Origin of the sequence: Sulfuricurvum sp., from assembly GCF_030691015.1 — a bacterium.
GTDB lineage: Bacteria > Campylobacterota > Campylobacteria > Campylobacterales > Sulfurimonadaceae > Sulfuricurvum.
The window spans coordinates 512,221-567,911 of sequence record NZ_JAUYFF010000001.1 but is presented as its reverse complement, the minus strand read 5'-3'; the positions used below and the strand labels follow the sequence as shown (position 1 = coordinate 567,911).

Here is a 55,691-nt window from a genome sequence, read left to right as displayed (position 1 = left end):
TTAGCGCCCTCGAGTATTTTCACTTCTCTTCGGGGGGTATAATCGACCAAATAGTTCCCTTTCTCAAATACGGAGAAATCGACACACAGTTTTGCTGAGGCTTCAAGGAGTTTTTCGGGAAGCTGCTGTTTGTCGGTCGAGATGATGACATGGGCGGAAGGGCGGTCTTTCAGGTGCATCCAAATATCGCGTGCTTTTGCATTGCGGAGGAGTTCAATATTTCCTTTTTCGCTTTTCCCTAACGAAACTTTGACCCCCTCAATCCAAAATTCGGCAATCGAATCGCCGTTTTTTTGTTTTGATGCGGTTGATTTAGGGGGAAAGAGGAGGGTTATCTCATCGGGAGTGGAAGCTTCCGCTACCGTTTGGATAAAAAGTTCAAGATGTCGGATTTTGGCTTCAAGGTTGCTCCGCTCTTGATGGAGTCCGAGTGCTTTTTGTTTCGCTTTTTTAGAGCGTTTGAAAAAACTGTTTGCACATCCGGAAGCGGTTGTACATCCTGCGGGAAGCTCCAACTGAATCGGGGTTCCGTCAAAATTATGAAGTTCCGCTATTTTGTCATAGGGTTTTATGGTGTCCAGATTGGCTAATACCAAATGCCCCGCATTTTGTGCCTCTTGAGATTCTTGTATCAATGCCCCTTCTTCATCGAGTCCTGCTAGATGTTTTTGAAGCTGGAGCAGCCGTTTTTGCAGTAGAGTTTTTTTCTCGTTTTTGAGTTGTTCAAGCTTATCATTGCTGCGGCGAGCAAACTCCCCCTCTAAATACTCACGCACATCTGCTAATGGGTACTCTTGAGGCTCATAAGGCGGTTTGGGAATTTCACCCAGTTTTTGTCCTACCCGAACACTTCGGGTTGAGATATCCTCATCGATATGGCGCAACGCTTCTAAAACAATCCCCTCTTTATCCAAAAGGATGAGGTTGGTGTGTTTGCCGGTAAATTCGAGCTGTAAAACGGTTGTCTCCGATTTGTACGAACCGCTTGTCGTCGTTGTGATGCGGATGATTTTATCGTTATTATGGAGAGTAATCGATTGGATGGAGGAGCGATTGAGCCGCTTGGCAAGCAATATGTCAAACGGGGCTTGATACATTTTACCGCGGGTTGGGATTTCTCCGATAGTAATTGCCGAATTTCCCCGTGCCATCTCGAAATTCCAGCTGTTTTCACGATTAAAAACCAATTTAATGGTCGTGTCGTTAACTCTGTATGCAGCTACGATATGGGATAATGGCTGCATATACGCAACGATCTGTTTTAAATAAGAAAATCTCATAATTTTACCTCCGCTTTAGAAAAAGAGAATTACAATGACACAACACCGGAGAATAGGATTTTATAAATGAGTATGTTTAACACGATCAAATCTAAATTTATTGTCAATCTTGTGGCAGCAATAGGTGCCATACTTGTAAGTGTCATTGTAGCATACTTCATTGCTACAGGATCGATTAAGACGATCATGATCAGCGACCTTAATACGGTTGCGGATGCGTTGGAAAAAAATATTAACTATATTTCCAAGATAGAGCCTAACGCATATGAAGAAGCGGGTTTTAAAAATGAGATCAAAGAGATAAAAATCGGTAAAAGCGGATATGTCTATTTTATCGATTCCGAAGGAGTGATGACGATTCACCCTAAAGATGAAGGGAAAAATAAGGCGGGACACGACTATATCGACCATATCCGATCCGATAAAGCGGGTGGGGTTTATGAGTATACTTCGGCTACGACGGGACAGGAAAAAATTGCCGCGTACCGCTATATTCCGGCATGGGACATGTGGGTTATTCCCGGGATCAATAAAGCCGATTACTTTGATGAGTTGCAATCAAGCTTTTTTAAATGGTTCTTACTGTTGGGAAGTATCCTCACTGCGATGCTGATAGCAATTAACTATTTTTCAGGAACCAGTATTCTCCATCCGATCGAAGAGCTTGACAAAGTCTCCAGCGATTTGGCTCACGGCAACGGCGATTTAACAAAACGTCTTCCAATTCTCAATAAAAACGACGAGATCGGAATAGCGAGTCTTTATCTCAACCAATTTATTGAAAAAATCCAAAGTACGATCAACGATACGAAGCAAATTACCTCTTCAGCTGTCAATTCTACCGCTACGTTGAACAGTGCGGCGGCCAATCTCTCTGCCCAATCGGAAAAAACCAATACGATTGCTCAAAACACCAATACGACTGCCGCTGAGATCGAAGTGACGCTGGAGGAGAGTGTCAATATTGCTAAAGTTACCCTTGAAAACAGCCGTTTAACCGAAACGGAACTGAGCCATGTCCGTGAAATCGCTACGGCAATCACCAATGAAGTGCATAAGACAACTCAGATGTCCAATGAACTTGGTGAGCGTTTTGCTCAACTCTCCAGCGATGCGGCAAGTGTCAGCGGAGTCTTGAGCATTATCTCCGACATTGCCGATCAAACCAATCTTCTTGCACTTAATGCGGCTATCGAAGCGGCACGTGCCGGTGAACACGGACGCGGGTTTGCCGTCGTTGCCGATGAGGTTCGGAAACTCGCTGAACGCACTCAAAAAAGTTTGACCGAAATTAACTCAACCATCTCTATCGTTATTCAATCCATTTCCGATTCTTCGGATATGATGCATTCAAACAGCGAAAATATCGGACGCCTTGCGGAGAGAAGTGAAGAGATTGATCTGAAAATAGATTCTGCATCGAGTGCGCTCCGCTCCAATGTCGATGCCAGTCACCAAAGTGTTCAACAGGCTGAGAATATGGCACATAAAATTCATGAAATTATTCATAAAGTTTCAGAGATGTCCAGTCTCTCCCAAAGCAATCAGGAAGATATTAAACAAATCTCTAAAATCACAGGGCAACTTTACGATGCTGCTACAAGCTTGAACACCCAGTTGGGACAATTTAAGTCCTAACTAAAATCTTGATATAATTCGCCTACTAGATAAAATGGAGGCGAACGGGTGAGTGCACCAAAGGGTTTCGGTAAAACGTATTTTTCGCTTGTCGCTATCCAAGCGTACGCCTCTGAAATCCGTCTTATGCAAAACGTTACCCGTATTGCGTGGATTTGTCCGACTCACCCTATCCACACCTACTCCACAGTTTCACCCCCTAAGAGTGTCCTTCTCTCATCCATAATTACAACACTATTTCAAGGACATCTATGTTTAAACCAACCCTATCGCTTGTCGTCTGTGCAAGCCTTGTCGCCTCAGTAGAGGCCAGAGAGATCACATTAGAACCTATCATTGTATCTGCATCCAAAACCCAACAGCCCTTAAAAAATATTACTGCCAATGTTGAAGTTATAACCTCTGAAGAGCTCGAAGAACAACATTACACCACGCTTGTCGAAGCCCTTAATTCACTTTCGGGGATAAGTATCACATCCAACGGCGGAGTCGGAACGACGCAGGAAGTTTTTGTACGCGGTATGGATACCAATAAAGTATTGGTCTTGATTAACGGTATTCGCTATCAAGATCCCTCTAATACGAGTGGAGCGAATTTTGCCCACCTTCTTATTAGCGATATTGAACAGATTGAACTGATAAAAGGATCTCAAAGCGGAATATGGGGAGCGGATGCGAGTGCCGGAGTTATCAATATTATCACCAAAAGCGCGGAAGCGGGGACCCATACCGGCGCAAATGTCGAATACGGAAGTTTCGCCACCACAAAGTGGGGGGCTTTTATCTCCCATAAAACGGACAAGTATGATTTTAAAATAGCACTTGATCGTCTCATGAGCAACAGTTTTACTGCTCAAGCACCCAAATGGGAGGATATTAATCAGTACGAAAATGATCCCTACTCTAATACTACTCTCAATCTTAATGCCCATTACCGTCCAACGTCCGAGGATACCTTCGGGATAAGCTATACCGATATTAACGCGCTAGGCAATTATGATAGCTATCAATCGCCGGACAGTCTTGAACGCAGTGATATACGAACCCATCTTTACGGGGCGACCTATGACAGAGCCTATCAGAATCATACCCTTTCGACCAAAGCGAATCTTTCAAAATTCAGACGCGATGAGCTCGATACCACCTACGGGGTCAAGGTATTTAACGGCCAAACCCGCGAGGTTGAGCTGCGCGATCATTTTCGCTACAGCGAGAGCGATTTTATCGTGGCGGGGCTTTCCAAAGAGTGGAATGATATCGATTTTACTCAAGCTGATTCAACCACGGGGGAAAAGTCGGTTTCATCGGAAGCGGTGTTTGTGACCAATTTGAATACCTTTGGCGATTTGATTCTAACGGAGAGTTTGCGACGTGACAACTATAGCAGTTTTAACGCTAAAACAACGGGTAAAATAGGGGCGAAATATACCTTTTCGGAGGATATGTATGTCGGCGGAAATTACGGAACTTCCTATACGGCGCCTAATCTCATCCAAATGTTTAATCCGTGGGGTTCGTCCAACGATACGCTCAGCCCTGAAAACACGAAAAGCTACGATCTTACTCTCGGGTATCAAAGTATCACGCTCACCTATTTTGAAAATCGGGTCAAAGATTTGATCGAGTGGTATGATCCGACTCCTCTGAATTGGTTTAATAGTGACCCCTATTACAAAAATCTAAACGGAATCAGCACCTTTAAAGGGTACGAACTCTCTTTTCGGCACAATCTTTTGGACTCGCTTGTGTTCAATGCCGACTATACCCATCTTTCACGCTTTGTTGATAAAGACGGGAAAGATTTAAAACGCCGTCCCAAACGTGAAGCTAAAATTTCTCTCAACTATTATGGAACAGAGCAGCTGAATATGGGGGTAAACGCTCACTACGTCGGGACGCGCTATGACGAGGCGAATCAGCAAGGGGAACAAACAGGACGTTATACCCTTTTTAATTTCGTCCTTAACTACAATCTGAGCGATTCTATACAACTCTACGGTAAAATTGATAATCTTACCGACAAATATTATCAAAGTGTAGATGGGTATGCATCTTCACCACGAGGATATTATGCGGGGATGAAGGTAGTATTTTGATCAAAGTCATTATTCTATTTGTTTTTTTAGCACTGCAATGTTGGGGGGAGAATCTTACGGTTTTCCTCCATTACGGCGATGCAAAGCCCGATAAAGTTATCGAAACGACCTATTCGCCCGGAATGAGCGCATTGGACGTTCTCAACCGGATTAGCCGTGTGGAGGCGAGCAAAACGGGAAATTACCGCTTTGTCCGATCCATTGACGGAGTTCAATCGCAAATCGGTAAATTCGGATGGTTTTATCTCATTGACGGAGAATCGGTCAATACAACAGCGGAGAATTTCATTTTTAACGATGCTAAAACAATGACATGGGTGTACAAGGTAGAAGCATGCTATTGAAAGTTCTAGCCGCAGTGTTAGTATGGGGGAACCTTTGTGCCGCCGAGAGGATCATTGCGCTGAGTCCCGCTATCAACGAAACGCTCTATGCGCTGGGTGCGGGAGATCAGATTATCGCCAATACGGAGTATTGCAACTATCCTATCGAGGCCAAAAACAAACCCAAAGTGGGGGGATATTTCTCCCCTTCTCTGGAAAAGATCCTCTCCCTCAGCCCTACGATGGTGATACTGCAGGAGAACAATGCTCCCCTGGCGGCAAAAATTGAAAAAATGGGGATCAAAACACGCATCATTAAAATCGATACCTATCCCTCGATTCGTGAATCGATCTTCACGATGGGACAGATCGTCGGTAAAGAAAAGAGAGCCGAAGCGATCGTGAGCGAACTCGATCACAAACTCCGCGTCCTGCGGGGGATTGTCCGCAACCAAAAGATTTTGATGGTGTTCGGGCACAATACCGATCTCTCTAAAAGCATCTATGTCTCGGGACAGAACCTCTATTTTGACGATCTCATCCGAGAGAGCGGCAACGTCAATGCCCTCCAAAGCAGCCGAAAGGGGCAGCCGGTTCTCAATCTCGAAAACATTATTGCCCTCAACCCCGACATTATTATCCTCCTTGCCCCAAATACCAAAGAGAGAGGGTTAACGAAAGAGGCGTTGATTGCACCGTGGCGGCACCTCCCGATCAATGCGGCCAAACGGGGAAAAATTTATGTCGAAGATCAGCCCTATTCGAGCAATCCGAGCCAGCGTCTAGGCCTTTTTTTAGACGATATGAGGGGGTATTTGCTTGATGCTGCACGTCGCTGATCTCACCTGCCAAATTTTGAAAAATGTCAGCTTCACCCTGAGAGAGGGGGAGAATTTGACGATTCTAGGAAATAACGGAAGTGGTAAAACGACGCTGGCGAGAGCACTCTGCCATCTCCTCCCCTCCCAAAACATTTTTTTGGAGGGGAAAAATATGGGTGAAATCGCATCCCATTTGCGCTCGCAAGCGATCAACTATATCCCCACGACCCTCGATATTTACGATGAGTATTTGAGCGTGAGTGATTATTTAGAGCTCAATCAATTCGAATCTGCCGATTCTCGAAAAAGGGAGGAGATTCTCGAAGTGTTGGAGATAGAGCATCTCAAAGACTCCCCCTGCCAGAGCCTCAGCAGCGGCGAATCTTCACTTCTCCTCATCGCCGGAGCAATGCTGCACCGTGCCCAATATACGATTCTCGATGAGCCGACCGCCAATCTCGATCAGGCTAAAAAAGTCAAAATTTACCGCCTTCTCAAAAGCGGCTCCTATTTTCAAAACACGATCATCATTACCCATGATCTAAATTTGGCTTACAAGCTCGGATATGATGTTCTTTATCTGGAAGAGGGGAGTGCCCGATTCTTCGGATCGTGCGGTGATTTTTTCGATCCCTCCCGTCTTGAGGGCTGTTTCGGCAACGCGGTTCAAAATATCGGCGGAAACTTTGTGGTGAATTACGATGAAATACGTTAGCCTGCTTTTATCCATAGCGGTTCTTGTCATTGCCCCATTTTTTGGGGAGATCGCAGTAAATATCCAGCAGATTTTTAACCCGGCATCCTCATCGTCGATGCTTTTTTGGGAGATTCGCTTTCCCCGGGTGATTGTCGCATTTTGCAGTGGTGCGATTCTCGCTCTTGCGGGGCTTGTCTTTCAGAGTGTCTTTCGCAATCCTCTCACTACCCCCTTTACCCTCGGCGTTGCCAGCGGTGCGACATTGGGGACGGCATTGGCGATCGTTTTTTTCGGCGGTATTCTCTTTTGGCAGTACGCATTGAGTTTTTTCGGAGCATTATTGACGGTTGCCGTCCTCTTTTTGCTTTCGCGTTCCCTCAAATCGGCGCAGACCAGTTCGCTTCTGCTTGTGGGAATCGCATTGTCTTTTTTCTATTCGGCTGCCCTTATGGTTCTTTATTATTTGAGCGATTTTGAACAGAGTTATTCGATTGTCCGTTTTACGATGGGGAGTCTCAATATCGTCGGGTTCGATACCGCCTATCCGATTATCATCGTATCGCTTCTATTTTTGGCTTCGATCCATTTATTGCGTAAACCGCTGAGACTTCTGTTGACGTCGCTTGATTTCGCGTTTCTCAAAGGGGTTCATGTCACACGGCTTGTTATGAGTCTGCTGCTCCTCACCTCGTTGGCGGTGGCGTTATGCGTCAGTGTCGTGGGGCCTATCGGGTTTGTGGGGCTGATCGTCCCCCATATCATCAAACTGCTCTATCGACGCAGCAGCGACATGCTGATCCTCCCGACCTTTTTTTACGGCGGAATTTTTTTGGTGGCGTGTGATCTGGTCGCCCGCAATCTGGGAGCCGCTTCGGACATCCCCATCGGAGTCGTTACCTCATTTTTAGGCGGGCCGTTCTTTATCTATCTGATACTCCACCGCCATAAAGGTTCACGATGAAATTTACCCTCCGCGATGCCGAGATGTTGCAATCGATCTTCTCGTCGCGTCGTGACGTGAGGGGGAACCGTTTTGTTGATACCCCGATTGAGGGTGAGGTGTTGAGGAAGATTCTGGAAGCGGCGATCTCCGCCCCCTCGGTCGGTTTTTCGCAGCCGTGGAAGTTTCTCATCGTCCAAAACGACGCAAAGCGGGAAGCAATTTATAACGAGTTTGTGTCTGAAAATGCCAAAGCGTCCAAAAAGTTCGGAGATAACTCCCTTTATCCGACCCTTAAACTCGAAGGGATCAAAGAGTCCCCCCTCAATATCGCCGTGCTGTACCAAAAACCGACCAAAGCCGTTCTCGGTCAAACGACCCAGAAAAAGATGGGAGAGTACAGTGTCGTCTGCGCGATCCAAAACCTCTGGCTGATGGCACGGGCTTATAACATCGGGGTAGGGTGGGTGAGTATTTTACGTCCTAAAAAAGTGAAAAAGATTTTGGGAATTTCCAGTGAGTACAAACTCATCGGTTATTTGACGATGGGGTATGTGAGCGAATTTCTCAATGAACCCGAACTGCTGAAACTGGGATGGGAAGAGAAAAAGACACTGAATGAGGTGGTCGAATGGGTGTGAAAACCGTTATTACGCTGGCAGATTTACCGCAATCATTAGAAATCACCTCCCTTGAAGCGAGTATGGACGGAGTGATGGACAGCGTCTATTTTCTGGATGATGATCGTGTGTTGAAACTATTTGAAAACGCAAACGAGGATACCGTAACCGAGGAGTTAAATCTTCTCGCCTATTGCAGAATGCTCCCTATCGCCAAGCCTCTGGGTAAAGTGTTGCACATCCGTAACAAACCCGCCCTTATCTATCATCGATGTCAGGGGAAAAGTCTGAAGAGTGCCGAAGTGGGTCAGATACGACAAATCGGGACATTTTTACAGGCTTTTCATACCCTAACAGCGGCACGGCAGAGCACGAACGAGCCGTTATTTGAGAGATCGAGGCTGAAGCGGTTGATCGAAGAGAGCAACGTTGAAATTTTCGATACGCTATTCAAAAAAATCGATCTGACATTGCGCAACGACGGGATCATTCACGGCGATCTCTTTTTGGATAACGCCCTTTTTGAGGGGGGAAGACTCTCGTGCGTCATCGATTTCACTCAGGCGTGTAACGGCGATTTTCTCTTCGATCTTGCCGTCGCGGGTCTCTCGTGGTGCGACAGCGACGAAAAAACAGAGGCTCTGTTGGAGAGCTACGGTGCAACGATCACGTTAGAGGCGTTTCGCCCTTACCGTGAATATGCGACCCTCTTTTACAGCGTCAACCGCTACCTTAACGGCGGAAATTATCAAGAACTATTGGAGAAGTTAGTATGATCAAAACGATTACGGGAAAGCGGGATTTTATCGAGAGTCTACGGGGGAAGCGGGCTAGCTTTCTCCTGTGTATGAGCAACACGGCAACGGCAAATATCGAGGGGATTACCCAAGCAGGGATTCCGGGGCTCCTCCATCTCACCCCGACGCTCGATGCGGAGTTTATAACCATCGGAGAGGTGCGAAGTCTGGGTTCCATCGCCGAAACACCCAAAGGGGTTCCCACCCCCGCCCTCCTCACCCGTGCCGTCCATCTGCTCCACCCGTTTCGAGAGATTGAGCTTCTGAACCTCGGGTTGGAGATTGCCCCGTCGATGGAGTATTTTACCCTCCACGATTTCGGGATTACTCCTAGCAACTCGATTGAGCAGGGGGCTTGTATCCCCGCCGAAGAGATATTTGAAAAAGGGGTACAGTTTGCGCAGGAGCTATCCATAGCAGGGGATTACATCATCCTAGGCGAATCGGTTCCCGCAGGGACGACAACGGCACTTGCCACGGCGTTGGCGTTGGGGTACGATGCACGAGAGAAGTTCAGCAGCAGTTTTAAAAATGCCCCTGAGGGGATCAGAGCGCGTGTTATCGATCAAGCCCTCTCCCATGTGAATGAGAGCGATGATCTTTTCGACATCCTCTCAAACGTGGGGGATAATATGCTGATTTTTAATGCCGGATTGCTGTTGGGTCTGCAAAACCGCGACATTCCGATTATTTTGGCAGGGGGGACGCAGATGGCGTGTGTTCTCCTCGTGATTAATCGTATTTTGCAGATGATGGAGGGGGAACTGGAGAGTTCCAAGATTGCCCTCTGTACGACCAAATGGGTTGCCGAAGATGCGCAGAGCGATATCAAAGCTCTCTTGGAGATGAACGATTTCAGTATCAACGCCTATTACGCCGATTTCGATTTCTCCCTCACCGATCATACCGCCCTCAAACTCTACGATGAGGGGGAAGCAAAAGAGGGAGTCGGCGCGGGGGGTGCACTGGTCTATGCCCTTTTAAACGGCATCACGAAAGAGCAGATCACCCGCAAAGTGGAGAGTTTTTTAGGATGAAAATACTTTACTTCGGCGGACAGAAATCGGGGAAAAGCTCTCTTGCGGAGGCAAAGGCACTCGCCATAGCAACCGCTAAACCCACCTACCTCGCCACCTACGACCACTCTTTCGGCGACAGCGAGATGGGGGAACGGATCGGCAAACACCGCTCTTCTCGCGGAGAAGAGTTTATCACTCTCGAAGAGACCCGAAATCTCTCACGTGTGATCGAACCACACCAAACCTACCTCGTTGATTGCATCTCGATGTGGATACTTAACCGTCTCGATGAGAGCGAAGAGGCGCTGGTTGCTGAAATAGAGGCTTTGGGAGAGATCGACGCTAACATCGTGTTTGTTCTCAACGACGTCGGCAGTGGAGTGATCCCAAATGATCCTATCAGCCGCCGTTACGTCGATCTCAGCGGTATCATCGGTCAGACATTGGCACGTCTCTGTGATGAGGTCTACGAAGTGAAACTGGGTTTGGAGAAGCGACTCAAATGACGGACTACGCCCATGGAGGAGATGTGAACAGCTTTGCCGCGCACTGCGGCTGCGCACATGAAGAGGTGATTGATCTCTCCTCTAACATCAACTTCATTTCCCCCTCGGTCGATTTTAGCAGTGTGACCCTCAACGCCTATCCGAGCTATGAGAGACTAACGGAGACGTTAGCTGAGCACTACGGTGTCACGTCGGAGGAGTTAGAGCTTTTCAACGGCGGTTCGGCGGCGATTTTTGCATTGCTCCGATTTTTCGATAACGCGACTTGTACGATCTACTCCCCAGCCTATTTAGAATACAAAAAAGCCGCACACCTTCACGGTAAAAAAGTGTGTCTCATCAACCGCTTTGAGGCGATGGATACGGAGGTCGAGGAGAGCTCCCTCGTCATCTTCGTCAACCCCTCCACCCCTGATGGGCGTTATTACGAGATCGAGACGCTGATGGAGATGTGGAAAGGCAAAAACTGCACGATCCTTATCGACGAGTCATTTTTAGAGTTTTGCGGGGGTGAATCGGCAACCCGCTACCTCCTAACCTATGACAAACTCTATGTTTTAAAATCGCAAACGAAATTTTACGGCTGTGCAGGGGTGAGGGTCGGGATCGTTCTCTCTTCGGGTGAGAATATCTGCGCTCTCAGAGCCAAAGAGCCGCTATGGAAAATCTCAGCACTTGATTGCCATTTTCTCATCACCGCACTCAAAGATGAGCCGTTTCGTACACAATCGCATTTGTTGAACGCAGAGGCAAAAACCTATCTGAAAACTCTCCTTGATCATTCTCCCCTTTTTGAAAAAGTATTTGAGAGCGATGCGAACTTTTTCCTTGTTCGTCTCGCGTCGATGAACGCACGGAAGTTGCAGGAGAAGCTTATTCCGTACCGCATTATGGTGAGAGATTGTTCTAACTTTGATTTTTTGAATGAGCGGACTGTGCGGATCGCGGTGAAAGATATCAAAGTATTAATGCGATTTGAGGAGGCGTTGTGTTCGCTGAGATAGCCCTCATCGCCTACATCACCGACCGCATCTTCGGCGAGTTCAAATTCATTCGTCACCCCGTAGTGCTGATGGGCGATTTTATCAGCGCTTTTGAAAAGCGGTTTTATCGTGACAGCATCGTGCGCGGATTCTGGCTTGTGTTTTGGTTGTTAGCCACCGTGTTAGCCCTCGTCACTCCGATCACCTTGATCGACAATCCATGGATTTTAGGAATCATCGCCTCGATGGGGATCGCGGGTAAAATGCTCTACACGAGCGTGCAAGGGGTGCTAAGCGACCCCTCATCGATCCGCTACCTCGTCAGCCGCGACACCGAAAACCTCAGCGAGAGCGATATCAACAAAGCCGCGATCGAGACCTATGCCGAAAATCTGAGTGATGGGGTAATCGCCCCGCTGTTTTATCTGTTAGTGTTTGGTTTAGTAGGGCTGTTTCTCTATAAAGCGGTTAACACCCTCGATTCGATGGTGGGGTATCGGAGTGAAAAATACGAGAAGTTCGGCAAAGTAGCCGCACGGTTGGACGATATCGCCAATTACATCCCCTCCCGTATCACGGCGGTGCTGATAGTGACCCTTTTCGGAAAACTTGGAAAGCTCAGACAAACATGGCATTACGGCGCATTGCACGAGAGTCCCAACGCGGGATACCCGATTGCGGCGATGGCTCTCTCACTCGATGTATCACTCGGAGGGGCGACGTCGTATTTCGGCAAGATGAAAGAGAAACCCTATTTCGGGGAGGGGAAGCGGGAGATTACGGCGGCGGATGTTCAGCGCGCATTGGCTCTTCAGTGGAAACTCGATACCCTTGTGATTATCGTATTAGCGGCGGGAGTTATAGTATGAGATCGATCTCAATTTTTGGCACGTCATCGGATGCGGGGAAATCGACCCTCACGTTTGTGATCGGACGGCTTTTGCAAGAGAGAGGGATCAATGTCGGGGTGTTCAAAGCCCAAAACGTCTCTAACAACTCCCGCGTCTGCGACGACGGGTCCGAAATCGCTATCGCCCAGTATTTTCAGGCGGAGGTGCTGGGACTTCCGACGAGCTATCACCTCAATCCGATCCTCCTTAAATCGGGGCACGGCAACAGCGCCTCACTGATCGTTAAAGGGCAAGTGGTCACAGACAAAGAGGTTCGCGACTACTACCGCGACCTCGATTCTCTAAAACCCGCCGTGGACGAGTGCTTTGAATACCTGAGTGAGCGGTACGAGTGTGTCGTTTGTGAGGGGGCGGGGAGTCCCGTGGAGCTGAACCTGATGGACAAAGACCTCTCCAATATCTATATCGCCGAAAAATACAACACGAAGATCATCCTCGTCGCCGATATCGAAAAAGGGGGTGTGTTCGCCTCGATCTGGGGGATTTATAATCTCCTTCCCGAAGCCTTGCGCGCCAATGTCATCGGGGTGATCGTCAACAAATTTCGGGGTGATCGGAGTCTCTTTGATGAGGGGGTGAAGATTATCGAAGAGCGTTTTGGTATCCCCGTCCTCGGTATTCTCCCCTATCTTAGCCTCAACCTCGGATTCGAAGATTCTCAAAGCCTGAAAAACTTCGTCCAAAACAAACCTCACCCCGCGAAAAAAATCGGGATTATCAACTACCCCACGATGAGCAACTACAACGATTTCGAACCCCTCATCGCCGATGAGACCATCTTTGTCGAGTTTATCACTTCCAATGTTTCGTTGGAAAACTATGATCTCATCATCCTCCCCGGGAGCAAACGCTCGATCGAGGATTTGCGGTGGCTCAAAAAAACGGGGCTATTCGACGCACTCAAAGCGCGACACAAAGAGATACTGGGGATTTGCGGCGGGTATCAGATGATGTTTGAATCGATCATAGATGAAGAGTGTGTCGAAACCTCAGAACCGAGTCGGGAAGAAGCGCTCGGATTTATCGACGATGTGATTCTCTTTCAAAAAGAGAAAGTGCTTACAAAAGGTGAATATTCGATCTTCGGGAAAACGATAAACGGTTTTGAAATCCATCACGGGGTGAGTGGTAAATATCCGCTCTCCTATGAAAAAGCTCATATCAAAGGGACGTTTGTCCACGGGATTTTTGAGGATGAGGCGTTTGAAGCCTATAAGAAAAAAACGATCGATGATTTTATCGCTACGATGAGAGACGAGATTGATATGGAGAGGATTTTGAAACATGTCGTATAAAAAATGGTTCGACGCCCATGCCCAAAAACACAAAGCGATTATGAACCGCCTCACCCACCTAAGCGATGAGGAGGTGATTACGTATTTTCGGTTTGAAAACATGGTTCAACACGAGAGCGATTTTTGCCCCCTTTTTGCAGAGAATAAAAAGTGCCACGACACCGAAGAGCTCAACTGCTACCTCTGCGCCTGCCCTAATTTTCGTTTTAACGAAGGGGGATTCGCGCAGGAGGGGGAACGAACCCTCTTTAGTACCTGCTCTATCGAAAGTCCCGACGGAGATCGCTATGTGAGTGAAAAGGCGATCCACCAAAACTGCGCAGGGTGCATCGTTCCCCACCGTGAGAGCTATATCCGCAAAGTGTTTGATCGAAACTGGCTCACCATCATGAAAGAGGTACCCTGTGAATAAAATCTATTTGGGGATCAAATTTGCCCTGAGCTATTTTACAATCCTCCCTATCCGCTTTGACGCCGAGGATGATCTTTCCCATCCTCGTGTACTCAAATCGATGCTCTTAAGCCTCCCGTTTGTCGGGGCACTGCTCTCTGGGCTCTCTATTGCTCTGTTTATGGGGTTGGAGTCGCTGGGGTGGTTGGGGGCATTGATCGCCGCCGTGGCGTATATGGTGCTGTATGGATTTATCCACACCGAAGCGGTGATCGATGTTGCCGATGCGCTATACGCCGCCCACAGCGGCAAAGATCCCTATGTCATTATCAAAGATCCCACCGTCGGGGCGATGGGGGTGCTGTATGGAGTGAGTTTTACCCTCCTCAAAATCGCCGCCCTCTCGACACTGCTGATGCACCATCTGTTTCTCCCTTTTGTTGTTATTGCCGTTATCAGCCGTCTGGGGCTTCTCATCTTGATCCGTACCTACGATTTTCGCTCGTCGTTTGTCTCACAGCTTCATGCGAATCTCCGTATATTTCCCCTCGTGTTAGTGATCGGTTTGTTCGGTGCGTTAGGATTTTATCTCCTCTCGTGGAACGTTTTTCTCCTCTTTGTCGTGGGGGTTCTCACCGCGTTTCTCCTCTTCTCCCTCGCGAAAAAAGGACTCGGCTTTATCAACGGTGACGTTCTGGGGATGTCGCTGGAGGGTTCTGAACTGATACTGATACTAACGGTGCTGTTAGTATGGTACTGACACTCCTGCGCCATGCGGCTCCCTCTGCGGAGTATCACGGACGCACTATCGGTCATACCGATATCCCGATCGATCCTCGGCTGTTTGGCTCTGCAGCGCTTTCTCGTTCTTATGATGCTATCTACTCTTCGGATTTGCGCCGATGCACCCAGAGCCTCGAAGCCCTCGGGTATTCTGATTTTAGAACAGACGAACGTTTGCGGGAAGTCCGTTTTAAAGAGCACTTTGAGGGTAAAAGCTTTGAGGAGATCGAGAAGATGGAAGAGTATCACCCCTCTTTTTTGGAATCCCAAGAGTGCTGGCATACCTTTATTTGCGAAGAGAGTATTGAACATTTTCGCCGACGGATCGAAATATTTTTAGAAGAACTTCCTCTCGATAAAAATATTTTAGTCTGTTCTCATGCGGGGACAATTCGGGAAATTCTTTCCCTCTTAAAAAGTGAACCTAAAAGGCTCGGTTACCTAGAGTATACGATTGTTACGGTAAAATAGAGTCAAATATTTGAAGGGGTGCCAATGCGATATACTCTCATAATAGTGTTGCTTTGTACGGCACTGATGAGTGCTCCCCTTCCGATCACTTTTGTCGGGAATGAAAAAATAGCCTCCAATCAGCTGTATGCGACCTTGGGACTTCGCAAACCTTATGCAATCGAAGTATGGGAAGATCAGCCTGTTATTGACTCTATCGCGATTACACAAAGTGTTTCGGCTCTCACCAGTTTCTATAAATCCAAAGGATACTATCACGCCCGTATTACCTCCGAGACAAATGAAAAAGAGGTTGTTTTCAAGATTCAGGAGAACGATCCCATCCTTATCGGAGATATTCAGATTAACAGCCTTTTGGATATTAAATCGGCTATTTCGCTTCGCACGGAGGGGTTGTTTGATCAGGAGGCTTTTTCCGAGTCCAAATCGGCGATTAAAAAACGCTACGGTGAATCGGGATATTGTAATGCGCAGTTCAACACCAAAGCATGGGTCGATATCGAAACCGACCGTGCCTATCTCCTCTTCGAGGCGACACCGGGAGAGCCGTGTACTTTCGGAGCCATCAGTGTTGCCTCGACCCCCAATATCGACGGGAATCTCACCGCTTCGATGCTTCGGTTTGAGGAGGGAGATCCCTACAGTGTCGAAGCGATTCGGCTCAGTTACGAAGCCCTTTATGGCCAAGAGGGGATTGCCCGTGTGGTTATCAACGACAATGAGCGAAACGGCAGTGTGGTTCCGATCAATCTCAGTATCGAAGAGGCGGAACGTCCAATCCGATTTACCGCCGGTGTGGGATACAGCAGTGATCAGGGGCTTGCGGCACAAACAGGACTTAAACACCGCAACTTTTTCGGCGATCTCAAAACGCTCTCTCTCGATGCCCGCTATTCGCAGATCAAACAAGAGGCGTCAGGGAGTATTGCGTATCCGCTCCGTAACCGAGGATTATTGGGGGGAGAAATCGGGTATTCCAATGAACTATTTGACGGCTATAAAACGAAAAGCACCTATGAAAAGCTCACGGCAAAATACCAAGATTCCCCTGCTTCTGCCATGGTTGGGGTGTTATTTGATGAGGTTGAAACGTATGATTCACACGATCAGAACACATTTCCCGATTCTGTACTCTTTATCACTTCACCTTTAGGGGAGATCAACCTCGATACCCGCGACAAACCGCTGGAACCGACAAAAGGGTATTGGCTCAATGCCCGCCTAAGCGGATCGCTCCAATCGGTTGTTGTTTCAGATGCCACCTATTTTAAAAGTCTCCTCTCGAGTGCTTATATCACCAGTATCGGCGAGCATGTCTTCGGCGCGAAGCTCAAATGGGGAACCCTGCGGTTATACGACGGAGAGCTCCCCTCTTCGTACCGTTTTTACGCAGGGGGGATGAACTCCAACCGTGCCTATACCTATCGCGATTTGGGGCCTAAAAACAGCAGTGGCGATCCTATCGGATTTTCATCGCTCATCGAAGGGACACTAGAATACCGTTTTCCGATAGTAGGAGAGTTCCGAGGGGTAATATTCAGTGATCTCACATTTGCCTCTGAAAAAACTATCCCTGATTACGCCAATGAGGGGTATTTGGGAGTCGGGACAGGACTGCGTTACGTTACCCCTGTCGGTCCGGTTGCGATAGATGTGGGATTTGATCCCGATGATATGGGTCAATATGCAATCCATTTTCGAATCGGAGAATTGTTTTGAAACGTTTACGATCCCTTCCATGGTGGAAATGGTTTAAACACTTTTTTGTAGCGTTTCATTTTCTCCTCTACACTATTATCCTGCTTCTTTCGGGGGCGCTGTATATCGCTTTTCGTCCCGACAGTCTTGATATAGTCAATACCTATTTTCTCAAACCGCTGGATATTCACTACTCCCACGCGGAGGGGTCGTTGCTAGAGGGGTTCACTCTTCATAACGTCCGAAGCGATAAAAGTGAAGCCAAAACATTTCTTCTCAAATACAACCTCGTCAAAATGCTGAAGGGGGAACACACGATCGATTCGGTGAAAATCGACGGATTGCGCCTCCATTTGGACGACTTTATCAGCGATGAGGAATCCCTCTGGCCGTTTCCGACCTTTAAGCTCCGTGAGGTATCGATCACGAATCTCCAGCTTATCAGTTCGTACCCGATTGAACTCGACATCTATGGGAAAAACGGGACGTACGACGGGGACAACCTGAGCTTCGCTTCGTTGGACGCAACTTTGAAATCCCGTTATGCGAGCGGAGCGATTCACGGTGTTGTCCGTAACAATGCCCTCACGGGAGTGAGTGACATTTATCCCAATGTTGCTGAACTGGCTCCTTATAGCGGACGATTTACGACACTTCCGAGAGTCCTTCGTGTGAACATTGCGGAGCTCTCCGATGAAAAAGCGATTTTACGGACGAATATTGCTGCGTTGCACTCCAAACAAAACTCTGAGATTCAGGCTAAAGCGATTACCCTTGATTTTAATTACCTCTATGAAAACGGCTATTTTGATATCAACGCCCTTTATACTCTCATCCATCGCGCAGATACGATGCAAACCAAGCACCATCTTCGTTACGCATTAGAGGGACGAACCACTACGGAGTTTGAGGGGAAAATCTCCTCGATTCATCCCCTCCCTTCCAATCTGCTGCGCGGAGAGTTTAGTGATGATGCTGAGGGGTTGATCGGAAAGCTCACCCTCGATGGGAGTATCCTACATCTTGCCAGTAAAGATTACGATCGTTTTGGTTGGAAACTCCTGAGCGCTCATAAAAATCTCTCCTTTATCCCCTCTCTACCTGAGGCTATCCGAAGCGGAGCACTTCGGGTTGAGGGTGAGGGAATGTACACCCTTGGTACCGATTCGCTAAAAGGGAGCATCGATGCTTTGAACGACCATGCCCTTTTTAAGGGGTCCTTTTCAACCCAAAACGGCCATCACGCATTGGATGGGAATCTTACCCTTCCGAGCGATGCCCCGATGTGGAAAAGCTGGGAACATAAACCGCCGGAACATCTTGTTCTCTCGTTACGTGATGAGATGAATGCGACACGGCTCAATCTTTCCGGCGATTCGTTGGCACTCTGGGCGGCCGTGTCGGGTGAAAAACTCCAAGGTAGCGGCAACTATCTGGGTACCTTTTTTGAAATGAGCGGATCGCTTACCTCGAATTTAAGCCGTATCGATATTGATACCCTGACCCCCTCGGTATTCGCTACGCTATCGAAACTGCGTCCTATAGAATTGCACAAAGGGGAATACTACGATGCTGAAATTCGTACCAAAAGTCGGATCACACTCAGCGACACCCTTACTATTAAAAGTGATATAAAGATACCGTGGTATGCTGCCGTCCTTGACTCTAAACGGGCGTATGGGGGGACGGATGGAAGTGTTAGTATTGCGTACCGTGACGGGAACATTACGGTGGATAACTACCGTTTTGAAATTGCCAACCACGCTATAACGACAGATAAAACATCCTATTTGCATCTCAATGCCAAGGGAGATGTTGTCATTGATGAGGTGTGGATATTTGATACCCTTTTACTCACAGGAATCATCGAGTCGGATCTTAGTGCTACGCTTCGGTTGCGTTCAAATCGCTTCAGTTATCAAGGGCCGGAAGGGAGCGCACATGCCTCTGCCGATATAGTTTACGAGCGAGATCGTGATGCGAACCAAAACCTTTCAGGGGTGTTGAATATTCTTGATGCGACTGTCACCTACTTGCCGCTTCAGGAATTTAAAGTAATGGACGATGACATTATCATTGTCCAAGACGTACGCCCTCCGAGCAGTGCAAAACTCTCTATGAACCTCCATATTACTGCCGCACAGCCGATTCGCTTTAAAACGAAAGAGCTTGATTTGGGGATCGATCCCGACATAACCCTCTGGAAAGACCCGACTGATGCGATGCAAATTTTAGGGATGGTGAGTATCCCCTCGGGAAGTGCAACCACATCAGGAAAACTATTTTCGATTAAACCCAGTGAAATCTATTTTGGCGGAGATGTCCCCCTTAACCCCTATCTCAATCTAACGATAGGGCATGAGGTCGATTACAAAAAAATCCTTATTTATGTGACGCACACCCTCGATTCGCCGATTTTCCTCTTCAGCTCCGATCCGGTGATGAGTCAAAACGATATTATGAGCTATATCCTCTTCGGAGGCCCGGCTAATACACCCTCAGGAGGTGATAGCTCTACCTCGACCGTCCGCGCGGATGCTACTAACTTTATGCTGGGTGCCGGGCTAAAAGGGCTCATAAACGGTGTGACGAAGCTCCAGATAGACACGATGAATATTCTTACTACCGCTGAGGGGGGGATGGGGTTTGAGGTGGGAACCCGCCTTAACAAAGATTTGAGAATTTTGTATAAAAACGATACCGTCTCGAGTGTCCTCGTCCAATACTCTCTCAACCGTTGGCTTCGCTTGGATGCGGATATTCATGAACTGGGGCAGGGGATCAATGCTGTCTATATCAAAGATTTTCATGATTTTCTTCCGCATAACCTACCGAAAAAGAGATAATTCTTGATTTTGGTCAAGAGGGAGTCTTCTTGAGCCTTTTATACTGTCATGAAACAAACCCCTTAAAGGAAGAGCTATGATTTTAGAATTTATGCGAGATGATCATCGAGCGTGCGACCATTTTTACAGCGAAGCTGAAAATGCGCTAGCGGCAAAAAAAACAGAGGAAGCTAAAGAACTATTTGAGTTGTTTTATCGCGCTACCAATCACCATTTTGATATGGAGGAGCGCGAGCTCTTTCTTACCTTTGAAAAACGGACAGGGATGATGGGGGGGCCGACTCAAATGATGCGCTATGAACACCAACAGCTTCGCAGTCAGCTTGAATCAATGCGTTTGGCGTTGTTAGAAAATCGCACTGATGATTTCTTTGGAATCGGTGAATCTATGATGATTATGCTCCAGCAGCACAATATGAAAGAGGAACAGATGCTCTATCCTATGATTGACCGTACATTAGGTGATGACGGTGCATTGATGATTCAAACCCTAAAGGACATGGAGAAATGATCCTCCTTGACACCCGTGAACTCGATCACCCCGTTCCCTTGGAGATGGCGGTGGCGGCATTTAAAAAACTTACGGGTGATGAGGTGATCCATATGATTCACCGACGTGAACCGATCCCCCTTTTTGAGATTATTACGAAAAACGGCGGTCGATATCTAAGTGTCATGGAAGGGGAAAACCTTTGGCATATCTATATCACCCGCAGTTCAACCCTAGAGTTGGAGCACACCCATGTATAACGGACTTTCACTCGATCAGGCTCCCCCTATTTCGGTAGTCTTGCGTTTCTTTTTTACGGTTCCCGTATTCGGGATACTGCTCGCTTTGATTGTATTTTTTTATCCTCACGACGTGTTGACGCCAACCCATCCAATTTCCCTCGCAGCTATCCATGTGATGTTTTTAGGAATCATCACCATGAGTATGTTCGGAGCATTGTTTCAGATGCAAAGTGTTTTAGGCGGACGTCCTATCCCTTCTGTTTTGGGTAACGCATTTTTAATCCATCTGTTCTTGGTGATCGGGGTACTTTCCCTCTCTGGCGCATTTGTATTGGGAACCCCTGAACTTTTTATTATTGCATCGGTATTTTTAGGCGGATCGATTCTCTATGTTGCCACGCTCATCCTCCCTTTGCTCTTCGTCGGTACACCCCACGATACGCTTCGAGGAATGCGGCTTGCTCTTATCGCCCTCTCCCTCACCGCTATTTTGGGAATTGTTATGGCGAGCGAATATGCCAACCTCTCTTTTAGTGCATTCCATGCTGTCATCCGATCCGTACACTATTCGCTGGGGCTTGTCGGATGGATTGCCATACTTATCATTGCGGTAGCGTTTCAAGTGGTCGAGATGTTCTATGTTTCAACACCCTACAGCCCTTGGTGCAAACGCAACGCTTTCAAGGTTATTGCCGTTTCACTGTTTCTCAAAATCATTTGGCTTTTCACTACCCTCCCTTATGTTTGGGTGTTTGATCTTGTCATAGGGGCGTTATTGATCGGTTTTGTCACCACCACGGCAAAGCGATTAAAGATGCGAAAACGGCGTGTTAGTGATGTGAGTATTTGGTTTTGGAGTTCGGGGATAATTTTGCTTTCATTGGCCGTTGTGGCACATATGGTCTCTTTGTCGAATGGGTATCCCCAATCTCAAAGTATTTCACTCATCGCCTTCGGCCTCTTTGCGTTAGCTGTTATTTTAGGGATGATGGGGAAAATAGTCCCTTTTTTAGTGTGGTTTCACCTGAATTCAGCAGGGTATATGGATACTCCCCTTATGTCCAATATCATTCCGCAATCTCGGGCGAAAGGGGTGTTTACCCTTTTCATACTTACCTCATTTACGTCTATTGTCGGAGTATTTTATATAGAATTTTTTGCACTTTCTGCTCTCATTGGTGCGGCAATGTTCACTCTTTTGCTCATTAACCTGATAAAAGCCTATAAACTCTACCGATATACCCTCTCTCATGGGAAGCGGTTCGAACAAATCTAAAGGATTTTTTTTACCACTCTAACGCTATAATGGATTAAAATTGTGCGATGGGATGGTGGCATGGACCCGTTATTTATCCAAAATAGTATTCTCTCTTTGGTTTTAGGATTTTTGATCGGTTTGCAGAGGGAAATGCACACTATCTATTCGCACAAAGTTCAAGATTTCGGAGGGGCTAGAACCTTTTCGATGATCGCCCTCTTTGGATACTTATCCGCATGGAGCAGTACGTTTTTCCCCTACTTTTTCCTCATTTCCGCTGTCGTTATCGGGTTATTGCTCATTGCCGCCTATATCGTCAACAGTGTTTCGATCGCTGAAAAAGGGGCAACAACCGAATTTGCCGCACTCGTGACATTTGTCATTGGGGGGATTCTCAGTTTTTCTCTTCCCATATTTGCGGTATTTATCACGATAATTGTCCTTTTCGTCCTTAACATAAAAGATACCGTCAAAGAGTATGAACAAACCATTACCAAAAAAGATCTCAGTGCTGCGATTTTGTTTTTGATCATGACTTTCGTCATTCTTCCGATTCTCCCTGATAGAGCGATCGACTCTATGGGGCTTGTCAATTTGTATCGGATTTGGATTATGGTGGTCTTAGTCGCGGGGATCTCTTTTTTTGGGTACATCGCCATCCGTATTTTAGGTGCTACCCATGGAATAGGGGTTGCCGGACTCTTCGGCGGTTTGGTCTCTTCGACGGCGGTGGCGATGAGTATGGCGCGCAAAGTACATGAAAATGGGCTTTTAGTGAAAAATCTTGCGCTGGGGATTGCTCTGGCCTCGTCGATGATGCTTATCCGTGCGGGAATCGAGATGTGGGTTATCAATCCTTCCTTGACGCGCCCCTTTCTTATTCCGATTGCTGTAGGATCGCTCGCAGGGTATGGGTACATTGCCATGCTCTATTTCACCTCAAAAAAAGAAAATATCCCCCAAAACATCGAATTTAAAAATCCGTTTGATCTTAAAGAAGCGCTCATAATGGGAATTGTGTTTGGGGTTACCCTCGCACTTATCTCCCTTTCCAATCGCTATATCGGTGATATGGGGGTATACACAGTCGCTTTCGTTTCAGGAATCGCCGATGTTGATGCGATTATCCTCTCCCTCTCTTCATTGGCACGTAACTCGCTTAATCCCACGACGGCACAATACGCTATTTTGATTGCTATTGTTAGTAATAGCTTTACGAAAGCGGCATTGGTTCTCTTTTTTGGAAAAATGGGACTTTTCCGACTGGTTGTAATGTATTACCTGATTTCGATAGGTGCATTTGCTGCTACGGCACTGATGATGGTATAGAAAAAGTGTATTTTTGTTGATGTATAAATAGGGGAAATTCAAGATGTAATGGCGGACAGCTAGAGATTCGAACTCTAGGTAGGTTGCCCTACACACGCGTTCCAGGCGTGCGCCATCGACCACTCGGCCAGCTGTCCATTTTTTGAGAGAGTGAAATTGTACCAAAGATAGCTTAAGTATTAGTATCATCGGGTCTAAGAGGATGATTATTCAAGAGACGGGAGTATAGAAAACCGAAACACGAAGGAGGAGCGTTTCGGTCAAACTATCGAAGGAGAATCGAAACACCATTGTAGAAAAGAAGTGTTAATTTTGTGTAAAGAGTCACGATATAATGGCATATCATAATTTTAAAAAGGGTTTTCGTGCTCTCACATCAACGTTTTTATCCGATCAGTGATGATTTTCGCTCTCCGTATGCCCGTGACCGTGACCGTATTATCCACTCGGGGAGTTTTCGCCGTCTTGAGTATAAAACGCAGGTGTTTTTGAATTCTCAGGGGGATTTTTTTCGTACCCGTCTTACCCATAGCATCGAGGTGAGCCAAATCGCCCGCTCCATTGCCTCTCATTTGGGACTCGAAGAATCACTAGCCGAGAGCATCGCCCTTTCCCATGATTTGGGGCATACCCCTTTTGGCCATATCGGTGGCGATACTCTTGATGTTTGTTTGAAGGAACGCGGATTTGAGAGCGGATTTGAGCATAATTTCCAAAGCTTTCGGGTGGTGACTAAACTGGAACAGCGCTATAAGGCATTTTTAGGACTTAACCTCACCTATGCGACATTGGAGGGGATACTAAAGCATTCCTATCCGTATAACAAATCATTTTTACCCCAAGAGATACGAGACGCATTTGCTCTCGATACCCATCCCAGCATCGAAGCGATGATCGTGGATCGTGCCGATGAGATCGCTTATATCAGCCACGATATTGATGACGGGGTTGCTTCGGGATTGATTAGCTTTGAAACTCTCCAATCCTCCGAACTGATTCAGACCATTTTGCAAAAAGTGTACGATGAGGGGATTCATGAAGATGAAGACGAGATGTTTCGTTACCGTTTTAGCTCCCACCTTATCAACCATCTCGTCTACTCGCTCCTTGAACACTCCCGTGATAAAATCGATAACAGCCGTGTGTTAGCTTCGGTTATACCTGCATCGGAACCTATCGTTATCGGGTTTGAACCTGCATTAGAAACGCAGATCAAAAAACTCAAAAAGCTTCTCTATCAGGAACTCTATCAGCACAAACACATTATGCGTAAAATGTTTGCGGGAAAACAGGCGATTATCGGATTGTTTAATGCTCTGATGGAAGAGCCGAAGATGTTGCCGCGTTATTATTTGGAGCAGTGTGATCGACGCAATACCCATCGTGTTATCAGTGACTATATCGCGAGTATGTCGGATCGGTATGCGATGGAGTTATATAATGAGTTATACGGGAGAGAGGGTTAGAAAAATAAACTGTAGGGGGTTGTAGGGACATTTGTCCCTGCCACTAAAACGGATGTATCCGTTTTAGTGTGTAACATCAGATTAAACGAGTACCGCTTCGCGTTTGCCTGCTTCGAGATGACCGATAACGTATCCGTCCGTTGACGCTAATACATCGGCAACGTCCGCTTCTTTGACGACAAGGATCATTCCGACCCCCATATTGAACGCACGGAACATCTCGTGACGCTCAACGTGCTGACCGATCAATTCGAAGATAGGAAGAACACGGATAGAGGATTCGGTGATAACCGCACGTAACCCCTCAGGGAGGACACGTGGGAAGTTTTCGACGATTCCGCCACCCGTGATGTGGGCGAGAGCCTGGATTTTATCTTTGAGCGCTTTAAATGTTTTGACGTAGATGCGTGTCGGAGTCAAAAGAGTTTCGATCAAAGGTTTTCCTTCGAATTCGTCTTCGAACTTCATCCCCATTTTTTCAAACAACACTTTACGTGCCAATGAGAATCCGTTAGAGTGGAGTCCTGAACTCGGTAATGCGATGAGGATATCACCCGCTTCTACTTTATCAGAGCGGTCAAGTTCACTTTTTTCGCCGATACCGACGGCAAATCCCGCCAGATCGTAATCATCGCTGTGATACATTCCCGGCATCTCAGCCGTTTCACCGCCGATAAGGGCACATTCAGCTTGACGGCACCCCTCCGCAATACCGCTGACAACTGCCGTTGCGGCAGTGACATCGAGTTTTCCGGTCGCATAATAATCGAGGAAAAATGAGGGTGTTCCGAAATTACAGATCAAATCATTGACACACATCGCGACCAAATCGATCCCGACCGTGTTGTGAATACCCGAATCGATAGCGAGTTTGAGTTTTGTACCGACCCCGTCTGTTGCCGCGAGCATGACCGGTTCACGGTACCCGCTCGGAAGCTCAAATGCCCCTGCGAATGAACCGATTCCGCCGAGTACACCGGGAATAGCTGTTGACTTAACAAGTGGTTTGATGTTTTCGACAAAACTGTTACCCGCATCGATATCGACACCGGCATCTTTATAGCTGATTTGACTCATGAAGTCCCTCATCTGTTGTAATGAGGGAATTATAACGAAGGGAGAGTTAGGGGAAGTTTATTTTTCGTAACAAGATCCGAAAACTTTTTTGAAAACCCATAATGAAGGGCAGAAATCAAATAAAGCCCATACGATCACCATAACGATCACAAGGGTTTGAAGGATCATGGCGTAGAGCATTTGTCCATCGGCAAATAAAAACAGAGCAACGGTCAATACCATTGCCATCAAAAAACGTTGGATTTTTTCAGCACACATTTGACAACTCCAGTTTGTGATATAAATTTGACTAAATTATAACGAATATTTTTCTCCTTTTCTTTAATCTTTGTATACGAAATGGAATATTCAATGCGTTTTAATCTCTGCGTGTTACAATCGCTGAAAAATTCCCCAAACAAATGAGAAGAGAAACACTTAATGAAAACATTTATCACACCTGAAATGATGGTACACGTTGCGATGTGTACCCATAAAAGTCCCCGTTCCGTTATGGTTCTCACCCATCAGCCCGATCCCCTTAAAATAGAAATGGGACGTTATCGTGAAACAGATGCAGAGTATGCGGGAGCCGATGATCTTCTTGGAGCATTGCGCGGAGGCAGTGACAAGAGTGTGGACGTGTTACTTTTGGATACGTTAAGTGATGATGGTGCGGTATTCGCTCATATCAATCGACTTTTGAAAGAAGATGCTCTGATGGTGTGCAACCACCCTGATTTGAATGATGTCACCGCGAATACAAATTTAATGCAGATTTTGGGGAACTATTTCAAAATTATTATGCCATACCATTTGGAAGACGGTTCAACATTGCTTCTATGTTCCAAAGAGTACCATCCGACTGCCGATCTAATTTTGCAGCGTAGTGATTTATTGGAAGGGCATCACTATTATAACTGCGACGTCCATATCGCCGCATTTGCCATGCCGCAATATATTCGCAAAAATTATTTGGGCATCATCCGCAACTAATGGCGTTCGAATACGCTATAGCACTCACGGGGGGGATCGCGACCGGGAAAAGTACTGTCGCCTCTTTATTGGGCTTAAACGGTCTTCGTATTATCGATGCCGATACGATAGCGCACCGTATTTTGGATGAAAATAGCGCTTGGGTAGTCGAACATTTCGGTGCAGAATTCCTTAGCGGTTCGAAAGTCAATCGTCCCCTTTTGGGAAAAAAGATTTTTGCCGATCCGGAAGCGAAAAAAGAGTTGGAAAGTTTTCTCCATCCGAAAATCCGTGCCGCCATCGAAGAGCAAAGTGAAAAACAAGATCGCCTCAAATATCCCTATCTGATCGATATTCCCCTCTTTTTTGAGACATCATCCTATCCGATCAAAAATTCCGTCGTTGTTTATACACCCAAAGCACTACAGTTGGAGCGGTTTATGAAGCGCAACGGTTTTTCCGAAGAAGAGTCCTTGCGACGTATCGAGAGTCAGATGGATATAGATGAAAAAAAATCTCGTGCTACTTGGGTCATTGACAACTCTTTAAACCTCAAACATTTGCAACAAGAGTGTGAAGAGTTTGTCGATACTATTAAATTACTCTATCCCGCTCCTAAGGTATAATTACCGCTATTATCAATCCAAAGGGTTACCCCATGCTTCAAATCGCTAAATACTGTGCCAGCGGCAACGATTTCGTTATCTTTCATACATTTCATGGAGCGGATCGTTCAGGCCTTGCCCGAACTCTCTGCGATCGTCAAAACGGTATCGGAGCCGATGGTCTGATTGTGCTGATCCCTCATGAGAGCCACGATTTTGAATGGGAATTCTATAATGCCGACGGCTCTACCGCGTCGATGTGCGGAAACGGAAGCCGAGCGTGCGCCCATTATGCACATCGTTTTGGATTAGCAGAGGAGAAGATGGAGTTCTTAACGGGTGCGGGGCTGATAAAAGCTTCCATCGAGGGAGATATGGTTCAAAGCGATTTGACCCCTCCGCTTGTTATTAATGATGCCATTTTAGAGCATGAGATGCGATGGTGGCTGATCGATACGGGGGTTCCTCATTTGGTCACTTTTGATGCCGGTATGGAACATTTTGATATTGCGATGGCGCGCGAGCTTCGTCACAAGTACAATGCCAATGTGAACATCGCAACGGTGAATGCGGATGGAAGTATGCGGGTACGAACCTATGAACGCGGTGTTGAAGATGAGACGTTAGCGTGCGGAACGGGAATGGCGGCATGTTTTTATCGTGCATCGATTGAGAATTTGGTTACCGAGAATGCTCGTGTCTATCCGAAAAGCGGAGAGACTCTCTATCTTGGGTTAGAAGAGGGGACGATTACGTTCAAAGGGGAAGTCAAAGGGGTTTTCGAGACGTACTGGAGATTTTAAACGCCATCGGAACGCGTCCCGATTGGCTACGTTAACACTGGGTTTCCTTCGGCAGGAAGCCCAAAATCGCTTGCGATTTTTTTATAGTCCGGCTCTCTCCATAATCTGTGCCTGAGCATCCGCGATAAGGGGATCGATAATATCATCCATCAATCCCCCCTGCATAATCTCTTCAAGACGATAGAGGGTGAGGGTGATGCGGTGATCGGAGATACGGTTTTGAGGGTAGTTGTACGTTCGGATACGCCCTGAACGATCCCCCGTTCCCACTTGCTCTTTACGCTCATTCATCTCTTTCTCTTTTGCCTCTTGCATCTGCATCTCATACAAACGGGCTTTGAGGATCTTCATCGCTTTATCTTTATTTTTATGCTGCGATTTTTCGTCTTGGTTGTTGACGACGATACCGCTTGGGATATGGGTAATCCGTACGGCGGAGTCGGTCGTATTGACACTTTGCCCGCCGCATCCGCTTGAGCGCATTACGTCAATTTTAAGATCGCTTTCATTGATATTGATCTCAACATCATCCACTTCGGGCATCACGGCGACGGTAATGGCGGAGGTGTGAACCCGTCCTTGGGATTCCGTTGCAGGGACACGCTGAACACGGTGGGTTCCCGCTTCGTATTTGAGCCGTGAATAAACCTGTTCCCCTTTGATAAGGGCGATAATCTCTTTAAAGCCCCCTGCATCAGAGGGACTGGTACTCATAAGCTCGATTTTCCACCCCTTAACATCCGCATAACGGACATAGGCATTAAACAAATCGCCGACAAAAATTGCCGCTTCATCTCCACCCGTACCGGCACGTAGTTCGATATAAATATTTCGCTTATCGTTCGGATCAGAAGGGATAAGGAGCTTTTTGATCTCCTCTTCGAGCGGTGCAACGAGCGGTTCAAGTGTCCTAATCTCCTCTTTGGCAAGCTCCCCGAGCTCCGCGTCAAACGCGAGTGATTTATTCTCTTCGATATCGTCAAGGAGTTTTTTGTATTCGGTTGCTTTGGTGACAATAGCTTGGATTGCTGATTGTTCTTTTGAGAGATCGGTCATCCGTTTGATGTCATTGCCGATATCGGGAGAACTGAGAAGTTCGGTCAATTCGTTGTAACGGTTGATAAAAGGGGTAAGTTTGTCGGATAACATGGGTGTGTCCTAAAAGAGGCGTTTTGAGAAAATAAAAGAAGGAAAGCTACCCCGAAGGGTTAGGCTTAAGCTGCTATAGCGTTAACAGCGAGGTGAAGACGGCTAACTTTACGTGCAGCAGTCTCTTTTTTCAAGACACCTTTGCTGACATATTTATGAAGGTTAGCGTTAGCGATAACAAGAGCAGCTTTCGCTTCATCTTTGTTTCCGGCTTCAACGGCAGTACGAACTGCTTTAACAATGTTTTTAATACGTGTACGATAGAATCGGTTACGCTCAGTGCGCTTTTCCGTCTGACGGATACGTTTTAATGCTGACTTATGGTTTGCCATGGCATTTATCCTTGTCGAATTTTTTTTAGGGTAGAATACTACCTTAAAGAGAATTAAATTTAAGTTAAAATTTATAGAATCTGAAATAAAAAAGAAAAACTAATTTCTAAAAGGAAGAAAATTTTATGAAACTTTTTGGAACCGACGGAGTACGCGGAGAAGCGGGCTCATTTTTAACGGCAGAATTGGCGATGCGGGTAGCGATGGCGGCAGGTATTTATTTTAGTGCCCACTCACGAACCAAAAAGATTTTAGTGGGAAAAGATACTCGACGAAGCGGTTATATGATCGAAAATGCAATTGTCACCGGACTCACCGCAGTGGGATACGATGTGGTGCAAATTGGTCCGATGCCTACCCCTGCCATCGCATTTTTGACGGAAAATATGCGTTGTGATGCGGGGATTATGATCTCTGCAAGCCATAATCCGTATGAAGACAACGGAATTAAATTTTTTGATGCCCACGGAAATAAGCTTTCCGAAGATATCGAAGCACAAATCGAAGCGATAGCCCATAATAAGGCCCGTCTTGAAGAGGGGCAAGTGACAGGGAAAAAGATCGGTAGCGCAAAACGGATCGATGACGTAATCGGTCGCTATATCGTTCAGCTCAAAAATTCGTTCTGCCGTGATTTTACCCTTCAAGGGCTTCGTATCGTTTTAGATACCGCCAACGGTGCGGGGTATAAAGTAGGGCCGACCGTACTTGAAGAGCTTGGGGCTGAAGTAATCGTATTGCACGACAAGCCCAACGGATTTAACATCAATGAGGGGTGCGGAGCGCTTCATACCAAAGATCTGCGTGAAGCGGTGAAACAGTATCGCGCCGATATAGGGCTTGCCCTTGATGGAGACGCCGACCGCCTTATCGTTGTTGATGAAAACGGAGATGAAGTAGACGGTGATCAGATTTTAGGGGCATTAGGGCTCTTTTTACACCAAAGCGGACAGCTCAAAGGGGACGGAATCGTCGCTACCGTTATGAGCAATCAAGCACTCGAGGATACGATGAGTGAGAATGGTCTTAAACTCTTTCGCTCAAATGTCGGCGATAAATACGTATTGGAAGTGATGCGTGAAAACGGTATTAACTTCGGGGGAGAGCAAAGCGGTCATATTATTATGCACGATTACGCCAAAACAGGTGATGGATTGGTGAGCGCTCTTCAAATCTTGGCACTCCTTCTTACTACGGGAGAGAAAGCGAGCAAAGTGCTCCGTCCCTTTAGCCTCTATCCTCAAAAACTGGTCAATATTAAAGTAAAAGTGAAAAAACCGCTCGATCAAATCGAGGGTCTCTCAACCGAACTTGAAGCGGTAGAATCCCAGCACATGCGTCATCTGATCCGATATTCGGGTACGGAGAATAAACTCCGTATTCTCTTAGAGGGGAAAGATGGCAAAGTGATGGAGCGAGCTATGGAAAAACTGGTCAGCTTTTTCGAGAAAGCGTTGAATGCTTAAATCCTCTATTATTCTCATTTTAGCGGCGCTGGGCGTTTTCATCGTCGATCAAAACATCAAATGGATTTTTGTTGAGGGATTTCGCTATTACACCGAGTGTATCGATCTTATCCTCGTGTACAATCGCGGCGTAGCCTTTTCCATGTTCGCCTTTTTGGAAGAGGCGCTTAAATGGATTCAGATTGTCCTTTTAGCGGGAGTGATCGGGTATACCCTTTGGCTCAGAAAGAACTGTTTTATCCTTCCGGTCGGTATCATGGTAGGTGCGGGCTTTTCAAATGTGTATGATCGCTTTATCCACGGAGGGGTTGTCGATTACGTCTATTGGCATTGCGGATTTAACTTCGCTGTCTTTAACGCAGCCGATGTGATGATCGATGTCGCCGTAGTATGGTTATTGATTTTAAACTTTCGTCCGCAGTCGTGTAAGAGTTAAGTGTCTTTTAACTTCCACGCGGATATAATTTCGCTCTTGCATTAATCGTGATGGTCTTATAGCTCAGTTGGTAGAGCACTACCTCGACAAGGTAGTGGTCACAGGTTCGAGTCCTGTTGGGACCACCATTTCTCCTTAATTTTCCTCAAAATTTATTTATTTAATCGTAAACCAATCAACAATCCCGTATAATCCGCGATATTTTCTCAACGAGGGACACCCTTATGGATATTATTGCACTTAAGCATGATGATCAAATAATCGATTTACAAACGGCAGAAGCACTTGGAATTACGGGTGAAGAGATCGTTTACGATAATTCTCCCGATTCTCTCGAAGTTCTTCGCCACTCTTGTGCGCACTTGATGGCAGAAGCGATCAAAGCACTCTATACCGATGCTAAATTTTTCGTCGGTCCGACGGTTAAAGAGGGCTTCTATTACGATTTTAAAGTCAATGAGACGTTAAATGAAGAAGATCTTAAAACGATCGAGAAAAAGATGCTCGATATTGCCAAAGGCAAAGAGAAGATTACCCGATACGAAATCACGAAAGAGGAAGCTCGCGCAAAATTTGCAAATGATCATTTGAAACAAGCGGTTATGGATCGTATTCCATCCGAAACCGTAACGATCTATAAACAAGGCGAGTTTGAAGATCTTTGCCGAGGGCCTCATTTACCGAGTGTTGGTTTGATCCGTTATTTCAAATTGACCAAAATCTCCGGTGCGTATCTCGGTGGTGATAGTAAAAACGAGATGCTTACCCGTATTTACGGTATCGCATTTGCCGATAAAGAATCCCTCAAAGCGTATCTTGATCAAATGGCGGAAGCGGAAAAACGTGACCACCGTAAAATCGGTGCCGAGATGAAACTCTTTACGTTCCGTGAAGAGGTCGGTGCGGGATTCCCTATTTGGCTCCCTGCGGGTGCACGTATGCGCTCACGTTTGGAGCAATTGCTTTTCAAAGCACACCGCAAACGTGGGTATGAGCCGGTACGCGGCCCTGAGATGCTCAGAAGCGATTTATGGAAAGTGTCGGGGCATTATCAAAACTACGGTGAAAATATGTATTTCACCAACATTGATGAACTCGAATTCGGGGTTAAACCGATGAACTGTGTCGGTCATATCAAAGTGTACGAGCATGATTTGCACTCTTACCGTGACCTTCCTCTCAAATATTTCGAATACGGGGTCGTTCATCGTCATGAGATGACGGGTGCACTTCACGGATTGTTCCGTGTACGTGAATTTACTCAAGACGATGCTCATATCTTCTGTACGGCCGATCAGATTGAGCAACAGATTATCGAAGTGGTTGACTTCGTTGATAAAATCATGAAAACATTTGAGTTTAACTACAAAATGATGATCTCGACCAAGCCTGAAAAAGCGGTCGGGGATGACGCGGTATGGGAGATTTCAACCAACGCACTTAAGACGGCGATGGACAAAAATAACCTAGCGTATGAGATCGATGAGGGGGGCGGAGCGTTTTACGGTCCTAAAATCGATATCAAGATCACCGATGCTATCGGACGTGAATGGCAGTGCGGTACGATCCAACTCGACTTCAACCTTCCGATGCGTTTTGAACTCGAATACAACGGCGAAGAGAACGTTAAAATACAGCCGGTAATGATTCATCGTGCAATTTTAGGTTCTTTTGAGCGATTTGTTGGTATATTGACGGAGCATTACGCTGGGGAGTTCCCAATGTTTATCGCTCCGACGCAGGTCGCGATCGTTCCGATTGCCCCTACACACGAAGCGTACGCACGTGAATTGGCCGATAAACTGATCGATTTGGGTGCCGATTTTGAAATTTTCGATAAAAATGAAAGTCTCAATAAACGGATTCGTACAGCGGAAAAAGGACGTGTGCCGATGATCATCGTCTTGGGCGATGAAGAGGTAAACAACAAAAGTATTGCCGTACGTGATCGCAGATCACGCGAGCAATACAACCTGAGCGAAGAGGATTTCCTCGCAATGGTAAAACAAAAAATTAATGAGGTACATTTTTGATTAAGAAACAAGACCGAGTCCAAATGAACGAGGATATCCGCGTTCCTGAGGTACGTTGTGTAGTAGATGGTGGTGAAGCATTAGGGATCATTACGATTCAAGAGGCTATGGCTAAAGCCAACGAACTGGGGCTTGACCTCGTATTGATCTCTCCGGATGCAAAACCTCCGGTCGCGAAGATCATGGACTACGGTAAGTTTCATTATCAAGAAGAGAAAAAGAAAAAAGAGGCACGTAAAAAGCAAACCAAAGTTGAGGTCAAAGAGATCAAGCTTTCGGTAAAAATTGCTGAAAACGATGTTAGCTATAAAGTAAAACATGCCCGTGAGTTCCTCGAAGAGGGGAAACATGTCCATTTTCGCGTATTCTTACGCGGACGTGAGATGGCACATCCTGAAGCCGCAGTTGCTGTTCTCCAGCGTGTTTGGCCAATGGTTGAAGATATCGGTATGATGTATAAAACACCTGCCATGGAAGGGCGCTATTGTAATATGATGGTCCATCCGAAAAAAGACGATAAAAAGTAACTCTCGCTTTTCCTCTTTATGCTCATGCATTTGCATGGGTATCTTTATCTAGTATCAATCAGTAATAAGCTTTTTTATGGTATAATCCGCGTCTCGTTTAGAGAATTTTTGCGAAAGGATCAAGCCGATGCCAAAAATGAAATCAGTAAAAGGGGCGGTTAAACGCTTCAAAGTAAAGAAAAACGGCACTGTTAAACGTGGTTCTGCATTCCGTAGTCATATTTTGACTAAACAAGATGCAGGAACTCGTCGCGGGCAAAATGCACCAAAAGTGGTTGCAGCTGTTGATGTTAAAAACATCAAAAAGATGATCGTAGGCTAAAACCTATTAACCCTCCAGCGCTATTGCTGGGCAAGTCCGCATAGCGGCACCCCGTCATTTATATTTGAAGTGAACCGGGTCAAGAAAGGAAAAAAATGCCAAGAGTAAAAACTGGTGTCGTAAGACGCAGACGTCATAAAAAAGTATTGAAACTCGCACGTGGTTTCTACAGTGCACGCCACAAACATTTCCGTAAAGCGAAAGAGCAACTCGAGCGCTCACTCGTATACGCGTTCCGTGACCGTAAACAGAAAAAACGTGAATTCCGTAAATTGTGGATTATCCGTATTAATGCGGCTTGTCGCTTAAACGGAATGAGCTACTCAGTATTCATGAACGGCCTTAAACGTGCCAACATCGAACTTGATCGCAAAATCCTTGCTGATATGGCAATGAACGACGCAGCGGCATTTACTGCCCTCACCGCTCTAGCTAAAGCAGCACTCTAAATAATAGGGCCCGAAAGGGTCTTATCCTCACATATTTCTTCTCAACCATTTTTAAAACCGTAAATAACTCTCTACTATTCCCGAAGGAATACTAATTTATTGCTCGATTTTATACCCTTTGTTTTCCAAACATTGTTGGCATTCTACGGTAATCGGAGCTTTTGATGCTTCTGTTGCGGCTTTTAGATCATAATAGCGGCACTCTTGAAAATCGGCTTTGATGAGATCTTCAGTTTTTCCTGCAGGGCAGATCATTCCATTGAATGACATTTGTTTTTGAGCGCATCCGCTGATAAGGAGTGTTGCGGCAGTAAGGGTAAGAAATAGAATTTTTTTCATGAGTGATGATCCTCTTTGAGTGAATTTTCGAATAGGTAACGATGATCTTGCGGAAGTGATTCATAGATTATTTTAGCCAAATCACGAATTTCCCACAGAGCTGCTTTATCGCTGCGCAACGAAATAAAGTTCTGTAAGCTTCGGGCGTTAATCGACCACGTAAGCTCCGTCTTATAGCTCTCAGGAAGACAGTATTTTGCACGATCGTTACTGATCCCTGCAACTAATACGGCACGAAGGTTTTCAAGGGCTCTGATGCTCATTTCATCCACCATCTCTACGCCGCTCATAACGAGATATTTTTCCGCACGCTCTTGATGATCGATACTAAAAGGTTCTTCGTCTTTGAGCTCTTTGAGGGTATACCGGGTACTTTTGACGCTTAATGAGGCCATTCGGTGTCGTGCGAGTTCTTGGAGCAATGCACGGCTGACCCCCTCTACGTAGAAGTTATAGACGATATGTTCCAGCGTGGAGGCATGCTTGAATTTATTGCCGACACGATCGATAAGGGCGCGGTCTACTTCGCCGCCGTTATCGCTTTTATCAAAACTTTGCCAACACGTTCGGATAGCATCGGAACAAATTACAAGTGGTGTATAGTGATGTAGGGTTACTTTCATGGCAGTATCTTTGTTAGAGTTTGAGAGAGTATAGCGAAGAAGAGTTTAAAAACGGAGAGTAAGGTGTGCGGAAGCACACCTTACATAACAAATACGTGAGGAACGATAAGAGGATATTTTTTCATTTTGCGGTAGATATGTTTACGTACCACTTGACGCAAATCATTCTCTATCGCTTTAGGATTCTCGATAAGCCCCGGTTTGAGGTTGATCAAGAAGTGCTCTAGTACATCTTCCATCTCTTGGGCAAACGCTTTGTCGTTGCGATCGGCTACGAGTCCGAAGCTCGTTACGAGAGGTTTGGAGAGGAGACGTGATTCTGCGGCACTCACTTGAGCCACCAACATAACCATTCCCTCTGATGCCATTTTCTGGCGATCGATAACGATATCGTCTTCAATCTGATGATTGTTTTGGTTATCGATATAGGTTTTACCAGTTTTAACGGTTTTAACTTTACGCATCATTTTACTGTTGACTTCGATAGAGTCGCCATCACTCATAAGGAGGATGTTACGTTCAGGAACGCCACAAGCAATTGCGGTATCTTTGTGCTTCATGATGTGGTTGTATTCACCGTGAACCGGAAGAAAGAATTTAGGATTAGTGAGGCGAAGCATTAATTTTTGCTCTTCCAAGCTCGCATGTCCCGATACATGGATATCACGATCATTAGCAACGCGTGCACCCGCACGTTGGAGATAATTGAGCATCCCCGAAATTGAACCCTCATTCCCAGGAATTGCACGGGCAGAGAGGACGATCAAATCGGTCGGTTTGATTTTGATATGGCGATGTTCACCGATTGCCATACGGAAAAGGGCTGAACTCGGTTCTCCCTGACTTCCCGTGGTGACGATCAATACATCTTTATCACTCATACGGTTTGCCTCTTCGGCATCGATGAAGATATTTTTCGGAAGTTTAATGTAATCGTATTGCATACACACTTCGAGGTTACGTTCCATAGAACGGCCGATAACACATACCTTACGGTTGTATTTGACACCAGCTAAAATCGCTTGATAGACACGGTGGATATTTGAGCTGAATGTCGACATGATGATACGACCTTCTGATTTTGAGAAGATACGGTCAAACCCCGGAGCAACGGTAAGCTCACTCGGTGTCCACTCTTTATTGTAGGAGTTGGTTGAATCGGAAAGGAGACATAAAACCCCTTTTTCACCGTAATGGGCAAGGCGGTGGATATCGGCCGTATAGCCATCTACCGGAGTAAAGTCGATTTTAAAGTCACCCGTATGGATAATCGTACCCGCTTTGGTAGTAATCGCCAAAGAGGATGAATCGATGATCGAGTGGGTCATATGCATCCATTCGATATCAAAATCGTTTCCGATACGGTAGACTTGACGCTTAACGATCGGATTGAAATAGCGGCGGAAATCACGCATATGGTGCTCGTCGAATTTGTTACCGATCATGGCAAGCGGCAATGGTGTTCCGTAAATCGGAAATTGCATCTCTTTGAAAAGGTACGGTACGCCGCCGATGTGGTCTTCATGGGCGTGAGTGATAATAACAGCTACGATCTTTTTACGAATTTCGCGCAAGTAGGTGAAATCAGGAACAAGGATATCAACACCATGCATCTCTTCATCCGGAAAACTCATCCCGATATCGATAATAATCGCTTCATTTTCGGTTTCAATAACGGTGATATTCCCACCGATCTCTCCGAGTCCTCCTAGTGGAGTAATGCGGACTTTTTCATTATTATCGAGATTAAGTTTAAAGTGTGGGTTAAGACGATTTTTATGTGCGTCTTGATTTTTGAGGACAAAGTCACGCAAATTGTTGTCAATCGGTGTACTTGGGCTTCCACGGCGACCGCCGCGACCGCGATCACGACCGCCGCGATTAGGTTCAGCATCCGTTGCAGTATTTTCTGCCCCCTCAGGACGATCGGTACGCGGTGGACGATTGTCTTGGCGCGGAGGACGGTTATCAGTACGCGGTGGGCGATTGTCAGTACGCGGAGGTCTGTTATCGGTGCGTGGAGGACGGTTGTCTTGACGCGGAGGTCTGTTATCTTCGCGAGCTTCAGTATTAGGACGCTCCGCAGTTGCTGCATCTGTACCTACTGGAGCATTTGCATTGCGACTGCGGAAAGGACGGCGGTTATTTCGGCGTTGACGATTCTCACCTTGGGGCTGTGCTGGGGCTTCTGTTTGTTCATCGGACATAGTGTTTCCTTCTGTACGCACGAGGGCGTTAAATGTATGTATTGTTATGTTTGGATGCTCTAAAATACCCTAAAAAAAATTATTTTATAAGGGTGTAGAGCCGGTGAAAGTCAGAGGTGTCAAGCTGATGAGGTCGGATGGATCGCTCCAACTCAAGCGTTTCAAACGCTTCAATCAGAGAAGTTCCATCATAGCGTGAGGAGAGATTTTTGTGGAGGGTTTTACGGGGCTGTGTAAAGGCCGTTCGTAAAAAGTCTTCAAACCCTTCATCATTACGATTTGTGCGTTTAGAAATGAGCAGTACGCACGAATCGACTTTGGGAGCTGGCTCGAATGCGGTGGGGGGAACGTGTAACACGATCTCCGCTTCACCTACACTCTGCGTAATTACGCTGAGCGCTCCAAAAGCTCTCTCTCCAGGTGCGGCAGAGAATTTCTCTGCCACTTCACGCTGTATCATGACAAGCAAGTTTCGGCACGCCGGATCGGCGAGGGCTTTTAGGATGATATTGGTCGCGATATAATAGGGCAAATTTGCCACTAAATCGTACGGTTCATCCAAAAGCTCACTCTTCCAATGCTCTAACACATCTCCGCAACGGAGCTCAAGAGTATTGGTACTGATAGCATCGGCAAATTGGTGCTTCAAATGCTTGCACAAGTCGGTATCGACCTCAAAAGCGGTAACACTTTTGACATCAACTAAATACTTAGTTAAATCACCTAATCCAGGCCCGATTTCAGCGATACGATGAGGGGTATCGGGCATCGATTGGATGATTTGAGCTAAAACAGCTTCATCTTTTAGAAAATTTTGGCCAAATTTCTTCTTGGCAATTTTGGCACGATCTTGTTGCATTACAACTATTGTACCCAATAAAGAGTAAATCATCTATTAAAAAATAAATTGCCCCCCTTTATCGTTACTTTTGGTAATCGAAGTTATACTTACATAATGATAGTATTCAAGGTAAATAATGGATAATTTTTTTGCAAAACGGATCATTCCTTGTTTGGATGTGAAAGACGGCCGTGTCGTAAAGGGTGTTAATTTCGTCGGTCTAAAAGATGCCGGAGACCCCGTCGAAGTGGCAAAACGGTACAACGAAGAGGGGGCGGATGAACTGACGTTCCTCGATATTACCGCATCCCATGAAGAGCGTGACACGATTGTTCATATCGTCGAACAGGTGGCGAGAGAGGTTTTTATCCCTCTTACGGTCGGGGGAGGAATACGAGTCCTTGATGATATTTACAAACTTCTTGCCGTCGGGTGTGACAAAGTGAGTATCAACTCTGCAGCGATCAAACGTCCTGAGTTTATCAACGAGGGGGCAAAGCGGTTCGGTTCTCAGTGTATTGTTGTCGCCATCGATGTGAAAAAAACAGGGGATCAATACAACGTCTATCTCAACGGCGGTCGGGTCGATACGGGGATTAATGCCTTTGAGTGGGCAAAAGAGGTTGTGGATCGTGGTGCGGGGGAAATTCTCCTCACTTCGATGGATGCCGACGGTACCAAAGCAGGATTTGATCTCTCTATTACCGAGCAGATCAGCCGCGCCGTCAACGTCCCCGTGATCGCCAGCGGCGGTGCGGGGACGATGGAACATATCCGCGAAGCATTTGAGCACGGTGCCGATGCGGCATTGGCGGCGAGTATTTTCCATTACAAAGAGATCGATATTTTGGATCTCAAACGCTATCTATCGGCTAACGGGATTCCGGTACGATTATGATTCTTTGCGCCGGTAACAATGAAACGTTTGATTTTGCGACACCGATAGGGGTGGGGCTGATCGACAGTGCAATCAATCTCACCCGCCATTGTTTGGTTCACAAGCCCGAATTTCTCCTCTTCGTCGGGAGTGCTGGAAGTTACGGTGAACACAAAATAAACGAGATCATCGAGTCTAAAACAGCGGCTAACATCGAGTTAGGCTTTTTGGATAAAAGTGCCTATACGCCGATTGACAACGTCGTCTCTGCACAAACGGAAAATGTCAAAGATGTTATCGTTAACTCCTCGAACTACATCACGACGAGTGAGCGGGCGATGGAGCAAATGAGAGTTTTGGGGATGGGGATTGAAAATATGGAATTTTTCACGGTAATGCGAGTGGCGCAGGTTTTCGGCATCCCTGCAGGCGGGGTCTTTTGCATCACCAATTACTGCGATACGAATGCCCACCGAGATTTTATCGCTAATCACGGGTTTGCTAAAGTGCTGTTGCGTGAACATTTGAAAGAAAAAGGGTTGATCCATGGCTAAAAAATCTATTTTGGATTACACCAAAGCGGAACTCGCTTCCATGGTGAAACCCTCGTTTCGTGCCAAACAGATTTGGGGGTGGATTTACCACCAATATGCGACGAGTTTTGAAACAATGGCGAATCTCCCTAAAGCGATGCGCGAAGAATTAGATCAAACCTATGAAATTATGCCCCTGAAAATCGCTCGAAAAGAGTGCTCCAACGATGGAACGATCAAATATCTCTTCGAACTGAGTGACGGCAAAACGGTTGAAACCGTGTGGCTCAAGATGAAAGATGAGTCCATCGATGAAGAGGGGAACATCGAGCACGAGGCCCGTTTTACCGTTTGTGTCTCGACGCAGGTGGGGTGTAAAGTGGGGTGCTCATTCTGTTTAACAGCTAAAGGGGGCTTTACCCGTGACCTGAGTGCGGGAGAGATCGTGGCGCAAGTATTAGCGGTGAAGATGGATAACGGCCTTGCCGCTCATCGCCGTCTTAATATCGTCTATATGGGGATGGGGGAGCCGCTTGATAATCTTGAGAATCTCGCGAAAGCGATCACGATTCTTAAAGATGAAGAGGGGCTGTCGATTTCAGGAAAACGCCAAACCGTCTCTACCAGCGGATTGAGTTCGAAGATCGACAAACTGGGGCAGATGGATTTAGGGGTTCATATCGCCATCTCGCTCCACGCTGTCGATGATGAACTACGGTCTGAACTCATTCCTATGAATAAAGCCTATAACATCGCTTCGATTATTGATGCGGTAAAACGGTTTCCGATTGACACCCGTAAACGGGTGATGTTTGAATATCTCGTCATCAAAAATAAAAATGACGATTTGATTTCGGCAAAAAAATTGGTCAAACTTCTTCACGGGATCAAGGCAAAAGTGAATCTGATCTTTTTTAACCCGTATGAGGGGTCTGATTATCAGCGTCCGACGCGCGCGGATATGGTGGCATTTCAGGAGTATCTGATCAAACACGGAGTATTGTGTACTATCCGTGATTCCAAAGGGCTCGATATCAGTGCGGCGTGCGGTCAGTTAAAAGAAAAAGAATTAAGCGAGGGTGTGTAATGTCGGGGATGGATTGGTTTCAAGTCGGGTTTTTAGTGATCGTAGTCGGTATCGGTCTCGGCGGCTTTATTTGGGCCGCCCTCAAAAAGGATTAGAACGTATATTTTAGCATTGCCTGAAAAACATCGTTATCAGTGTGATAACTGTTTTCATGGTAATAGTGCCATTCGGTTCCCACTTCGAGTTTCCCCTCTTTAATTCCTATCATTTGCGAGAGATCGAAAAGCAGTTGATTTTGACTCAAAATATCACGTCCACTCCAGTCGGTAAACCCTTCGAAATGCCATCGATCACTCAGCGGAGCATAATAGTTTAATGAGAGCTGATAGGTATGATCGCCGACGTTTTGATGTTTTCTATAGATATTAAGTCCAAAAACACTGAATCCCGGTATATTTAAATCAGCCCCTACACCATAGAGCCATGCATGATAGGTATCGGATCGGTTGTATTGAAATGAGAGGTAACTCTCTTTGAGTATTCCGCACGAAGTAGAAAAGCCGCTGATTTTATCTAAGCTCAGGCGGGGAGAAATTTCACCGTAGAGGTCATTTTTTTTATCGGTGAATTGCAGCCCTTCGTGGGTGTAGGCGTAATCGGCAAACATAAAAAGATCACCGTATTCCAAAGTCCGATAATGCTCTGCGGTTAGGGTATGTTTGGCGCCGCTTTGGGTATCCATAAATGTCTCCCCTTCAAACTCTCCGTAGAGATATTGGATGTTTGTCGTTGAAAAAGCGGATAATGTAGCTGCTAAGAGGGTACTAATAAACAGAAATCGAGGCATAAGTTTCCTTAGGTGTTTCAAATAAAGCATTTATTTTGGCGATAAGATCGAGCGGATCGCTCTGGACCCCGTGTACCATCATCCCAAAATGCAAATGGGGGCCGGTGATACGTCCTGTCGCACCGCTGAGGGCAATACTATCCCCTTGTTTGACATAATCACCGACTTTTGCGTCGAATCGGCTGAGGTGAAAGTAACAGCTGTACATTCCCTCACCGTGATCGATGATGATTGTCCCTCCCGCATAATAGCGATCTTCGGCTAGAACGACGATACCGTCATTCGCAGCTTGAATGGAGATTGGGGTGCGAGCTCTAAAATCGACTCCGCCGTGATAACTTTTCAAGCTTCCGTTGTAGGTACGTGCCGAACCGTATTCGCTGGTGATAAATGTATCCAGCGGCTGAATAAACGGTTTGTTCCAGTAGCGTATGGGGGTAAAATGGGTATAGATTCTTTCGGCATTTGCCCGCTCGCGCTCTATCCGCTCAAGGGCTTCGGGAGGGGGAGTAACTTTAGAGGGGTCAACGCTCAGTGTTTCGGTGGGGTACGATGCACTTTGAATCGTGATAGGAAAGGAGAGTATTTTTCCCGGCGCACTCCATGTCAGGTTGCTCTCCCCCATTGGGGAATAATAGTCGATAGGGAGAATCGCGTAGCCTTGCTGAGGATTGGCGGGGTGAGAGAGAACACTGATATTGCTCTCTTTGGTCACGATTATTCCTGAGGGTGAGGGGAGAGTAATAATGAGGCTTTTACCGTTGTACCCCTCCGCTCCCCAGAGCATTAAAAATCCAAACCACAAACCAATCAGTAGACGCATACTTCTCCCTCTCTTTTTAGTGTAAACAGCATTGTAACATTAAGGGGTTTGAAACTTGTTTTAGCGGTTTTCTTATCCATTATATGTTACTATAAAAACTTATATTGACAGTGAGAAGAATTAAAGAAAGAGAATAATGGGAAGCAGTTATATCGGTCGTCAACCTATTGTCAATGAACGGGGCGCACTTTTCGCGTATGATCTTTTTTCCTCTGCGCAAAAGGATGGGGAGCATGCAACGGCTACCCTCATTAACGATCTGCAAAGTGCTTTCGGAATCGATCAGATTCTCGGGAAACGGGTCGGATTTATCCGTATTGATGATCAGTTTATTTTTCATGATCTACTCGGATTGTTTCCGAAAGAGAGAGTTATTTACGCATTACTCGAGGAGAATGTAGTTGATAATGCGCTGAGTGAACATTTAAAAAAACTCAAAGAGCAAGGGTACCGTTTCGCCCTTAACGATTTTGCCTATACCCCTGAAAACATAGAAAAATTTTCCCCTATTTTCCCCTATTTAGAGTTTGTTAAAGTAGATATAACCCGAAGTAGACGGATTAAACAGGAAGATGTTGAGGAACTTAAAAAACAAGGGTTGATTGTTATCGGGGCAAAAATAGAATCCCATGATATTCATGCCGAGTGTGTTGCAAAAGGGTTCACCTATTTTCAAGGGTATTTTATCTCTAAGCCGAAGATTCTTGAAAACCCCTCGTTTTCCATTGATCAAGAAGCTGTTATTCAGTTGTGGAATATGCTTCAATGTGAGGCAGATATCGATCAATTGGTAAAAGCGTTTGAGCTAAATCATATGGTGAGTTTAAAATTGATCCGATTTATCAATTCCGCCGTTTTTTCGCTCCCAAATCCGGTCTCTTCTGTTCGCCACGTTTTAACCTTGGTAGGTCGTGAGCCTCTTGCGCATTGGATTATGCTCTTGATGTTTTCGGAGTCTCAAGGCTCGAGTCAAAATACGATCCCCTTAATGCTAATGGTTGTGAATCGAACGGAATTGATGACACAGCTGTTAGACCTCATTAACCCGAACGCGACAAAATCCCAAAAGGCAACGGCTTATTTTGTAGGGATGTTATCGTTGATTCATCTCCTATTTCACATTCCGCATCGGGAAGTACTAAAACGGCTGAATGTTGCACCTGAAATCGAGCGGGCACTCTTCGAGGGAGACGGATTTTACGGGGAGTTACTAGGGATGGTGCGTGCTATTGAGATGCTTGATACGGAAGGTATCGAGAGATTTTTACAGAAGCACTCTTTGAAACATGAGGTATTGGAACCGTTAATCGCATCAGCTATGGAAAAAGTGAATCAGTTTGATGAAGCGATGGAGTAACCTGAAGAATTAATAGACTTTTCTTCAGACATGCAACGGATTTGCAACACTTTTAAATTACGATACGAAGATGAATGTAGTTCTCTTAAAAATCGGATGCTTTTGCCACCTGGCTGGAACAAGTAATGCTTTTGGAACAACGTACTTATAAAACTTATAAAAGGAAAAAGATGGTTATAGTGAATAGTTCCCTACAGTCTCCATCTCCAATGGAGTCAACCCAAATTGCACAATCTGCTCTTCAGACTAATCGTTCTGTCAATGATGCGGTTTTAGACTTTAATGCAAAAGAAATACAAAAAAACAACAGCAGCTTTCAAGAAAATGCTGCGGTGATTTCGGCGCAAACGAGTGGAAAAGGGCTGACTCTGGATATCAGAGGGTAGTCAAAATTTAGTCTAGTAATTTTTAAAATTAAATTATGTGTATAAATACTTTTAAACTTTGGTTAAAGTGAATCCAGATAAAATTAATATAAGAAATATTTTAATATTTCAAATTAAATTTGAAGGGTTTATATGCGAAGTTTCATTTTATCGTCGTTGGCAATCTCCAGTTTACTTTTGTTTTCAGGATGTGCCAATAAAGTTCCGAATTACTCGAATTCTCCCCAAAATATACGTGCAGTCAAAAATCTACAAAAAGAAGAAAAAGCGACCGTAAATATAGCCACCTTTAAGGCTAAAAATGAAGGTGAATCGAAAGTTATGTGTCGATTAGCAACTCCGGTAGGCACCCCTGATGGCATGACATTCGCTAAATATGTAGAAGATGCTTTGGCTGTTGAACTTGAAATGGGGGATATGATTGACCCTAAAGCAAAAACTATTATTTCCGGTAGTCTAGAAAATGTTTATGGGAGTACAGTTTTAGGAAATGCGTATTGGGAACATACATTAAAATTGACTTCGACAAACGGACAAAGTATGGAAATTATGTCACGATATGATTATGAATCAAGTTTTTCTGCATACTCCGCTTGCAGTGAAATGCAGCGCTCATATTTACCAGCTGTTCAAGCATTGGTCAATAAAATAATTACTGATCCTCGCTTTAAAGCGTTGGTTAAAAATTAAATCTATGCTCCTCTTGGAGCGTAAAAATACTTCCTAACAATGAAAAAATAAGAAATACATACTTAAAATTGTTACAGATAGAGTGATTCAATGATTTTGATATGATTACATGAATTTATTGAAGAAGAGAAGTATACCGAAGCCCATATAATAGGGGTTTTTCGATGGTGCGGATGAAAGGACTTGAACCTTCACACCTTGCGGCACCAGATCCTAAGTCTGGCGTGTCTACCAATTTCACCACATCCGCGCACTAAAAGTCTAAGGTGGTACGCCCTAGAGGATTCGAACCTCTGACCGATGCCTTAGAAGGGCATTGCTCTATCCAGCTGAGCTAAGGACGCATGAGTGTATATGGTGCGCCCGATAGGGTTCGAACCTATAACCTACGGATCCGAAGTCCGTTACTCTATCCAGTTGAGCTACGAACGCACAATCGCCTTCTAAAACATCGTGTATCAAAGGTGTTTCAAACCAGAAACAAATGGGGTGGGTGATGGGGATCGAACCCACGACCCTCAGAACCACAACCTGATGCTCTAACCGACTGAGCTACACCCACCATCTATTATAAAGAATCTGTTTGAAATAATACAAAAAAAGAAAAAAACATGGTCGGGGCGAGAGGACTCGAACCTCCGGCCCCTTGGTCCCAAACCAAGTACTCTAACCAGACTGAGCTACGCCCCGACCTTCATCTAAGTTAACTCAAGTGAGCTAATTAGTGAGGCGAAATTATAGTCGAAAATATGAGTTTTGTCAAGGCACAGAGTAACAATGTTAAACGATCGGGGTATCTTTTGTCTGTGACGAGACTAAAAACTACAAAGAGCGTGATAAATTAATGTATAATAGAGACTTATTAGAAGCAGTGTACTGTGTACTGCAGTTGTAAGGCGAGGAGGGGAAATGAAAGGTATTTTTCGTAAAAAAGATATGTCCGGTGCAACCGGAGAGTTTCAACGGAAATTGGGGCTTATGGATGTGACGTTTATCGGTGTCGGTGCAGTCATCGGAGCGGGGATCTTTGTAATTACGGGTCAAGCAGCGGCAACGATGGCTGGACCTGCGATCGTATTGTCATTTTTGCTGGGTGCGGTTATGATCGGTATTACAGCTTTGATTTATGCGGAACTTAGCTCTGCTTACCCGGTAGCCGGAAGTGCCTATAGTTTTACATTTGCTTCTTTGGGGGAAGTGTTTGCTTGGTTTGTAGGATGGAACCTGCTTCTTGAATATGGGGTTGCAACAGCTGCGGTTGCAACTGGATGGTCAGGGTATTTACGCCGTTTTTTAGAAAACAGCATTGGGGTCGAAATTCCACTGGCTCTGAGCGGTGCATATAATCCGAGTGCGGGAACTTATATCGATATCAGTGCATTTGGGATTATTTTAGCGATCTTTCTCCTTCTCGCGATAGGAATTAAAGAGAGCGCAAAGGTTAATACGGCCATTGTATTTATTAAGCTGGCGGTTCTGATCGTTTTTGTTGTTGTCGGATTGCCTCATGTTGATTTTAATAATCTATCGAATTTTTTACCTTTTGGATGGGAAGGGGTTTGGCATGGAGCTGCGCTGATCATTTTTGCCTATCTCGGATTTGATGCGATCAGTACAGTGGCTGAAGAGACTAAAAATCCTACCCGTAACATCCCGTTGGGATTGATGCTCTCATTGGCTTTGAGCGTTGTCTTTTTTATCCTCGTAAGTTTTACCCTTACCGCAATCGTCCCCTATCAAGAACTGAATGTCCCAGATGCTCTTGCATTTGCTCTGTATAGAGTGAATGAACCTTTTGCCGCAAATGTTATTGCGTTGGGAGCCGTTATTACGATTACAACGGTTATGATAGTTATGGGACTAGGATTTACCCGTATTTTTTTCGCTCTTGCACGTGATGGGCTGCTCCCTAGAACATTGAGTGAAATTCATCCAAAATATAATACCCCTTTCAAAGCGACCCTTATCGGCGGTGCCATTTTGAGTATTATGGCGGGACTTATTCCTCTGAAAACGTTGGCAGAATTGGTTAATATCGGAACACTGTTCGCCTATTTAATGGTCGCGGTAGCGATTATCGTATTGCGACGACAAAATATTATTCAGCCGGTATTTAAAGTCCCTGCGTTTAAGATTCTTATGCCGCTTAATTTTATCTTGATCATTTTTATGATGGCAGGATTACCGTTTGATACGTGGCTGCGATTTATCGGCTGGTCTATAATCGGGATGTTGATTTATGCCTTTTACGGTGCTAAACGATCGAAGGCTGAGTGATGGCAGTATCGGTATGGCGTCAAGTTTTAACTCTCCCTGTTATTGTTATTGCGATGGGGTATTTTGTCGATATTTACGATCTGATTTTATTCGGAGTCGTGCGGGTTGAGAGTTTGACCGAACTGGGGCTGGATAAAGATGGCGTTACTCTGTGGGGATCGATTATCCTTAATGCCCAAATGGGAGGGATGCTGATCGGCGGAATTCTTTGGGGGATTCTCGGGGATAAAAAAGGGCGGCTCTCTGTGTTGTTCGCCTCGATTATCCTGTATTCGGTGGCGAATTTGTTGAATGCCTTTGTGACCAATGTCGAGCAGTACGCACTGTTACGATTTATTGCCGGCATTGGATTGGCGGGTGAATTAGGCGCCGGAGTGACGCTAGTGGCTGAAATCCTCCCTAAAGAGCTGCGAGGATACGGGGTCATGAGTATTGCGGCATTCGGTGTTCTCGGAGTCGTTGCCGCAAATATCGTCGCTGAAAATTTTGCATGGCGGAACGCCTATATTATCGGAGGAGTGTTGGGCTTTTTACTGTTGATTTTACGCTTCCGTGTTCGAGAATCGGAAATGTTTCAGCACCATGTCAGCGATGATATTAAAAGGGGACACTTCTTTGCCCTCTTTACCCACAGGAAGCTTTTCAGTAAATACATTAAAGCGATCGTGATCGGGATGCCGCTGTGGTATGTTGTCGGCGTTTTGGTGATGTTCTCCCCTGAGTTTGCCAAAGCACTCGATATCATAGGGGAAGTAACAGCGGGTCAGGCACTGATGTATACCTATATCGGGTTATCGGTTGGTGATTTAGCGAGCGGATATTTGTCACAACAGATGCAAAGCCGTAAACGGGCGTATACCATTTTTATGGGACTCTCCGTCGTGAGTGTCCTATACTATTTCACCCTATCAGGTGCAACGGCACAATCGTTTTATGTCGCGGTCTTTTTACTGGGTGTGTTCTGTGGTTACTGGGCCCTCTTTATCACGATGGCGGCAGAGCAGTTCGGAACCAACATCCGTGCGACTGTCGCAACGACGGTTCCCAATTTCGTTCGCGGTTCGGTCGTTCCGATTACGTCGAGTTTTATGCTTTTAAAAGAGAGTATGGGAGTTTTGGGCTCTGCCGCAATCGTCGGTGGCGTAACATTTTCGATTGCATTGATTGCACTCTATTATACCCGTGAGACGTTTCATGAGGATTTGGACTATATCGAGGCTTGAGGTACTTTTCTGTTTAGTCAGAAAAGCACCAAAAGATCACGGGGATTTTACTAAAACTGGATCATCCCATCAACTGGAGATGAAGCCGTAGCATACGGACGTTTCGGTATACGTCCTGCTAAATAACTGAGTCTTCCTGCGATTACCGCATTCTTCATGGCTTCCGCCATCAGCATCGGATTTTGCGCTTGCGCAATCGCGGTGTTAGTGAGAACTCCATCCGCACCTAACTCCATTGCTAACGCCGCATCACTAGCACATCCTATCCCTGCATCGACAATAATCGGCACTTTGACCGCTTCACGGACAAACACGATGTTATAACGATTTTGTACCCCAAGACCGCTTCCGATCGGGGCGGCAAGAGGCATAATCGCGTGAGCTCCCGCATCTTCGAGACGGCGTGCCATAATCGGATCATCCGAGGTATAGGCCATAATCGTAAATCCGTCTTTGGCTAACACTTCACATGCTTTGATCGTCTCTAATACGTCAGGATAGAGAGTCTTTTGGGTATCGCCGATCACTTCGAGTTTGATTAAGTCGATTCCCGTCGCTTCACGGGTGAGGCGAAAAAGGGTGATCGCCTCTTCCGCTGTTGTACACCCTGCTGAATTTGGCAAAAATTTCACGTTCGTCCCCGCAAACGTATCGCGAAGATTCGGTTCATTGGGATTGGTGATATTGAGGCGGCGCACCGCAACGGTTATCAATTCAGACCCGCTTGCCAGTGTTGCCGCTTTGGTCGTTTCAAACGAGTCGTATTTGCCGCTTCCGACGATAAGACGGCTTCCTAGGGTATATTTTCCGATTTGTAAAGTATGCATTTTGGTTAATCCTTTAGAATTTTAATCACGCTTAGAGGCAAAATTTCATGCTCAATTTCGCGAATTTTAGCCGAAAATTCTTCTAAAGTATCGGAGGAATTTTTGGTAAAACTTTTTTGCAAGATTATCTCACCGCCGTCGAGTTCGTCTGTGACCCAATGAACGCTGACTCCGCAGATTTTTTCGTCACTTTCAAAGCTTCGCTCAATCGCACGTGCCCCTTTGAATGCGGGGAGGAGTGCGGGATGGAGGTTGATGGAGCGGATATGTGAAGTAAAGACGGGGGTTAGAATCCGCATAAATCCGCAGAGGACGACAAGATCGGGATTGTATTCTTGAATCATTTCAACCAGCGCGCCATCATACGCTTCACGACTCTCATAGTCGCGATGATCGAGTATTTCAACCGGAATTCCCGCATTTCTGGCTTTGAGTATTCCTCCCGCGTCGGGATTGTTGGTAATAGCACAGACGATAGCGGCATGTTTGAGATGGATTTTTTCGATCAAGTTGGCGAGGTTTGTTCCCTCCCCGCTGAAAAGAGCTACAATTTTTTTCATAAACAGGTGAGTCTTTCGATTAAATCAAATGGGGTGAGCGCATAGTTATTTTTATCAAACTTTCGTGCTGCAAGGGTATGGGTTAGTGAGCCTTGGAGTGCAGCGATGAGCGGTGTATATCCTTGCGTCAGCAGTGCCCCGATAAGGCCGCTGAGAACATCACCGCTGCCCCCTTTTGCCAATGCAACGGTTCCGAGTGGATTGATAAAAAATTGTTCTCCTTGCGCGATGATGACGTTAGCGCCTTTTAGCACTAACACCGCGTTAGGATAGGCCGCGCAAAATTGCTCTACATAGGCAAATCGGCTATTTTGCAATGTGGTGACATCGATATCGGCAATACCGCAGACACGTAATATTTGGGTGAACTCTTTTGGGTGCGGGGTGAGAACAATGCTCTCACGCTTTAAGAGTTTGCCAAACATCGGATGGTAAAAAATATCGGCATCTAAAACAAGAGGAAGTGTATTGTCGAGCAAGGAGGAGAGTTCATCATCGCAAAACTCTACCCCTAGCCCCATGCCCAATGCGATAGCAGTAGCACTCAAGGGGAGGGAATGGCTTTGCATCAGCTCGTAGGGGATCGTTACGTTTTCATTGCTGATAAGGCTGACCAATCCCGTTCCGAAGCGAAGTGCTGCTGAGCCGGCGATGACCGATGCGCCGATTTTTTCACCGCAAAGAACCGCTAAATGACCGTAACTTCCTTTGTTGGTTGAGGTGTGGACGCGGTAGGGGAGAGACAAATCGGTTTGTTCTAATAACTGCCACGATGAGGGTATTTCATAGTAACTACGATTGATTCCCAACTCGCTCACAATGATTTCACCTACGATCTCTTTGGCCGCATCACTGAATAAACCTCGTTTCAGTGAGCCCATCGTGAGGGTGATATCGGCTTGGAAAATAGGCTCATCAAAGGTGCCGTCGGCATAAAGGCCGCTGGGAACATCGCACGCGATTTTAAATCCGCTCATTCGGTTCATCGATACCAATACCTCTATTGCGGTAGGGCCGAGGGGGCGATTTAAACCCGATCCGAACAGTGCGTCGACAATAACGTCATATTTCCCTTCTAGGGATGAGTGTTTCAATCCTAAAGTTTCAACACGTTCTCGCTGTAAATGCGCCAGCGGTGAACTTGCGCCGAAAGGGATATGGATACTTACATGATACTCTCCCCTGAGCAATCGTGCAAGCGCTAAGCCATCAGCCCCGTTATTACCGCTGCCGCAGACAATAAGAACGGAGGAATCGAGAGCAAAACGTGAACGGATTAAATGTGCCATAGCCATTGCGGCATGTTCCATCATCACCTCTTCGCTGAGAGCGAATTTTGTGACACTGCGTTGATCGAGATGAGATACGTCAAGATAAAGGTTTTGCATAAACAGGCACCAGTTTTAAAGGGTTATTGAGCTATAATAACTTTTATGAACAACGATTATATCGCAATAGCCAAAAACACACTTGAAATTGAAGCGGACGCACTTCGCGAGGCCTCAGAGCGACTTGGGGAAGAGATCGTTCGTGCCGTAGAGATCATTCTTGCGTGTAAAGGAAAACTTGTTATTACCGGAGTAGGAAAATCGGGGCTTATCGGTGCCAAAATCGCCGCAACGCTTGCTTCCACTGGAACTCCGAGTTTTTTTCTCCACCCTACCGAAGCGTTGCACGGCGATTTGGGGATGATAGGTCGTGAGGACGCGGTTCTCGCCATCAGCTACAGCGGAGAGAGTCCGGAACTCAGCTCCATCCTCCCTCATATCAAACGTTTTGATATCCCTTTGATCGGGATGACACGAAACGCTGCCTCGACACTTGGACGCTACAGCGATGAGGTGATCAATATTAATGTCACGCTCGAAGCATGTCCGCTTGATATCGCCCCTACCAGTTCGACGACGGTGACCCTTGCTTTGGGAGATGCTTTGGCAGTGTGTTTGATGAAGGCGCGGAATTTTCAAAAAGAGGATTTTGCCTCCTTTCATCCCGGCGGAGCACTCGGTAAACGGTTATTTGTGAAAGTGTCCGATTTGATGCGCACGGAGAACTTACCGATCGTCAATGAAAACACTCCCCTTAAAGAGGCACTTTTGACTCTCAGCGAGGGGCGACTGGGGACGGTTATGCTCACCGATGGATCGGGGAGACTATCCGGTCTTTTGAGTGACGGTGATATTCGTCGTGCTCTTTTGAGTGAGACCTTTTCTTTAGATACTTCGGCGTATGAGTACGCGACGAAAAATCCACTCGTCATTGACGATGCGACGATGTTGGCCAGTGATGCGTTGGTGTTGATCGAGACCAAAAAAATTCAGTTGCTGGTGGTGACCGATTCCTCCGGCCTCATTAGAGGTGCATTGCATCTTCATACACTCGTGGAAGCAGGTATCTCATGATGCGACTTAATAAATATATTGCCCACTACTCGACTTATTCACGCCGTGAAGCCGATCAGGCTATTTTGGATGGCTATGTCCGAATTGACGGTGAAGTTGAAACCAATCCTGCGATACAGGTAGACGAGCGTAATGCCAATGTCATGATTAGCGGAAACAAGATTGTTCCGAGTGACCAATTTACCGTTATTGTCTATAACAAACCGCGCGGTGAACTGGTGACGAAAAAAGATCCTCAAGGGCGTAAAACTATTTACGATTCTCTTGCAAAACAGTATCGCCATTATATCCCGGTCGGGCGGCTCGACTTTGCATCTGAGGGGTTATTGCTTCTCACAGATGCGTCTCGTGTTGCAACGGCACTGATGACCTCTAAGATGGAGCGGGTCTATAAGATTAAGATCAAGGGTCCTGTAACCGAGGGGATGAAAATCGCTATGGGAGAGGGATTGGAACTCGAAGATGCGAGTGCCGGAGCCCATGAACACGCAGATGCGGGTCCTATGAGCTTTGCCCCTTTTTACGCCTATCAGGTGCAGAAAGACCAAGGGGATTATTCGATCCTAAAAGTCGCCATCGGAGAGGGGCAGAACCGTGAATTACGCCGTTTCTTTGCCCATTTTGGTGCTGAAATCGTGGATTTGAAACGGCTTAGTTTCGGCGGGATAGAGCTTAACAACCTCCCGACCGGAAAAGTACGCTTTTTGGAGCGAAGTGAGTATTCCAATTTACGTGAGTTTTTAGATGCGGTTGAAAAAGCGGAAAAACAGAAATTAAAAAATGAGAAAAAACCCCCAAGAGCAGAGGGGAAACCGGAACATAAACCGGCAAAAACATTTACTAAAGATAAGGCAAAAGCTAAAGCGAAGCCTAGCAATGAGCCTTTTAGTACCAACAAATATAAGCCTGATTCTAAATTTTCAAAAGGTGGTAAAAAATGAAAACACTCAAATTCCCAACCAGTCATAAAACACAACTGATGGATATCAGTTCTGAAGTGAAAGAGGCCGTTATTACTTCGGGCATTAAAGAGGGGATTTGTGTCGTTTTCACTCCCCATACGACAGGAAGTGTCTTTTTGTTTGAAAATGCAGACCAAAATCTCCGCCGTGATCTTCTCTCCGCCCTCTCGAAAGTCATTCCGAGTGATGCTCCCTATGCGCACGTCGGCAGTAATGCGGCAGCTCATCTCAAATCATCCCGTATGGGGGCTTCGGTCTCTATTCCCGTTCATGACGGCCGCCCGATGTTCGGAAAATGGCAGGGCGTTTTCTTCGGTGAATTTGACGGCCCGCGTCAAGAGCGTGAAGTAATTATCAAAGTTATTGCAGGCTAATAATGGCTGATTTTACCTATCTGCTTCGTCCGAAAAAATTTGACGATGTAGTAGGTCAAAATCACCTTTGCTCACCTGATGCACCTTTGCGATCTCTTTGCGAGGGGGGCAATCTTACCCACTCTTTTTTCTACGGCCCTCCCGGATGCGGCAAGACGACACTGGCTCGGATTATCGCTGAGGTAATGGGACTCCCCTTTTATGAATTTAATGCAACTTCTTTAAAAATCGAAAATTTGCGAAAGATTTTCGATCAATACGAAGGCTCTTTGACAAAACCGCTCATTTTTATCGATGAGGTGCACCGTCTCGCGAAGAACCAGCAAGAGGTGTTACTCCCCGTTATGGAAAAAAACAGTGTGTTAGTGATCGGGGCATCGACAGAAAATCCCTATTTCAGCCTTACTGCGGCGATGCGTTCACGCTCATTGCTGTTTGAACTCCATTCCATCGGTTTTGACGCGTTAGAAGATTTGTTAGTCCGTACCTCGGTTGAAATGGATGAGGAAGCACGAGAGTATTTGATCGCCAGCTCGGGTGGTGATGCACGTGCTATGCTCAAACTTCTCGAAGTTTCCACCGCGCTGAATAAACCGATAACCCTCGCATTGCTCAAATCGCTTCGCCCTGCAGCACAGAGTTTGGGGAGTTCTGAGGCGGGAGTCCATTACGATCTCGCTTCCGCCCTTATCAAAAGTATCCGAGGCTCCGATCCCGATGCGGCGATCTATTACCTTGCACGCCTTATCGAGGGGGGAGAACCGCCCGAATTTATTGCACGACGGCTAGTGATCCTCTCTTCCGAAGATGTGGGAAATGCGAATCCTCAAGCATTGACACTCTGCACCTCTGCGATGACAAGTGTCAAAATGATCGGCTATCCTGAATCGCGAATTATCCTCGCTCAAGCGGTGATCTATCTATGCGCTTCGCCAAAATCGAATACGGCGTACAATGCGATCAATGCGGCGCAAAGTGCGGTGAAAAATGGAGTGATCCTCGATATTCCCGAGTCATTACGTCAACAGCATAAAGGGTATTTGTATCCGCATGACTTCGGAGGATGGGTAGAGCAAAAGTATCTCTCAAAACCGCTCAAGTTTGTCGAGTTTAAAAACAGTGGGTATGAAGCAAAGATGGGCGAGTGGATAGAGAAGGTGTGGGGGGGAAGAGAAAGTTAATCTTCTTCCAGTTAGATATTGTAATACGTCGCCTCTTTATGATGCACGACAAGTGCCGTCGTACTTTGTTCAGGATGGATTTGGAATGTCTCAGAGAGGGTGATTCCAAACTCTTCGGGTTTGAGCAAATCAAAAATAATTCGACTCGGTTCCAAATCAGGACAAGCGGGATAGCCAAAACTGTATCGTGCCCCTGCATAACGGTTCAGACGGACATCACGTAAGCTAAAGCCCTCGTCATTGTGTGCGATGTTAAGATCGAGGCGGATTTGTTTGTGTGCC

General features: G+C 46.0%; 60 protein-coding genes and 7 tRNA genes (2 of these 67 only partly in view). 46 read left to right on the top strand and 21 right to left on the bottom strand.

Going from position 1 to position 55,691, the window contains the following annotated elements:
* Positions 1-1,280, bottom strand: the 5' portion of a protein-coding gene (locus Q8O20_RS03075) for an NFACT family protein (RefSeq protein WP_305529931.1). 46 nt of this gene lie to the left of the window's left edge; only the first 1,280 of its 1,326 coding nucleotides appear in the window; it begins with the start codon at positions 1,278-1,280; the stop codon falls past the left edge of the window.
* Positions 1,281-1,346: 66 nt separating this feature from the next.
* Between Q8O20_RS03075 and Q8O20_RS03070 the strand changes: the two genes are divergently transcribed.
* The 23 genes from Q8O20_RS03070 to Q8O20_RS02960 all read left to right on the top strand — a co-directional run bounded on the left by Q8O20_RS03070 (position 1,347) and on the right by Q8O20_RS02960 (position 23,434).
* Positions 1,347-2,918 (top strand): methyl-accepting chemotaxis protein, encoded by a 1,572-nt coding sequence (locus tag Q8O20_RS03070; RefSeq protein ID WP_305529930.1) that lies wholly within the window; start codon positions 1,347-1,349, stop codon positions 2,916-2,918.
* A gap of 48 nt (positions 2,919-2,966) precedes the next feature.
* Entirely contained in the window at positions 2,967-3,224 is a 258-nt protein-coding gene (locus tag Q8O20_RS03065; RefSeq protein WP_305529929.1) for a hypothetical protein, read from the top strand.
* Positions 3,170-5,014 carry a TonB-dependent siderophore receptor gene (locus Q8O20_RS03060; RefSeq protein ID WP_305529928.1) on the top strand — a complete coding sequence of 615 codons (1,845 nt, stop codon included), beginning with the start codon at positions 3,170-3,172 and terminating at the stop codon, positions 5,012-5,014. The genes Q8O20_RS03065 and Q8O20_RS03060 overlap by 55 nt, the downstream gene beginning before the upstream one ends.
* Entirely contained in the window at positions 5,011-5,358 is a 348-nt protein-coding gene (locus tag Q8O20_RS03055; RefSeq protein WP_305529927.1) for a DUF4430 domain-containing protein, read from the top strand. The genes Q8O20_RS03060 and Q8O20_RS03055 overlap by 4 nt, the downstream gene beginning before the upstream one ends.
* On the top strand, positions 5,349-6,176 hold the full coding sequence (locus Q8O20_RS03050) for an ABC transporter substrate-binding protein (RefSeq protein ID WP_305529926.1): 828 nt from the start codon (positions 5,349-5,351) through the stop codon (positions 6,174-6,176). Before Q8O20_RS03055 ends, Q8O20_RS03050 begins: the two co-directional genes overlap by 10 nt.
* On the top strand, positions 6,160-6,873 hold the full coding sequence (locus Q8O20_RS03045; RefSeq protein WP_305529925.1) for an ABC transporter ATP-binding protein: 714 nt from the start codon (positions 6,160-6,162) through the stop codon (positions 6,871-6,873). Before Q8O20_RS03050 ends, Q8O20_RS03045 begins: the two co-directional genes overlap by 17 nt.
* Positions 6,860-7,816, top strand: coding sequence for an iron ABC transporter permease (locus tag Q8O20_RS03040; RefSeq protein WP_305529924.1), 957 nt, complete (start codon positions 6,860-6,862; stop codon positions 7,814-7,816). Before Q8O20_RS03045 ends, Q8O20_RS03040 begins: the two co-directional genes overlap by 14 nt.
* Positions 7,813-8,436 carry a 5,6-dimethylbenzimidazole synthase gene (gene bluB, locus Q8O20_RS03035; protein ID WP_305529923.1) on the top strand — a complete coding sequence of 208 codons (624 nt, stop codon included), beginning with the start codon at positions 7,813-7,815 and terminating at the stop codon, positions 8,434-8,436. Before Q8O20_RS03040 ends, bluB begins: the two co-directional genes overlap by 4 nt.
* Positions 8,427-9,191 carry a phosphotransferase gene (locus Q8O20_RS03030; RefSeq protein ID WP_305529922.1) on the top strand — a complete coding sequence of 255 codons (765 nt, stop codon included), beginning with the start codon at positions 8,427-8,429 and terminating at the stop codon, positions 9,189-9,191. Before bluB ends, Q8O20_RS03030 begins: the two co-directional genes overlap by 10 nt.
* The gene (cobT, locus tag Q8O20_RS03025; protein ID WP_305529921.1) at positions 9,188-10,249 is read left to right on the top strand and encodes a nicotinate mononucleotide-dependent phosphoribosyltransferase CobT; all 1,062 of its coding nucleotides are present in this window, start codon (positions 9,188-9,190) and stop codon (positions 10,247-10,249) included. Before Q8O20_RS03030 ends, cobT begins: the two co-directional genes overlap by 4 nt.
* Positions 10,246-10,737 (top strand): bifunctional adenosylcobinamide kinase/adenosylcobinamide-phosphate guanylyltransferase, encoded by a 492-nt coding sequence (locus tag Q8O20_RS03020; protein WP_305529920.1) that lies wholly within the window; start codon positions 10,246-10,248, stop codon positions 10,735-10,737. Before cobT ends, Q8O20_RS03020 begins: the two co-directional genes overlap by 4 nt.
* Positions 10,734-11,741 carry an aminotransferase class I/II-fold pyridoxal phosphate-dependent enzyme gene (locus tag Q8O20_RS03015; protein ID WP_305529919.1) on the top strand — a complete coding sequence of 336 codons (1,008 nt, stop codon included), beginning with the start codon at positions 10,734-10,736 and terminating at the stop codon, positions 11,739-11,741. The genes Q8O20_RS03020 and Q8O20_RS03015 overlap by 4 nt, the downstream gene beginning before the upstream one ends.
* Positions 11,726-12,589: an adenosylcobinamide-phosphate synthase CbiB gene (cbiB, locus tag Q8O20_RS03010; RefSeq protein WP_305529918.1), complete on the top strand. Its 864-nt coding sequence runs from the start codon at positions 11,726-11,728 to the stop codon at positions 12,587-12,589. Before Q8O20_RS03015 ends, cbiB begins: the two co-directional genes overlap by 16 nt.
* Positions 12,586-13,926 carry a cobyric acid synthase gene (locus Q8O20_RS03005; RefSeq protein ID WP_305529917.1) on the top strand — a complete coding sequence of 447 codons (1,341 nt, stop codon included), beginning with the start codon at positions 12,586-12,588 and terminating at the stop codon, positions 13,924-13,926. The genes cbiB and Q8O20_RS03005 overlap by 4 nt, the downstream gene beginning before the upstream one ends.
* Positions 13,916-14,338, top strand: a complete 423-nt coding sequence (locus Q8O20_RS03000; RefSeq protein ID WP_305529916.1) for a hypothetical protein — start codon at positions 13,916-13,918, stop codon at positions 14,336-14,338. Before Q8O20_RS03005 ends, Q8O20_RS03000 begins: the two co-directional genes overlap by 11 nt.
* Positions 14,331-15,077, top strand: a complete 747-nt coding sequence (locus Q8O20_RS02995) for an adenosylcobinamide-GDP ribazoletransferase (protein WP_305529915.1) — start codon at positions 14,331-14,333, stop codon at positions 15,075-15,077. Before Q8O20_RS03000 ends, Q8O20_RS02995 begins: the two co-directional genes overlap by 8 nt.
* On the top strand, positions 15,068-15,571 hold the full coding sequence (locus Q8O20_RS02990) for a histidine phosphatase family protein (RefSeq protein WP_305529914.1): 504 nt from the start codon (positions 15,068-15,070) through the stop codon (positions 15,569-15,571). The genes Q8O20_RS02995 and Q8O20_RS02990 overlap by 10 nt, the downstream gene beginning before the upstream one ends.
* Before the next feature lie 24 nt (positions 15,572-15,595).
* On the top strand, positions 15,596-17,290 hold the full coding sequence (locus Q8O20_RS02985; protein ID WP_305529913.1) for an autotransporter assembly complex family protein: 1,695 nt from the start codon (positions 15,596-15,598) through the stop codon (positions 17,288-17,290).
* Positions 17,287-20,115: a translocation/assembly module TamB domain-containing protein gene (locus tag Q8O20_RS02980; protein WP_305529912.1), complete on the top strand. Its 2,829-nt coding sequence runs from the start codon at positions 17,287-17,289 to the stop codon at positions 20,113-20,115. Before Q8O20_RS02985 ends, Q8O20_RS02980 begins: the two co-directional genes overlap by 4 nt.
* Before the next feature lie 76 nt (positions 20,116-20,191).
* Positions 20,192-20,626 (top strand): hemerythrin domain-containing protein, encoded by a 435-nt coding sequence (locus tag Q8O20_RS02975; protein ID WP_305529911.1) that lies wholly within the window; start codon positions 20,192-20,194, stop codon positions 20,624-20,626.
* Positions 20,623-20,865 carry a DUF2249 domain-containing protein gene (locus Q8O20_RS02970; RefSeq protein ID WP_304742467.1) on the top strand — a complete coding sequence of 81 codons (243 nt, stop codon included), beginning with the start codon at positions 20,623-20,625 and terminating at the stop codon, positions 20,863-20,865. Before Q8O20_RS02975 ends, Q8O20_RS02970 begins: the two co-directional genes overlap by 4 nt.
* Positions 20,858-22,123 carry a hypothetical protein gene (locus Q8O20_RS02965; protein WP_305529910.1) on the top strand — a complete coding sequence of 422 codons (1,266 nt, stop codon included), beginning with the start codon at positions 20,858-20,860 and terminating at the stop codon, positions 22,121-22,123. The genes Q8O20_RS02970 and Q8O20_RS02965 overlap by 8 nt, the downstream gene beginning before the upstream one ends.
* 60 nt (positions 22,124-22,183) lie before the next feature.
* Positions 22,184-23,434 (top strand): MgtC/SapB family protein, encoded by a 1,251-nt coding sequence (locus Q8O20_RS02960; protein ID WP_305529909.1) that lies wholly within the window; start codon positions 22,184-22,186, stop codon positions 23,432-23,434.
* A 49-nt stretch (positions 23,435-23,483) separates the two neighbouring features.
* Here the strand turns inward: Q8O20_RS02960 and Q8O20_RS02955 are convergent.
* A tRNA-Ser gene (locus Q8O20_RS02955) sits at positions 23,484-23,571 on the bottom strand.
* A gap of 228 nt (positions 23,572-23,799) precedes the next feature.
* On the opposite strand from Q8O20_RS02955, the gene Q8O20_RS02950 reads away from it, so the two are divergent.
* Positions 23,800-24,900 (top strand): deoxyguanosinetriphosphate triphosphohydrolase, encoded by a 1,101-nt coding sequence (locus Q8O20_RS02950; RefSeq protein ID WP_305529908.1) that lies wholly within the window; start codon positions 23,800-23,802, stop codon positions 24,898-24,900.
* Positions 24,901-24,981: 81 nt separating this feature from the next.
* Here the strand turns inward: Q8O20_RS02950 and purM are convergent, their stop codons facing one another.
* Both purM and Q8O20_RS02940 read right to left on the bottom strand, forming a co-directional pair.
* A complete protein-coding gene (gene purM, locus Q8O20_RS02945) occupies positions 24,982-25,977 on the bottom strand; it encodes a phosphoribosylformylglycinamidine cyclo-ligase (protein ID WP_305529907.1) in 996 nt (331 codons plus the stop codon).
* 57 nt (positions 25,978-26,034) lie between these two features.
* On the bottom strand, positions 26,035-26,235 hold the full coding sequence (locus Q8O20_RS02940) for a phosphoribosylaminoimidazole synthetase (protein ID WP_305529906.1): 201 nt from the start codon (positions 26,233-26,235) through the stop codon (positions 26,035-26,037).
* A gap of 162 nt (positions 26,236-26,397) precedes the next feature.
* On the opposite strand from Q8O20_RS02940, the gene Q8O20_RS02935 reads away from it, so the two are divergent.
* The 3 genes from Q8O20_RS02935 to dapF are packed head-to-tail and all read left to right on the top strand — an operon-like array spanning position 26,398 to position 28,339.
* On the top strand, positions 26,398-26,952 hold the full coding sequence (locus Q8O20_RS02935) for a spermidine synthase (protein ID WP_305529905.1): 555 nt from the start codon (positions 26,398-26,400) through the stop codon (positions 26,950-26,952).
* On the top strand, positions 26,952-27,557 hold the full coding sequence (gene coaE / locus Q8O20_RS02930; protein ID WP_305529904.1) for a dephospho-CoA kinase: 606 nt from the start codon (positions 26,952-26,954) through the stop codon (positions 27,555-27,557). The genes Q8O20_RS02935 and coaE overlap by 1 nt, the downstream gene beginning before the upstream one ends.
* 32 nt (positions 27,558-27,589) lie before the next feature.
* Positions 27,590-28,339, top strand: a complete 750-nt coding sequence (gene dapF / locus Q8O20_RS02925) for a diaminopimelate epimerase (RefSeq protein ID WP_305529903.1) — start codon at positions 27,590-27,592, stop codon at positions 28,337-28,339.
* A gap of 81 nt (positions 28,340-28,420) precedes the next feature.
* Here the strand turns inward: dapF and prfA are convergent, their stop codons facing one another.
* A complete protein-coding gene (gene prfA, locus Q8O20_RS02920; protein ID WP_305529902.1) occupies positions 28,421-29,488 on the bottom strand; it encodes a peptide chain release factor 1 in 1,068 nt (355 codons plus the stop codon).
* Positions 29,489-29,553: 65 nt separating this feature from the next.
* Positions 29,554-29,820: a 30S ribosomal protein S20 gene (rpsT, locus tag Q8O20_RS02915; RefSeq protein ID WP_299988519.1), complete on the bottom strand. Its 267-nt coding sequence runs from the start codon at positions 29,818-29,820 to the stop codon at positions 29,554-29,556.
* Between the two features lie 125 nt (positions 29,821-29,945).
* Here rpsT and glmM point away from each other — a divergent pair, with 125 nt between their 5' ends.
* The 7 genes from glmM to rplT all read left to right on the top strand — a co-directional run bounded on the left by glmM (position 29,946) and on the right by rplT (position 35,053).
* Positions 29,946-31,286: a phosphoglucosamine mutase gene (glmM, locus tag Q8O20_RS02910; protein ID WP_305529901.1), complete on the top strand. Its 1,341-nt coding sequence runs from the start codon at positions 29,946-29,948 to the stop codon at positions 31,284-31,286.
* Positions 31,279-31,722, top strand: coding sequence for a signal peptidase II (gene lspA / locus Q8O20_RS02905; protein WP_305529900.1), 444 nt, complete (start codon positions 31,279-31,281; stop codon positions 31,720-31,722). Before glmM ends, lspA begins: the two co-directional genes overlap by 8 nt.
* A 52-nt stretch (positions 31,723-31,774) precedes the next feature.
* Positions 31,775-31,850 (top strand) — tRNA-Val (locus Q8O20_RS02900).
* Between the two features lie 96 nt (positions 31,851-31,946).
* Entirely contained in the window at positions 31,947-33,755 is a 1,809-nt protein-coding gene (gene thrS / locus Q8O20_RS02895) for a threonine--tRNA ligase (RefSeq protein ID WP_299988527.1), read from the top strand.
* Positions 33,755-34,282 (top strand): translation initiation factor IF-3, encoded by a 528-nt coding sequence (gene infC / locus Q8O20_RS02890; protein ID WP_304737927.1) that lies wholly within the window; start codon positions 33,755-33,757, stop codon positions 34,280-34,282. The genes thrS and infC overlap by 1 nt, the downstream gene beginning before the upstream one ends.
* 127 nt (positions 34,283-34,409) lie before the next feature.
* Entirely contained in the window at positions 34,410-34,604 is a 195-nt protein-coding gene (rpmI, locus tag Q8O20_RS02885) for a 50S ribosomal protein L35 (RefSeq protein ID WP_295052717.1), read from the top strand.
* Positions 34,605-34,699: 95 nt separating this feature from the next.
* Positions 34,700-35,053, top strand: a complete 354-nt coding sequence (gene rplT, locus Q8O20_RS02880; protein ID WP_299971032.1) for a 50S ribosomal protein L20 — start codon at positions 34,700-34,702, stop codon at positions 35,051-35,053.
* Positions 35,054-35,149: 96 nt separating this feature from the next.
* Here the strand turns inward: rplT and Q8O20_RS02875 are convergent, their stop codons facing one another.
* The 4 genes from Q8O20_RS02875 to rsmA all read right to left on the bottom strand — a co-directional run bounded on the left by Q8O20_RS02875 (position 35,150) and on the right by rsmA (position 39,081).
* Positions 35,150-35,392, bottom strand: a complete 243-nt coding sequence (locus Q8O20_RS02875; RefSeq protein WP_305529899.1) for a hypothetical protein — start codon at positions 35,390-35,392, stop codon at positions 35,150-35,152.
* The gene (gene thyX, locus Q8O20_RS02870; protein ID WP_305529898.1) at positions 35,389-36,015 is read right to left on the bottom strand and encodes an FAD-dependent thymidylate synthase; all 627 of its coding nucleotides are present in this window, start codon (positions 36,013-36,015) and stop codon (positions 35,389-35,391) included. The genes Q8O20_RS02875 and thyX overlap by 4 nt, the downstream gene beginning before the upstream one ends.
* An 80-nt stretch (positions 36,016-36,095) precedes the next feature.
* Positions 36,096-38,222, bottom strand: coding sequence for a ribonuclease J (locus tag Q8O20_RS02865; protein WP_305529897.1), 2,127 nt, complete (start codon positions 38,220-38,222; stop codon positions 36,096-36,098).
* Positions 38,223-38,301: 79 nt separating this feature from the next.
* A complete protein-coding gene (rsmA, locus tag Q8O20_RS02860; RefSeq protein WP_305529896.1) occupies positions 38,302-39,081 on the bottom strand; it encodes a 16S rRNA (adenine(1518)-N(6)/adenine(1519)-N(6))-dimethyltransferase RsmA in 780 nt (259 codons plus the stop codon).
* 118 nt (positions 39,082-39,199) lie between these two features.
* Between rsmA and hisF the strand changes: the two genes are divergently transcribed.
* From hisF to rlmN, 3 genes are read left to right on the top strand one after another with little or no spacing between them, the layout of a single operon-like run.
* Positions 39,200-39,961 (top strand): imidazole glycerol phosphate synthase subunit HisF, encoded by a 762-nt coding sequence (gene hisF / locus Q8O20_RS02855; protein ID WP_305529895.1) that lies wholly within the window; start codon positions 39,200-39,202, stop codon positions 39,959-39,961.
* Entirely contained in the window at positions 39,958-40,494 is a 537-nt protein-coding gene (locus tag Q8O20_RS02850) for a purine-nucleoside phosphorylase (protein ID WP_305529894.1), read from the top strand. The genes hisF and Q8O20_RS02850 overlap by 4 nt, the downstream gene beginning before the upstream one ends.
* Positions 40,487-41,560, top strand: coding sequence for a 23S rRNA (adenine(2503)-C(2))-methyltransferase RlmN (rlmN, locus tag Q8O20_RS02845; protein WP_305529893.1), 1,074 nt, complete (start codon positions 40,487-40,489; stop codon positions 41,558-41,560). The genes Q8O20_RS02850 and rlmN overlap by 8 nt, the downstream gene beginning before the upstream one ends.
* A gap of 91 nt (positions 41,561-41,651) precedes the next feature.
* Here the strand turns inward: rlmN and Q8O20_RS02840 are convergent, their stop codons facing one another.
* Together Q8O20_RS02840 and Q8O20_RS02835 are read right to left on the bottom strand one after the other, a co-directional pair.
* Positions 41,652-42,347 (bottom strand): outer membrane protein OmpK, encoded by a 696-nt coding sequence (locus tag Q8O20_RS02840; protein WP_305529892.1) that lies wholly within the window; start codon positions 42,345-42,347, stop codon positions 41,652-41,654.
* Entirely contained in the window at positions 42,325-43,170 is an 846-nt protein-coding gene (locus tag Q8O20_RS02835) for a M23 family metallopeptidase (RefSeq protein ID WP_305529891.1), read from the bottom strand. Before Q8O20_RS02835 ends, Q8O20_RS02840 begins: the two co-directional genes overlap by 23 nt.
* A gap of 136 nt (positions 43,171-43,306) precedes the next feature.
* Between Q8O20_RS02835 and Q8O20_RS02830 the strand changes: the two genes are divergently transcribed.
* From Q8O20_RS02830 to Q8O20_RS02820, 3 genes are all read left to right on the top strand, one after another.
* Positions 43,307-44,527: an EAL and HDOD domain-containing protein gene (locus Q8O20_RS02830; protein WP_305529890.1), complete on the top strand. Its 1,221-nt coding sequence runs from the start codon at positions 43,307-43,309 to the stop codon at positions 44,525-44,527.
* A 179-nt stretch (positions 44,528-44,706) separates the two neighbouring features.
* Complete coding sequence (locus Q8O20_RS02825; protein WP_305529889.1) at positions 44,707-44,913, top strand: hypothetical protein; 207 nt, start codon at positions 44,707-44,709, stop codon at positions 44,911-44,913.
* Positions 44,914-45,045: 132 nt separating this feature from the next.
* The gene (locus Q8O20_RS02820; RefSeq protein ID WP_304742983.1) at positions 45,046-45,603 is read left to right on the top strand and encodes a hypothetical protein; all 558 of its coding nucleotides are present in this window, start codon (positions 45,046-45,048) and stop codon (positions 45,601-45,603) included.
* Positions 45,604-45,768: 165 nt separating this feature from the next.
* Here Q8O20_RS02820 and Q8O20_RS02815 read toward each other — a convergent pair.
* The 5 genes from Q8O20_RS02815 to Q8O20_RS02795 all read right to left on the bottom strand — a co-directional run bounded on the left by Q8O20_RS02815 (position 45,769) and on the right by Q8O20_RS02795 (position 46,293).
* Positions 45,769-45,853, bottom strand: a tRNA-Leu gene (locus Q8O20_RS02815).
* Between the two features lie 17 nt (positions 45,854-45,870).
* Positions 45,871-45,947, bottom strand: a tRNA-Arg gene (locus tag Q8O20_RS02810).
* Positions 45,948-45,958: 11 nt separating this feature from the next.
* Positions 45,959-46,035, bottom strand: a tRNA-Arg gene (locus Q8O20_RS02805).
* Between the two features lie 53 nt (positions 46,036-46,088).
* Positions 46,089-46,165 (bottom strand) — tRNA-His (locus tag Q8O20_RS02800).
* A gap of 50 nt (positions 46,166-46,215) precedes the next feature.
* Positions 46,216-46,293: transfer RNA gene (locus Q8O20_RS02795), tRNA-Pro, on the bottom strand.
* Positions 46,294-46,512: 219 nt separating this feature from the next.
* Between Q8O20_RS02795 and Q8O20_RS02790 the strand changes: the two genes are divergently transcribed.
* Entirely contained in the window at positions 46,513-47,880 is a 1,368-nt protein-coding gene (locus Q8O20_RS02790; RefSeq protein WP_305529888.1) for an amino acid permease, read from the top strand.
* A complete protein-coding gene (locus Q8O20_RS02785; protein WP_305529887.1) occupies positions 47,880-49,103 on the top strand; it encodes an MFS transporter in 1,224 nt (407 codons plus the stop codon). The genes Q8O20_RS02790 and Q8O20_RS02785 overlap by 1 nt, the downstream gene beginning before the upstream one ends.
* Before the next feature lie 50 nt (positions 49,104-49,153).
* Here Q8O20_RS02785 and Q8O20_RS02780 read toward each other — a convergent pair whose 3' ends face one another.
* The 3 genes from Q8O20_RS02780 to Q8O20_RS02770 are packed head-to-tail and all read right to left on the bottom strand — an operon-like array spanning position 49,154 to position 51,878.
* Positions 49,154-49,930 (bottom strand): thiazole synthase, encoded by a 777-nt coding sequence (locus Q8O20_RS02780; RefSeq protein WP_015652553.1) that lies wholly within the window; start codon positions 49,928-49,930, stop codon positions 49,154-49,156.
* A 5-nt stretch (positions 49,931-49,935) separates the two neighbouring features.
* Positions 49,936-50,490, bottom strand: coding sequence for a phosphoribosylglycinamide formyltransferase (purN, locus tag Q8O20_RS02775; RefSeq protein WP_305529886.1), 555 nt, complete (start codon positions 50,488-50,490; stop codon positions 49,936-49,938).
* Entirely contained in the window at positions 50,487-51,878 is a 1,392-nt protein-coding gene (locus Q8O20_RS02770) for an NAD(P)H-hydrate dehydratase (RefSeq protein WP_305529885.1), read from the bottom strand. The genes purN and Q8O20_RS02770 overlap by 4 nt, the downstream gene beginning before the upstream one ends.
* Before the next feature lie 45 nt (positions 51,879-51,923).
* Between Q8O20_RS02770 and Q8O20_RS02765 the strand changes: the two genes are divergently transcribed.
* The 4 genes from Q8O20_RS02765 to Q8O20_RS02750 are packed head-to-tail and all read left to right on the top strand — an operon-like array spanning position 51,924 to position 55,409.
* Positions 51,924-52,892, top strand: a complete 969-nt coding sequence (locus Q8O20_RS02765; protein WP_305529884.1) for an SIS domain-containing protein — start codon at positions 51,924-51,926, stop codon at positions 52,890-52,892.
* Positions 52,889-53,833 carry a pseudouridine synthase gene (locus Q8O20_RS02760; RefSeq protein WP_305529883.1) on the top strand — a complete coding sequence of 315 codons (945 nt, stop codon included), beginning with the start codon at positions 52,889-52,891 and terminating at the stop codon, positions 53,831-53,833. Before Q8O20_RS02765 ends, Q8O20_RS02760 begins: the two co-directional genes overlap by 4 nt.
* Positions 53,830-54,228 carry a secondary thiamine-phosphate synthase enzyme YjbQ gene (locus Q8O20_RS02755; protein WP_304742967.1) on the top strand — a complete coding sequence of 133 codons (399 nt, stop codon included), beginning with the start codon at positions 53,830-53,832 and terminating at the stop codon, positions 54,226-54,228. The genes Q8O20_RS02760 and Q8O20_RS02755 overlap by 4 nt, the downstream gene beginning before the upstream one ends.
* A 2-nt stretch (positions 54,229-54,230) precedes the next feature.
* The gene (locus Q8O20_RS02750) at positions 54,231-55,409 is read left to right on the top strand and encodes a replication-associated recombination protein A (protein ID WP_305529882.1); all 1,179 of its coding nucleotides are present in this window, start codon (positions 54,231-54,233) and stop codon (positions 55,407-55,409) included.
* Between the two features lie 11 nt (positions 55,410-55,420).
* On the opposite strand, the gene metH is transcribed toward Q8O20_RS02750, so the two are convergent.
* Positions 55,421-55,691, bottom strand: partial view of a methionine synthase gene (gene metH, locus Q8O20_RS02745; RefSeq protein ID WP_305529881.1) — the 3' portion only. 3,227 nt of this gene lie beyond the right edge of the window; only the last 271 of its 3,498 coding nucleotides appear in the window; the start codon falls outside the window, past its right edge — the gene reads right to left on this strand; the stop codon is at positions 55,421-55,423.

What these genes read in the sequence shown, in the direction of transcription:
- Q8O20_RS03070 (WP_305529930.1), top strand. Translation starts at nt 1,347, where the DNA reads ATGAGTATGTTTAACACGATCAAATCTAAATTTATTGTCAATCTTGTG.
- Q8O20_RS03060 (WP_305529928.1), top strand. Translation starts at nt 3,170, where the DNA reads ATGTTTAAACCAACCCTATCGCTTGTCGTCTGTGCAAGCCTTGTCGCC.
- Q8O20_RS03050 (WP_305529926.1), top strand. Translation starts at nt 5,349, where the DNA reads ATGCTATTGAAAGTTCTAGCCGCAGTGTTAGTATGGGGGAACCTTTGT.
- Q8O20_RS03045 (WP_305529925.1), top strand. Translation starts at nt 6,160, where the DNA reads ATGCTGCACGTCGCTGATCTCACCTGCCAAATTTTGAAAAATGTCAGC.
- Q8O20_RS03040 (WP_305529924.1), top strand. Translation starts at nt 6,860, where the DNA reads ATGAAATACGTTAGCCTGCTTTTATCCATAGCGGTTCTTGTCATTGCC.
- bluB (WP_305529923.1), top strand. Translation starts at nt 7,813, where the DNA reads ATGAAATTTACCCTCCGCGATGCCGAGATGTTGCAATCGATCTTCTCG.
- Q8O20_RS03030 (WP_305529922.1), top strand. Translation starts at nt 8,427, where the DNA reads ATGGGTGTGAAAACCGTTATTACGCTGGCAGATTTACCGCAATCATTA.
- cobT (WP_305529921.1), top strand. Translation starts at nt 9,188, where the DNA reads ATGATCAAAACGATTACGGGAAAGCGGGATTTTATCGAGAGTCTACGG.
- Q8O20_RS03020 (WP_305529920.1), top strand. Translation starts at nt 10,246, where the DNA reads ATGAAAATACTTTACTTCGGCGGACAGAAATCGGGGAAAAGCTCTCTT.
- Q8O20_RS03015 (WP_305529919.1), top strand. Translation starts at nt 10,734, where the DNA reads ATGACGGACTACGCCCATGGAGGAGATGTGAACAGCTTTGCCGCGCAC.
- Q8O20_RS03005 (WP_305529917.1), top strand. Translation starts at nt 12,586, where the DNA reads ATGAGATCGATCTCAATTTTTGGCACGTCATCGGATGCGGGGAAATCG.
- Q8O20_RS03000 (WP_305529916.1), top strand. Translation starts at nt 13,916, where the DNA reads ATGTCGTATAAAAAATGGTTCGACGCCCATGCCCAAAAACACAAAGCG.
- Q8O20_RS02990 (WP_305529914.1), top strand. Translation starts at nt 15,068, where the DNA reads ATGGTACTGACACTCCTGCGCCATGCGGCTCCCTCTGCGGAGTATCAC.
- Q8O20_RS02985 (WP_305529913.1), top strand. Translation starts at nt 15,596, where the DNA reads ATGCGATATACTCTCATAATAGTGTTGCTTTGTACGGCACTGATGAGT.
- Q8O20_RS02975 (WP_305529911.1), top strand. Translation starts at nt 20,192, where the DNA reads ATGATTTTAGAATTTATGCGAGATGATCATCGAGCGTGCGACCATTTT.
- Q8O20_RS02970 (WP_304742467.1), top strand. Translation starts at nt 20,623, where the DNA reads ATGATCCTCCTTGACACCCGTGAACTCGATCACCCCGTTCCCTTGGAG.
- Q8O20_RS02965 (WP_305529910.1), top strand. Translation starts at nt 20,858, where the DNA reads ATGTATAACGGACTTTCACTCGATCAGGCTCCCCCTATTTCGGTAGTC.
- Q8O20_RS02960 (WP_305529909.1), top strand. Translation starts at nt 22,184, where the DNA reads ATGGACCCGTTATTTATCCAAAATAGTATTCTCTCTTTGGTTTTAGGA.
- purM (WP_305529907.1), bottom strand. Translation starts at nt 25,977, where the DNA reads ATGAGTCAAATCAGCTATAAAGATGCCGGTGTCGATATCGATGCGGGT.
- Q8O20_RS02940 (WP_305529906.1), bottom strand. Translation starts at nt 26,235, where the DNA reads ATGTGTGCTGAAAAAATCCAACGTTTTTTGATGGCAATGGTATTGACC.
- Q8O20_RS02935 (WP_305529905.1), top strand. Translation starts at nt 26,398, where the DNA reads ATGAAAACATTTATCACACCTGAAATGATGGTACACGTTGCGATGTGT.
- coaE (WP_305529904.1), top strand. Translation starts at nt 26,952, where the DNA reads ATGGCGTTCGAATACGCTATAGCACTCACGGGGGGGATCGCGACCGGG.
- dapF (WP_305529903.1), top strand. Translation starts at nt 27,590, where the DNA reads ATGCTTCAAATCGCTAAATACTGTGCCAGCGGCAACGATTTCGTTATC.
- prfA (WP_305529902.1), bottom strand. Translation starts at nt 29,488, where the DNA reads ATGTTATCCGACAAACTTACCCCTTTTATCAACCGTTACAACGAATTG.
- rpsT (WP_299988519.1), bottom strand. Translation starts at nt 29,820, where the DNA reads ATGGCAAACCATAAGTCAGCATTAAAACGTATCCGTCAGACGGAAAAG.
- glmM (WP_305529901.1), top strand. Translation starts at nt 29,946, where the DNA reads ATGAAACTTTTTGGAACCGACGGAGTACGCGGAGAAGCGGGCTCATTT.
- lspA (WP_305529900.1), top strand. Translation starts at nt 31,279, where the DNA reads ATGCTTAAATCCTCTATTATTCTCATTTTAGCGGCGCTGGGCGTTTTC.
- thrS (WP_299988527.1), top strand. Translation starts at nt 31,947, where the DNA reads ATGGATATTATTGCACTTAAGCATGATGATCAAATAATCGATTTACAA.
- rpmI (WP_295052717.1), top strand. Translation starts at nt 34,410, where the DNA reads ATGCCAAAAATGAAATCAGTAAAAGGGGCGGTTAAACGCTTCAAAGTA.
- rplT (WP_299971032.1), top strand. Translation starts at nt 34,700, where the DNA reads ATGCCAAGAGTAAAAACTGGTGTCGTAAGACGCAGACGTCATAAAAAA.
- Q8O20_RS02875 (WP_305529899.1), bottom strand. Translation starts at nt 35,392, where the DNA reads ATGAAAAAAATTCTATTTCTTACCCTTACTGCCGCAACACTCCTTATC.
- thyX (WP_305529898.1), bottom strand. Translation starts at nt 36,015, where the DNA reads ATGAAAGTAACCCTACATCACTATACACCACTTGTAATTTGTTCCGAT.
- Q8O20_RS02865 (WP_305529897.1), bottom strand. Translation starts at nt 38,222, where the DNA reads ATGTCCGATGAACAAACAGAAGCCCCAGCACAGCCCCAAGGTGAGAAT.
- rsmA (WP_305529896.1), bottom strand. Translation starts at nt 39,081, where the DNA reads ATGCAACAAGATCGTGCCAAAATTGCCAAGAAGAAATTTGGCCAAAAT.
- hisF (WP_305529895.1), top strand. Translation starts at nt 39,200, where the DNA reads ATGGATAATTTTTTTGCAAAACGGATCATTCCTTGTTTGGATGTGAAA.
- Q8O20_RS02850 (WP_305529894.1), top strand. Translation starts at nt 39,958, where the DNA reads ATGATTCTTTGCGCCGGTAACAATGAAACGTTTGATTTTGCGACACCG.
- rlmN (WP_305529893.1), top strand. Translation starts at nt 40,487, where the DNA reads ATGGCTAAAAAATCTATTTTGGATTACACCAAAGCGGAACTCGCTTCC.
- Q8O20_RS02840 (WP_305529892.1), bottom strand. Translation starts at nt 42,347, where the DNA reads ATGCCTCGATTTCTGTTTATTAGTACCCTCTTAGCAGCTACATTATCC.
- Q8O20_RS02835 (WP_305529891.1), bottom strand. Translation starts at nt 43,170, where the DNA reads ATGCGTCTACTGATTGGTTTGTGGTTTGGATTTTTAATGCTCTGGGGA.
- Q8O20_RS02830 (WP_305529890.1), top strand. Translation starts at nt 43,307, where the DNA reads ATGGGAAGCAGTTATATCGGTCGTCAACCTATTGTCAATGAACGGGGC.
- Q8O20_RS02820 (WP_304742983.1), top strand. Translation starts at nt 45,046, where the DNA reads ATGCGAAGTTTCATTTTATCGTCGTTGGCAATCTCCAGTTTACTTTTG.
- Q8O20_RS02790 (WP_305529888.1), top strand. Translation starts at nt 46,513, where the DNA reads ATGAAAGGTATTTTTCGTAAAAAAGATATGTCCGGTGCAACCGGAGAG.
- Q8O20_RS02785 (WP_305529887.1), top strand. Translation starts at nt 47,880, where the DNA reads ATGGCAGTATCGGTATGGCGTCAAGTTTTAACTCTCCCTGTTATTGTT.
- Q8O20_RS02780 (WP_015652553.1), bottom strand. Translation starts at nt 49,930, where the DNA reads ATGCATACTTTACAAATCGGAAAATATACCCTAGGAAGCCGTCTTATC.
- purN (WP_305529886.1), bottom strand. Translation starts at nt 50,490, where the DNA reads ATGAAAAAAATTGTAGCTCTTTTCAGCGGGGAGGGAACAAACCTCGCC.
- Q8O20_RS02770 (WP_305529885.1), bottom strand. Translation starts at nt 51,878, where the DNA reads ATGCAAAACCTTTATCTTGACGTATCTCATCTCGATCAACGCAGTGTC.
- Q8O20_RS02765 (WP_305529884.1), top strand. Translation starts at nt 51,924, where the DNA reads ATGAACAACGATTATATCGCAATAGCCAAAAACACACTTGAAATTGAA.
- Q8O20_RS02760 (WP_305529883.1), top strand. Translation starts at nt 52,889, where the DNA reads ATGATGCGACTTAATAAATATATTGCCCACTACTCGACTTATTCACGC.
- Q8O20_RS02755 (WP_304742967.1), top strand. Translation starts at nt 53,830, where the DNA reads ATGAAAACACTCAAATTCCCAACCAGTCATAAAACACAACTGATGGAT.
- Q8O20_RS02750 (WP_305529882.1), top strand. Translation starts at nt 54,231, where the DNA reads ATGGCTGATTTTACCTATCTGCTTCGTCCGAAAAAATTTGACGATGTA.